The organism is Variovorax glacialis (assembly GCF_051216375.1).
Taxonomy (GTDB): Bacteria; Pseudomonadota; Gammaproteobacteria; order Burkholderiales; family Burkholderiaceae_C; genus Variovorax.
Genome location: NZ_JBPJZT010000019.1, coordinates 55696 through 110521 on the forward strand (window position 1 = coordinate 55696; position 54826 = coordinate 110521).

The following is a 54826-nucleotide window of genomic DNA, read 5'->3' on the forward strand; positions in this document are numbered from 1 at the left end:
GGTGAAGCCGAAGCCGGACTGCGTCAGGTATTCGCCCACCATCTGCGCCAAGCGGGCGTCGTCTTCGATCATGAGGAGTTGGGGGGTGCTCATTGGGATGTCCTTCGCGCTAGGCGCTGCGGTATGGCCTTGGGGGGAGGGCCGAAGTCTCAAGTCCTAGGTTGTTCCTGCGGCGCCAAGCAGGCTTGAACGCTTCGTAAAGTTGGGTAAACGTTGCTGCTTGCCGCAGCGATCTATCCGGGCTCGAAAAGCATCGGTTCCTGTGGAGCGACCGGGTGGCGTCCGCCGACATCGTCCGCAAGCACGCCGAGCAGTTCGGTTGCTGCAAGGCCGGGGTGATCGTGCCTGGCGCGTTCGAGGATCTCTGCCGCCAATCCGCGCAGCTGTCGTGCCGACGCCCGCATGCGCGCCTTGAAGGCATCGTCGTCGAGCCTGTCGTTCAGGCTGCGATTCAGTTCGGCGAACCACGGCAACGCGGCCTGGTCGAGCATCACCGCGCGGTTGCGCCGTTCGCTCACGCCGGACCATGCGCGCAGGAAATCCTGCATCGCGATGTTGAGGCGCTGGCAGTGCTGGAGTTCGTCGCGCAGGCTGCCCAGCACCGCCATGTCGGTGAGCCGCTGCTGGAAGAAGATCTGCGAGAGCACGCCCCAGTAGTACGTGTAGTCCCAGATGACCTTCACCGGCAGCACCTCTGGATCGCCGAACAGCGGGTACTGGTCGGTGTAGAGCGCGAGCGTGCTTTCGTAGAACGAGTGGTAGATCTGGTCGTAGAGCTGCGCGCGGGCTTCCAGTGCGTGGCCTGCGCGGTCGTGCGCGATCAGGTCGGTGATGTAGGTGTTGCCCACCGCGATGAAGTCGCTGCCCGGCGAATAGAAGGGGTCGAGGAAGAGTCCGGCCTCGCCCGTCAGTGCCCAGCGCTTCCCGGAGAAGACCTGCTTGCATCCGTACGAGAAGTTGCGGAAGTACGCGAAGTCCTGCAGCAGGTGGCGTTTGGCGTCGAGATCGTCGTAGAGGCGGGGCTGCCAGATCCGGAGCCACTGCATGGCCTTGTCGAAGCTGTCCATCGATTCGAGCGGATGCAGGCGCGGGTCCGCCACGATGCCGACCGAATGCGAGCCCGAAGCCAGCGGAATCAGCCAGACCCAGTAGCCCGCGCCGACCAGATGGTTGGTCGAAAGCCACCGCGCCCGCGGCTCGCAGCGCGCACGCCATGCCGGGTCGTCCGACCAGTCGTCGATCGTGATGCGGTCGCCGATGCGAAACCACACCGCATTGCAGTCGTGGGCATTGGCTTCCGCCAGACCGAGCTTGCGCTTGAGCATGCTGGCGCGGCCGCAGGCGTCGACCAGCCAGCGCGCACGCACGACGTGCCGTTCGCCGTCCTGCGACCACTCGATGCAGTGCGGCTGGTGCGCGTCTTCGGCCAGGTCGATGCGGCGCACCGTGGCGTTGTCGACGAAACGCACGCCGCTGCGCGCGGCCTCCTCGGCGAGGTAGTTCTCGAAGATGCCGCGATCAATCTGGTAGCTCGGGACGGAGAGATAGCGGCTGGCGCCGATCTCCATCACCTGGTCGATGTCGCGCCGGCCTTCGCTGAAGAAGAAGCGGAAACCGAACTTGCGCAACTGCGCGCCGTGCATGTGCGGCTGGAGGCCGAGCACCGTGTCGAAGTAGTGCGCGCCGATCTCGACCGACGATTCGCCCACCTTGTGGGTCGCATGCGGCACCGGGTGCGTACGGCGCTCCAGCACCACCACGTCGATGTCGGCGAAGCGCCGCTTGAGCTGCAGCGCCAGCGTGAGCCCCGCGAGTCCTCCGCCCATGATCACGACATCGTGCTGGTGGAGGACCGCGGACATGGGCTTCAACTCTGCGCTTCGAGCTGCAGTTCGGGTTGCAGGTGCAACTGCAGCGACAGCGCGGCCGACAGCGGCATGGCGAGCGACTCGGTCTTGCCGCGCGCGAGCGCTTCGAAAAGAGGCAGTGCGTCGGCCATGGCATTCACCTTCAGTGCGCGCGCGGCGTCGGTCCGCAGCGCCGGCGCGGGCGATGCCCCGGCGGCGAGCGACCATTCGAAGGACGCCACCGTGCGTTCGGTGCGCGTCGGCGAAACCACGAGCGCCACGGCCAGCAGATCGCGACTCTTCGTCACGGACGCGAGTGCGCCCACGGCGGGCATGTCGTAGCCGGCCAGCAGGACGGCGCGCTGGTCGGCCGCGCACTGCGCCGCGGCTTCGAGCAAGCCCGAGGCGAAGGTGCTTTCGAAGGCGGTCAGCGAATTGCTCGCGGCCATGCAGCCGGTGCCGATGGTCCAGTAGCCCACGGCCGCGTTGTGCACCGAGTTGTGGAACTTGATCGGCGACAGCATCGTCGGCTCGCTCGCCAGCGTGCTGCACATGTAGTCGTTGATGCCCAGGTCGCCGTGGGCCGACGCGAAGACGCACGGGAGGTCCGCCGCATTGCGTCCCGAGGCCGCCACTGCCGCGGCCGCGACTTCGAGCGCCAGCGCAACGGTGTCGGGCGCACGGCGCCGTTCGGCGGGCGCGAGCACCTGCGGCGATGGCCGCTTGGCCGGCGGATCGGAGGGCGAGGCTTCGCCGCGGAACACCGCGCTGGCGAGTTCCCAGCCGGGCAGGCTGGGCGCCCAGAATGCCGGGCCTTCGATGAAGAGGGTGGGTGTCTTTTGTGCTGCGCTCATGCTCCGGCTCCCTTGCCGAAAACCAGCGAGCAGTTGTTGCCGCCGAAGCCGAAGGAATTGCTCAGCGCATAGCGCACCTCGCCGCGGGCAGGGCGCAGCCTGATCTGCGGCCCGCATTCGGTATCGAGCGTGGTGGTGTTGACGGTGCCCGGCTTCAGGCCGGTTTCGATCGCCAGCAGGCTGATCACGGCCTCGACGATGCCAGCCGCGCCCAGCGTGTGGCCGGTGAAGCCCTTGGTCGAACTGGCATGGGTGGTCTCAGGGAAGCGACGGGCCACCAGCGCGCCTTCGACTTCGTCGTTCTTCGTGCTGGCCGTGCCGTGCATGTTGATGTAGTCGATGACGTCGGTCTTGAGGCCGGCGCGTGCGAGCGCATCGTCGAGCGCCTTCTCGGCGCCGAGGCCCTGGGGATGGGGCGTCGACATGTGGTGCGCGTCGCTGGCTTCGCCGTAGCCCAGCAACTCGAGCTTGCCGGGGCCGCGTTCGACCAACGCGAAGCCCGCAGCCTCGCCGAGGCTGATGCCATTGCGCGCCGCATCGAAGGGCCGGCAGGGTTCCGGGGAGACGAGTTCGAGCGAATTGAAGCCGAACAGCACGCTGCCGCACAGCGTGTCGACGCCGCCCACGACGGCAGCGTCGACGAGGCCGAGACGGATCAAGCGCTCGGCCGATGCGAATACCTTGGCGCTCGACGAGCAGGCGGTCGAGATCGTCTCGGCCGGGCCTTCGAGACCCAGGGCCTCCTGGACGAACATCGTGAGCGAGTGCGGCGTGTGGACCTTCGGGCGCCGCTGGTCCTCGGGAAATGCGCCGTCATCGAGTTGCGTGTACGCCGCTTCGGTCTCGCCGATGCTCGATGTCGAGGTGCCGAGGATCAGCGCGATGCGCGACGGGCCATGGCGCTTGCGCGCGGCAGCCACGGCTTCCAGGAAGCCGTCGGCCTGCAGGCCGAGCCATGCGAGCCGGTTGTTGCGGCAGTCCCAGTTCGCGAGCGATTCGGGCAGCCGGAGTTCTTCGAGGCCGTCGACACGCCCGATCCAGGTCGGCAAGGGCGTCGGGCCGAAATCATTGGCCCGCAGGCCGCTGCGGGACTGTTCGAGGGCGGAGAGGAGAGCGGTCTTGCCCACACCGACGGACGATGTCGCGGTGAAGGCGCTGACCTGCAGGGGAGGTATGCGGGAGGGTGACACGGTGATGGAGGGGGGAAATAATGGACGGTGGCGTGCAAAACGTCACAGCCTACCAGCTAGAGGCCTCGGACCGGCGTCGGTAAAAGCCCCGGGATTTCGAAGGGTGGACGCGAAAGCTCAGGGCAGTGCGCCCAGGTGGGCCTGGGCTGCGGTGGCAAGCGTCCGGTCGAAAGTTACAAGCGAGGCCCTCGATTCCGCCATGCGCAATGGAAGTTCGGCTACGACGGGGTCGCGTTCACTGCTGTCGCCGGCACCTTGCCGTTGCCATGGGTGCGGGAGGCCAGAGCCACCAGCAAGAGCACCGGCACCCCCAGCACGGCCGTCCCGACGAAGAAGGCGTGGTAGCCATAGAGGTCCACGAACTTGCCCGAGTAGCCTGCGATGAACTTCGGCAACAGCAGCATCAACGAACTGAACAAGGCGTACTGCGTGGCCGAATAGCTGATGTTGGTCAGGCTCGACAAGTAGGCGATGAAGGCGGCGGACGCGATGCCCCCGGCCAGGTTGTCGGCCGACACCACCAGCACCAGGGCGGTCAGGTCGTGCCCGCGCGTGGCGAGACCGGCGAACAGCAGGTTGCTGGCCGCGCTGAGCACGGCGCCCAGCATCAGCACCCGCATCACGCCGAGCCGCATCGACAGCACGCCGCCGATGAACGCCCCGACGAGCGTCATGACCACGCCGTAGATCTTGCTGACCGTCGCGACTTCGTCCTTGGTGAAGCCCATGTCCACGTAAAACGGGTTGGCCATGATGCCCATCACCACGTCGCTGATCCGGTAGACCGCGATCAGCGACAGGATCAGCGCCGCCTGCCATTTGTAGCGACGGATGAAGTCGGCGAAGGGTTCGATCAGCACGCTCTCGAGCCAGGCGCCCACCGTCTTGGGTTGTGGCAGTTCGGCGCGCACGGGCTCGGGTGAGAGCAGGACGGTGAGCACGCCCACCCCCATCGAGGCGGCCATCACGAGGTAAGCCGTCTTCCATGCGCCGTTCTGGTAGCCGGTGAGGCCGGGCAGTTCGGCCCAGGCCGCGACCCAGAGGACCCCTGCGCCCGCCCAGATCATCGCGAGGCGGTAGCCCGTCTGGTAGGCGGCGGCCAGCGCGGCCTGCTTGCGCGTGGCGGCGGACTCGATGCGGAAGGCGTCGAGCGCGATGTCTTGCGTCGCCGAGCCGAAGGCGACGAGCAGGGCGCACCAGACCAGCGGTGGCAGGCCGTCGCGTGGATCATTGAAGGCCATGCCGGCGAGTCCGACGATCACGGTCATTTGCGCCATCAGCAGCCAGCCGCGGCGTCGACCGAGCAGCGTGGTGAAGGGCGGGACCGGCAACCGGTCGACCAGCGGCGCCCACACCCACTTGAAGCCGTAGGCCAGCCCGACCCAGCTCAGGAAACCGATGGTGGTGCGATCGACGCCGGCCTCGCGCAGCCGGAAGCTCAGCGTGCCGAGCACAAGCAGCAGCGGAAGGCCCGCGGAGAAGCCGAGCGCCAGCATGCGCAGCGTCGCAGGTTCGAGGTAGACCTTGAGCGCGTCGCGCCAGGGCAGGGACGTTGGGGCTTCGTCAGCCGATGGTGCAGACATAGCCAATTATCTCGCCCCCAGGCTTGCTCACTTCGTGTAGCCGCCTACCCCCTACCGGGGTGTCCTGGGGCTCGCCCCCAGGCTTGCCCACTTCGTGTGACCGCCTACCCCCTACCGGGGGGAACACGTGCGGCCCGGCGGAGCCGGTTCCGCGGTGTTTCACCGACGGGCCTGGCTGCGCCGGCCTGGGGTTTTCGGGGGGGGCTTGGTCTGGCACATCCTTTGCATGGCATCTTGTACACAAGACAGGATGCCTGAAGATGGTGCATGAAGAGGGGCTGCCGAGGGGTGGGTCCACGACTCAGTTGGAAGGCGCTGCGGATGCGGCGTGGATCGCGCGGCTCGATTCGCCGCTGCGAGGTGCTGGCGCGGGGGCGCTCGCGGGGCTTCAATTTGCCGCCAAGGACAACATCGATATCGCGGGTGTGCCGACCACGGCGGCTTGCCCGGCTTTCTCGCGCGTTCCGGGTGAGCACGCGTACGTGGTGCGGCGTCTGCTCGAAGCCGGTGCGGACCTGGTCGGCAAGACCAATCTCGATCAGTTTGCCTGCGGACTGAACGGGACGCGATCGCCGTATGGCGCGGTGCCGAACAGTTTCGATGCGCGCTATGTGTCGGGTGGATCGAGTTCGGGGTCGGCCTACGCGGTGGCGACGGGGCAGGTGGATTTCGCGTTGGGCACGGATACCGCGGGCTCGGGGCGGGTGCCGGCGGGGCTCAACAACATCGTCGGCATCAAGCCGTCGCGGGGGCTGCTCAGCGCACGCGGCGTGGTGCCGGCGGCGCAGAGCGTGGATTGCGTGTCGATCTTTGCGCGCACGGTGGGCATGGCGGCGCGTGTATTGCAGGCGGCGATGGGCTTCGATGCGGAAGATCCGTACTCGCGCAGTCTTGTACTGGCCACGCAGCCGCTGCCGGCCGGCTTCCGCTTCGGGGTGCCGACGGCGCTGCGATTCTTCGGCGACAGCCAGTCGGCGGCTGCCTTCGACCGGGCGGTCGAGCAGATGAAGGCGCTCGGCGGCACGCCGGTACCTGTCGACTATGCGCCGCTGGCCGAGGCGGCGTCGCTGCTCTATGACAGTGCGCTGGTGGCCGAGCGCTATGCGGCGGTGCGCGAATTCTTCGATGCGCATGAAGCGGAGGTGATCGAACCGGTGCGGGGCATCCTGGCGCAGGGGCGGGGCTACAGCGCCGCGGACTTCGTCGATGCGCGCGCCAGGCTGCAGGCGATCGGGCAGCGTGCCGCGGCGATGTGGGGCGACATCGACATCCTGCTGGTGCCAACGGCGCCCACGCACTACACGATCGAGGCGATGCAGGCCGACCCGGTGGCGCTGAATCGCAATCTCGGCGAGTACACGAACTTCGTGAACCTGCTCGACTACGCGGCCATCTCGGTGCCGTCCGGCCTGCGCGAAGATGGCCTGCCGTTCGGCGTGACGATGATCGGCCGTTGCGGCAGCGACTTCCAGCTCGCCGAACTGGGGCAGCGCTTTCATTACGCGACAGGTTTGACCCTCGGCGCGACGGGCGAGCCGATGCCGACGCCCGAAGCGTTGCCGGTGATCGCGCCCCTACCCATGGTCAAGGTCGCGGTGGTCGGTGCGCACCTTTCGGGGATGCCGCTGAACGGGCAGTTGACCGAGCGAGGTGCCCGGCTGCTCGGCGCCACGCACACCGCGCCCGTGTACCGCCTCTACGCATTGCCCGGCACGGTGCCGCCGAAGCCCGGCCTGGTGCGTGTGCAGCCGGGCGAAGGTGCAGCGATCGCGCTGGAAATCTGGGAGATGCCGATGGCGCAGTACGGCAGCTTCGTCGCGCTCATTCCGGCGCCGCTCGGCATCGGCAGCCTCACCCTGGCCGATGGCAGCGGGGTGCAGGGCTTCCTGTGCGAGGCGCTCGCCGTGGCGGGCGCCGACGACATCACGCACCTCGGCGGGTGGCGTGCCTACATCGCCTCGCGCGCTGCGCTCGTGGCTTGAGCGCTTTCAAGTTCCGTCACATCACGAACCTTCCGGAGTACTCGATGGCTTACCGACACAACTCGCCTTCCATTGCCAAGCCGGCTTCGCGGCGCCAGGTGCTCCAGGCGGGAGCGGCTGGCCTTGCGGTGCTCGCCGCGCCCGCACTCGTGCGTGCGCAGGCGGCGCCGAAGATCCGCATCGGCTACTGGCCCATCGCCGCCGGCCTGCCGTTCTACGCTGCGGTGGAACAGGGCTATTTCAAGAGCGCAGGTCTCGACGTCGAGGTGCAACGCTTCGCGGGTGCGCAGCAGATCATGGAGGCGATCCTGTCCGAGCGTTGCGACGGCAGCGCGAACGGCACCGGCTCGGCCAACATCGCGATCGGCGAGATCGCGGCGCCGGGCAGCTTCAAGATCTTCTGCTCGAACCCGAGCAACGTGAAGAACGTGCTCGACCAGATGCTCGTGCCAGCGGCCAGCACCGCGAAGACCATGGCCGACCTCAAGGGCAAGCGCGTCGCGTCCGGCCCCGGCATCCAGAACGTCACGTTGGCGAAGACCGTGCTGGAGCGCGGCGGCGCGACCGGCGCGACAGTGGTCGAACTGCCGATCGGCCAGCACGTCGCCTCGCTCGCCGCCGGGCAGGTCGACGGCTGCTACACCCTGGAGCCGACCGGAACCATCGGCCGCCTCAACGGCAGCACGCGCATCCTCGAATCGGGCGTGATCGCGAAGTACGTGCTGGGCGATCCGATGGCGCCGTGGTTCGGCGGCTCGGCCTCGCTGTCCTCGGCCTTCATCAAGAAGAACCCCGACGCGGCGAAGAAATTCATCTCGGCCTACGGCCAGGGCGTGGCCTTCGTCCGCACCAAGCCGAACGAAGCGCGCCAGTACCTCAAGGGCTACACCGCCATCGAAGGTCCGCTCACCGGCGAGGTGCCGCTGGCGGCGTACACGATGTACAACGAGTTCACGCCGGCCGACGTCGCGTACTTCCAGAAGTTCTTCGACCTGTTCTCGGAAAAGGGCATCTTCTCGTCGCGCCTGATGGTCGACTCGATGCTCTACAAGGGGTGACCTCATGAGCACCCCTGCACCGACGGGCGCGACACCCTGGGCCGCGCCGGCCACCGCCACGGCCTCCGCGCCGCCGCGCGAATCGCATTGGGTCAAGGCGCTGCCCTTCATCGGCCCGGTGGTGCTCTTCATCGTCTGGGACCTCGCGGTCCGGCTGGGCTTCATCAAGCCGATCCTGCTGCCGATGCCGGCGGACACGATCGGCACCTTGCTGTCGGGGCTGGCGGGCGGACCGCTGCTGGCGGACTTCGCGGTCACCGTCTGGCGCACGCTGCAGGCCTTCCTGATCGCGGCCATCGTCGGCGTGCCACTCGGCGTGCTGCTGGGCAGCAACGAGAAGGCCTATCGCAGCGTTGAGTTCCTGATCGACTTCTTCCGCTCCACGCCGTCCTCCGCGCTGATCCCGCTGTTCCTGATGATCTTCGGCGTGTCGGACGTCAACAAGGTCGCGATCGCCGCGTTCGGCGCGATGCTCATCGTCGTGTTCAACAGCGCCTACGGCGTGATGAACGCGCGCAAGCAGCGGGTGATGGCCGCGAAGGTCATGGGCGCATCGCGCTGGCAGATCTTCCGCGACGTGCTGGTCTGGGAGAGCCTGCAACCGAGCTTCGTCGGCCTGCGCTCGGCCGTGTCGATGGCGCTCGTGATCGTGATCGTGGCCGAGATGTTCATCGGCTCCGACAGCGGCCTCGGCCACCGCATCATCAACTCGCAGCAGGTGATGAACGTGAAGGACATGTACGCGTCGATCCTCGCGGCCGGCGCACTGGGCTATGCGCTGAACATCCTCTTCCTGCTGGCCGAGCGCCGCATCGTGCACTGGAGCGGACGATGAGAACCGTCGACAACGTGATCAACGGGCCCGTCTACGCGGATGTGCCAAAGCCCGTCTTCACGCCGGGTCCGACCGGCACGCACATCACCATCCGCGGGCTGACCAAGTACTTCGCCGGCTGGCCGCTGTACGAGAACTTCGACCTCGACATCCCCAAGCAGAAGATCGTCTCGGTCTTCGGGCCCAACGGCTGCGGCAAGTCGACGCTGATCAACATGATCGCGGGGCTAATCCCGATCGATTCGGGCGAGATCCTGTTCGACGGCAAGTCGCTCAAGGACACGAAGATCGGCTACGTCTTCCAGAACTACCGCGAGGCGATGTTCCCGTGGATGCGCACCATCGACAACATCGCGTATCCGCTCAAGCTGGAGGGCCGCTCCAAGGCCGAGGTGGATCGGCGCATGCAGGAGCTGGTCGCCTCGTTCGACGTCAAGTTCGACCTCAAGCGCTATCCCTACGAGCTCTCCGGCGGCCAGCAGCAGACCGCGTCGATCATGCGGGCGCTGGCGCCGAACCCCGAGGTGCTGTTCCTCGACGAGCCCTTCTCGGCGCTCGATTTCGAGATGACGCTTTTCATCCGCGAGAAGCTGCAGGAAGTGTTCATGCAGACGGGCACCACGATGCTGCTGGTCTCGCACGACCTGGAAGAAGCCGTGTACCTCGCCGATCAGGTGCTGCTGTTGACCAAGCGGCCGACGAAGGTGGCGGAGATCCTCGACTACGGCGACGCACGTCCTCGCACGCTGGAGACGCTGAGCTCCGCCAGCTTCGTGAGCATGAAAAAGCTGAGCCTGGAAATCTTCCAGCGCGAAGTCCGCCGATAGGGGATCGGTCATGACGCCCGCTCAGATCGAAACCTACGTCGACGCCACGTCGGCGGCCCTGGGCTTGCGCTTGCGCCCGGACCACCGGCCAGGCGTCGTGCGCTTCTTCGCGCTGGCCGCGGAGTTCGCCGCGCTGGTGGAGGCCGTGCCGCTCGATCCCCATGACGAACCGGCGGTGAATTTCGTGCCGGTGGTTCCGAGGGAGAGGGAAGCATGAGCGACGACGCCCTGCTTCTGCTCCAGAAGGATGCGTCGACCATGGCCGCCGCCGTCCAGGCCACAAAGGTCAGCGCCGTCGCGCTCGTGCAGGCCAGCCTGGATCGCATCGACGCCACGGACCGCCGCGTGAACGCCTTCACCGACGTGGTTCGCGAACGTGCGCTGCGGCGGGCGGCGCAGATCGATGCCTCGCTGTTCTCGGACAGGGCGGCGCGCACGCGCGAGCTGCCGCTGCTCGGCGTCCCTTTCGCGGTGAAGAACCTGGTCGACATCGCCGGGCTATCGACGCTGGCCGGCTCGAAGATCGAGCGGGAGAGCCCGCCGGCGCGCGGCGATGCCGAACTGGTCCGGCGGCTCGAAAACGCGGGCGCGGTGCTGGTCGGCGCGCTCAACATGGACGAGTACGCGTACGGCTTCACCACCGAGAACAGCCACGTCGGTGCGGCGCACAACCCGCACGACCTCACGCGGATCGCCGGCGGTTCGTCGGGTGGCTCCGGCGCCGCGGTGGCGGCGGGGCAAGTGCCGCTGACGCTGGGCTCGGACACCAACGGATCGATTCGTGTGCCGGCATCGTTGTGCGGCGTGTTCGGCCTGAAGCCGACCTTCGGGCGCCTGCCGCGCACGGGCAGCTATCCCTTCGTGTCGAGCCTCGACCACCTCGGACCGTTCGCCCGCTCGGCGCGCGATCTCGCGCTGGCGTATGACGCGATGCAGGGTCCGGAAGGCGCCGGAGCGAACGATCCCGGTTGCGCGCAGCGTGCGGTCGAACCCACGATGCCGACGCTGTCGCGCGGGCTCAACGGCCTTCGCGTCGGCGTCCTCGGCGGCTACTTCCGCGAACGCGCACAGCCGGAGGCGCTGACAGCGGTAGATGCCGTCGCGCAAGCATTGGGAGCGAGCCAGACCGTCGAACTGCCGATGGTCGAAGCGGGGCGAGCCGCCGCCTTCCTCATCACCAATTCCGAAGGGGCGGCGCTGCATCTGCCGGACCTGCGCACCCGTGCGCACGACTTCGAGCCCCTTTCGCGCGATCGCTTCCTTGCCGGTGCGTTGCTGCCTGCAGCGTGGATCGCCCGCGCCCAGCGCGTACGGCGCCTGTACGCGGAACAGGTGGCGCGACTGTTCGAGCGCTTCGATGTGCTGCTCGCCGCCGCCACGCCCTGCGCGGCGACGCCCATCGGCGCCGAATGGTTCGAGATCAACGGCCAGCGGCTTCCCGTGCGCCCCAGCATGGGCGTGCTGACCCAGCCCATCTCCTGCATCGGCCTGCCGGTCTGCGCGGTGCCCGTGTGGGGCGCCCACCCCGACTTGCCGATCGGCGTGCAGGTCATCGGCGCGCCGTGGCGTGAGGACCTGGTGCTGCGCGTCGCCGCCGCACTCGAATCGGCCGGCGTGGCGCATTCGCCCGTCGCCACGCTCTGACCAAGGACACGATGAACACGCCCATCAACCTCCCCGAGGTGCTGGCCGAAGTGACGGCCGCCTTCGATCGCTACGAAGACGCGCTGGTCCACAACAATGTCGAGATCCTCGACGAGCTGTTCTGGAACAGCCCGCACACGCTGCGCTACGGCGCCACCGAGAACCTCTACGGCTTCGAGGCGATCCAGGCTTTCCGCGCATCGCGCCCGTCGCAAGGCCTGGCGCGCGAGATCCTGCGCACCGTCATCACCACCTATGGCCACGACTTCGCCACGGCCAACGTCGAGTTCCGCCGCGAAGGAAGCACAAAGACGGGGCGCCAGAGCCAGACATGGATGCGCACCGCCCAAGGCTGGCGCGTCGTGGCGGCGCATGTGAGCCTTATGGGCTGATTTCGGCGCCGAAATCGCCGATTCGCACTGGTACGGTTTATGCACACCTTCTTGTATCCAAGACAGGACTTCCCGGCCCTCCGACCCCTCCACTTCTTCAGGAGCAAGCACCATGAGCCAGTTCAATCGTCGTGATTCCCTCAAGTCCCTGGCCGCGCTGGCGTCCGCCACCACGCTGGGTGGATGGAGTGCCCTCGCCATCGCGCAGAAGCCGCTGACGGTCGGCGTGATCTATGTCGGTCCGCGCGACGACTATGGCTACAACCAGGCGCATGCGCAGGCGGCGGTCGAGCTCAAGAAGATGCCCGGCATCAAGGTGATCGAGGAAGAGAACGTGCCCGAGACCGCGGCCGTGCAGAAGACGATGACCGGGATGATCGCGCAGGACGGCGCGGGCCTCCTGTTCCCGACCTCGTTCGGCTATTTCGATCCCCACATCCTCGCTGTGGCACCGAAGAACCCGGACGTTCGCTTCTCGCACTGCGGCGGACTGTGGACCGAAGGCAAGCACCCCAAGAACGTCGGCAGCTTCTTCGGCTACATCGACGAATGCCAGTACCTCAATGGCGTGATCGCCGGGCACATGACGAAGAGCAACAAGATCGCCTTCGTCGCCGCCAAGCCGATTCCCCAGGTGCTGCGCAACATCAATGCCTTCACGATGGGCGCGCGCTCGGTCAAGCCGGGCATCACCTGCAGCGTGATCTTCACGGGCGACTGGTCGATGGCGGTCAAGGAAGCCGAAGCCACCAACAGCCTCGCCGACCAGGGCTGCGACGTGTTCACGATGCACGTCGACGGCCCCAAGGTGGTGGTCGAGACCGCGGCCAAGCGCGGCAAGATGGTGTGCGGCTACCACGCGAGCCAGGCCAAGCTGGCACCCAACGCGTACCTCACCGGCGCCGAGTGGAACTGGCTCACGGCCTACAAGACCATCGTCGATGCGGCGCAGGCCGGCAAGCCGCATCCGAACTTCCTGCGCGGCGGATTGAAAGAGGGCTACGTCAAGATGTCGCCCTACGGACCGATGGTGACGGACGCTGCCAAGAAGAATGCCGATGACGTCAAGGCCAAGATGCTCGCGGGCAGCTTCGACATCTTCAGCGGCCCCTTGAAGGACAACAAGGGCGCAGTCGTCATTGCAGGTGGCAAGACGTTGAAGCAGACGGACCTCGAACTCGAAAAGATGAACTACCTCGTCGAAGGCGTGGTCGGCTCCATCGGGTGAATTCGCTCTCCCCCAGGCTGCGCGCACTTCGTGTCGCTTCGCCTTCCCCCTCGCCGGGGGCAATACCGGCGGACCGGCGGAGCCGGATCCGCGGTATTTCTGGAGGAGTCGGGGCGGCTCATTGAATGGGGCACTTCATCATGCGTAACGCGCTTCGGGAAATTGGACTGCCGGTGTTCGCCATTGCGGCGGCGCTGCTGCTGTTCGGGGTGTTTGTCTGGTTCGCGGGGGTGAGTCCGCTGGAAGTCTGGGTCATCCTTTTCAAGGGGGCGTTCGGCGACTGGTTCTCGTGGCAGAACACATTGCAGCGCGCGGCGCCGTTGATGCTCACGGCGCTTTGCGTGGCGATCCCGGCTCGTGCGGGGCTGGTGATCATCGGCGGGGAAGGGGCGCTGGTGCTCGGTGGGCTCGCCTGTGCGGCGCTGCCCTACCTCATGCCGCTGCCGGCCAATATCGTGGGCACCGTGGCGCTTTGCATTGCGGGAGCCATCGCCGGCGCGGTCTGGATCGCCCTCGCGGGGTGGTTGCGGCAGTACCGGGGCATCAACGAGACCATCAGCAGCCTGCTGCTGGCGTACGTCGCCATCGGTCTCTTCAAGCATGTGGTCGAAGGCGCGCTGCGTGATCCGGCCAGTCTCAACAAGCCCGCGACGCGCTCGCTCGCGGACGGATTGGCGATTGGCGGCATCGGTGGCTCGGATGTGCACTGGGGGCTCGCGATCGGCGTGGTGGCGTGCCTGGTGTCGGGGCTCTGGCTGCGGGCGACTGCTTCCGGCTTCTCAGTGCGCGTCGTCGGCGGCAATCCGCGGACCGCGCAACTGGTCGGGCTGCCGGCCAGCCGGCTCATCCTCGCAGCCTGCGGCCTGGGCGGCGCCTGTGCCGGCGTGGCCGGCGCGGTGGAAGTGGCTGCGGTTCACACGAACGCCAATGCGTCGCTGATCGCGGGCTATGGCTACGCGGGCATCCTGGTGTCGTTCATTGCGCGCCATAACCCGGTGGCGGTGATTCCGGTGGCGATCCTGTTCGGCGGCTTCGGCGCGGCGGGGAGCCTGCTGCAAAGGCGGCTCGGGCTGCCCGACGCGTCGGTGCTGGTGCTGCAGGGCATGGCCTTCGTGCTGATCCTGGCGAGCGAAGGCCTGCGGATGATCGACTGGAAGGCGCTGTTCAGGAACCGCGCGCCGCAGGTCTCGCAACCCGGTCCTTTGGTGAAAGAGGTGGCGCAATGACGGCCGACCAATGGATCGCACTGGTCGCCGGTATCGTCGGCGGCGCACTGCGCGTGGGCGCACCGTTTCTGTTCGTCAGCCTGGGCGAGTGCCTGACCGAGAAGTCGGGCCGGATCAACCTGGGCCTCGAAGGCGTGCTGGTCCTGTCGGCAATGGCGTCCTTCGGCGGCGCCTGGCTCACCGATTCCGCATGGCTGGGCGTGCTGATCGGCGGCATCGTGGGCGCGGCGCTCGCCTTGCTGCACGGGCTGCTGTGCTCGCTCGACCGGGTCAACGACGTGGCGACCGGCATCGCGTTGATGCTGTTTGGCACGGGCCTCGCGTTCTATCTTGGCAAGCCGCTGATCCAGCCGCAGGCACCGCAGCTTCCGGCGATTCCACTGGGCAACTGGAGCGACAACCCCGTGATCCGGGCGGCCCTCCAGGTGAATTCGCTGGTGCCCATCGGCATCGCGCTCGCCGTGCTGCTGTGGTGGGGCTTTGCGCACACGCGCGCGGGCCTGCTCGTGCGCATGGCGGGCGATTCTGCAAATGCGACGCGCGCGCTCGGCTACTCGGTGTCGGGCTTGCGCATCGCGGCGACCACGGCGGGCGGCTTCATCGCGGGGTTGGGCGGCGCATCGCTCACGCTGTTCTATCCCGGCAGCTGGAATGAAGGCATCTCCAGCGGGCAGGGCCTGATCGCCGTCGCGCTGGTGATCTTCGCGCGATGGAGTCCATTGCGCTGCATCGGTGCTGCGCTGCTCTTCGGCGGCGCGGGCGCCATCGGCCCGGCGTTGCAGTCGATCGGCGTGGGGTGGGGCTATCACCTCTTCAACACGGTGCCCTATGTGCTGACCCTGGTCATCCTGGTGCTGACCTGCAAGCCGGGCAGTGTCGCCGTCGGAAGCCCCGGCGAGTTGTCTTCCACACGTTGAGCCGTCGACCCATGAGTGCTTCTTCCACGCAATCCGAATGCTTCGTCGCCGCGGCGCCGTATCCGTGGCCGTACAACGGCGCGCTGCGGCCTGACAACACGGCGCTGATCGTGATCGACATGCAGACCGACTTCTGCGGCAAGGGCGGCTATGTCGACGTGATGGGCTACGACCTTTCGCTGGTGCAGGCGCCGATCGAACCGATCGCGCGCACGCTGGCGCGGCTGCGGCCCCTGGGCTTTCACATCATCCACACGCGGGAGGGGCATCGTCCCGACCTCGCGGACCTGCCGGCCAACAAGCGCTGGCGTTCGCGCCAGATCGGCGCCGACGGCGTGGGCATTGGCGACGTCGGCCCTTGCGGCCGCATCCTGGTGCGGGGCGAGCCCGGCTGGGAAATCATTCCCGCGCTGGCGCCGATCGATGGCGAGGTGGTCATCGACAAGCCGGGCAAGGGCTCGTTCTATGCAACCGATCTCGAACTGGTGCTGCGCACGCGCGGCATCGAGAACCTGATCCTCGCCGGCATCACGACCGACGTGTGCGTGCATACGACGATGCGCGATGCCAACGACCGCGGCTTCGAATGCCTGCTGCTGTCGGACTGCACGGCCGCGACGGATCACGGCAACCATCTCGCGGCGCTGAAGATGATCACCATGCAGGGCGGCGTGTTCGGCGCGCATGCGACCTCGGGCGCCCTGCTCGAGGCGCTGTCGGCGTTCTAGGAACGGAGTCACCGAATGATCGCACCCGTCGACCCGATGCCGCCGTCCACCGGCGCGCTGGCGCTGGACACCTACGAGCTGACCAAGCGCTTCGGCAGCTTCACGGCCATGGACCGCGTGACCATGCATGTGGAGGCCGGGACGGTGCACGCGTTGCTTGGCGAGAACGGCGCGGGCAAGAGCACGCTGGTCAAGTGCGTGGCGGGTTTCCAGCGGGCCGAGGAGGGCAGCATCATGATCGACGGGCGCGAGCAGGACATCGCGAACCCGATCGTGGCGCGCGCGCTCGGCATCGGCATGGTCTACCAGCACTTCACGCTGGCGCCGGGGATGACGGTGGCGGAGAACCTGTTGCTGGCCGGTGGCAAGACGCCGGCCATGATCGACTGGAAGTCGACGCGCGCCGAGCTCAAGGCCTTCCTGGCAACGACGCCTTTCAGCCTGGATCTCGACATGCGGCCTTCGGAGCTGGCGGCGGGCGAGAAGCAGAAGCTGGAGTTGCTGAAGCAGCTGTACCTCAAGCCACGATTGCTGATCCTGGACGAGCCGACCTCGGTGCTGACGCCGCAGGAGGCCGACGAAGTGCTGGGCCACGTGCGCGAGTTCGCGCGAAGCGGGCTCTGCACGGTACTGATCATCACGCACAAGTTTCGCGAGGTGATGTCGTACGCGGACAGCGTGACGGTGTTGCGCCGTGGCAAGGCGGTACACCACTGCAAGGTGTCGGAAACGAACCCGGCGAAGCTGGCGGCAGCCATGATGGGCGAGGGCGAGGCGCCGCCGCCCGAAGGCGACACCGCGGCGCCGACCGGTCGTGCCCTGCATGCGATGAACGACACGGCGGCGGATTCGCCCGTCGCCTTGCGTGTGGAAGGGTTGAAGGCGCAGGGGGATCGGGGAACGCTGGCGGTGCACGACCTGAGCCTCAGCGTGCGGTCGGGGGAAATCCTCGGCGTGGCGGGCGTGTCGGGCAATGGCCAGCGTGAACTGGTCGAGGCGCTGGTGGGTCAGCGACCGCGCTTGGCCGGGCAGGTGACGGTGATGGGCGAGCCTTATGCGGCGAAGCGCGAGGAGAACCGGCGCCTGAAGGTGCGCAGCCTGCCCGAAGAGCCTTTGCGCAATGCCTGCGTCGGCGATCTCAGCGTGGCGGAGAACATGGCGCTGCGGGATTTCGATCAGCCGCCTCTGGCATGGAAGGCGCTGGGCGCGGGGGTGCTCAACTTTCCGCTGTGGCGCAGTCGGGCACGTGAATGGATTGCCGAGTACGGCGTCAAGACACAGGGGGAGGGCGCGCCGATTCGCAGTCTCTCTGGTGGCAATGTCCAGCGTGCAGTGCTGGCCCGCGAACTGGCGGGGGACATCAATGTGTTGATCGCTGCGAATCCTGTGTTCGGTCTGGACTTCGCGGCTGTCGCCGAGATTCACAGCCGCATCGTGCAGGTGCGGGCGCGGGGTGGGGCTGTGCTTTTGATCAGCGAGGATCTCGACGAACTGCTGGAGATGGCGGATCGCATCGTCGTGATGAGCGAAGGGCGCGTCGTGTTCGAAACTGCTGCGGCAACGGCTGAACGACACGTGCTGGGGGCGCACATGGGGGGTGGGGATCACTCTGCTGCGGTGGCCTCATGAGTGCGCCGTTATCCCTTGGCGTTGGGAGAGCGCCCGGTATGCGGTGTGGGCTCGCCGACCCCGCTACGCCGGCCCTTCGGGCTGCCCTGCAGTGCTCGCTTCAGGCGGGGGCCGCGCAAACTCGCTGCGCTCAAACACGCGCGGCCCTTTTTCCGCCTGAAGCTGCGCGCTTCGGCGGCGTAGAGGGGTCGGCGAGCCCACACCGCATACCGGGCTTTGGGGGTGTTCAAGGGACTGGGACGCTCGAAACGTCGACACCCGTCCCTCACTTACGGCAGTGGCAGCGGACAGTTCAACCTCAACGTGTCGGCGACAGTGGGCGGTGTGCCCTGTGTCGGCCGTTGAGGCACCGCCGAGCAGCGCAGCGACAGGCGGATCAGGGCCGCGCGTGTCTGAGCGAAGCGAGTTTGCGCGGACCCCGCCTGTCGGGAGCAGCGCAGGGCAGCCGCAAAGCGGCTGGTGACGTCGGCCGGCACAGGGCACACCGCCCACTGTCGCCCCGCCCACCTTCCGTGCGTCTTTCAATGCAACCCGGAAGCGACCCATGCAAGTAGACGCAACCCCTTTCCCCTACGAATTCGACCTGGCAAAGACAGCCCTGGTCCTCATCGACATGCAGCGCGACTTCATCGAGCCAGGAGGTTTCGGCGAAACCCTTGGCAACGATGTCTCCCTGCTCGAAGCCATCGTCCCGGCGACGAAGAGAACGCTCGAAGCCTGGCGGGAAGCTGGCGGCCTGGTGGTCCACACGCGCGAAGCCCACAAGCCCGATCTTTCGGACTGCCCGCCAGCCAAGCGCAACCGCGGCAACCCGACCCTGCGCATCGGCGACGAAGGGCCGATGGGCCGCATCCTCGTGATCGGCGAGCCGGGCAACCAGATCATCGACGCACTCGCGCCCGTCGAAGGCGAGATCGTGGTCGACAAGCCGGGCAAGGGTGCCTTCTATGCCACCGGCCTGCACGAGATGCTCAAGCGGCGCGGCATCACCCACCTGCTCTTCGGCGGCGTGACCACCGAAGTCTGCGTGCAGACCAGCATGCGCGAAGCCAACGATCGCGGCTACGACTGCCTGTTGCTGGAAGACTGCACCGAGAGCTACTTTCCCGCCTTCAAGGCGGCAGCGGTCGAGATGATCCGCGCCCAGGGCGCCATCGTCGGTTGGACCGCACCGAGCGACGCATTGCTCGCCGCGCTCGGCAAGCACTAACATCCCCCACGTGTCCTCTGTCCGATCCCCTTCCGTTCCCTCCGAGCCTGCGGCTCCAGATCCGGCGTTTCGAACCCGCGCCGATCAGGTCTACGCGCAACTCAAGCGGGATGTGGCCGAGTTCAGCCTCGTGCCTGGGGACCGCTTCACCGAGAACGAAATCAGCGAGCGGCTCGGCGTCTCGCGCACGCCGGTGCGGCAGGCGCTGTTCAGGTTGCAGCAGGAGGGATTTGTCGAAGTCCTGTTCCGCAGCGGCTGGCGGGTGCTGCCCTTCGACTTCGACCAGTTCGAGCAGCTCTACGACCTGCGCATGGTGCTCGAGACCACGGCAGTCCACCGGCTCTGCGAAAGCGACCATCGCGTGGACCGCAGCCTGGTCGAGGAACTGGCGGGCATCTGGCTCGTGCCCACGGCGCAGCGCAGCTCGGACACCGTGCAGGTGGCACAGTGGGACGAGGCCTTTCATTGCGCGCTCGTCGCTGCCGCAGGCAACGGCGAAATGGCCCGGGTGCATCGCGACGTGACCGATCGCATCCGCATCATCCGACGGCTCGATTTCACCAAGCAGCCGCGCATCGACGCCACCTACGACGAGCACGCCAAGATCCTGAAGGCGATCCGCGCGAACCGGGGCGACCAGGCCGCGATGCTGCTGCGGGCGCACATCGAGACCAGTCAGTCCGAGGTGCGCAAGATCACGCTGCACCAGGTGCACATGGCGCGCCACGCGGGCCGGCCTAGGCCGCCCGGGCGCTGAGTCACTCCGCGGTGATGCCGCCGCGGTGGACCACGTCGGCCCAGCGCGTGGCGTCTTTCTGGATCAATGCGCCGAATTCCTCCGGCGTCGATGCGGCGGGCACCATGCCCTGTGCCTCGAAAGCAGTCGCGACTTCGGGCTGCTTCAGGATCGCGCCGATCTCCTTGTTGAGCCGCGCGACCACCGCGGGCGGCGTTCCCTTGGGTGCGAGCACGCCGTACCACATGTCGACATTGCCGCCCTTGATGCCGGCTTCGGCGAGCGTCGGCACGTTCGGCAACTGCGGCAGGCGCTTGTCGCTGCCCGTGGCGATCGCCCTGAGCTTGCCGGCCTGGATGTGCTGCAGCGCGACGTGCACCGGCAGGAACATGTAGTCGATGCGACCGCCCAGCAGGTCCGTCACCGCGCCGGCCGTGCCCTTGTAGGGGACGTGCAGCATCTCGGTGCCGGTGTATTGCAGCAGCAGCGCCATCGAAAGATGATGGGGCGTTCCGACGCCGGGCGTGGCGTAGGTCAGCTTGCCCGGCTCGGCCTTGGCAGCCGCGACCATCTGCGCGACCGAGGTGGTCTTCTGCACGTTGGGATTGGTCACCAGCAGCAGCGTGCCCCACGAGGTGAGCGACACCGGCGTGAAGTCGGAGACGGGGTCGTAGGCGAGCGACTTGTAGAGGCCCTTGTTCATCACCAGCGTGTTGACCTGCACCATCAGCGTGTAGCCATCCGGCTTGGCGCGTGCCACCCTTTCGCTGCCGATGTTGCCGCTGGCGCCGGCCACGTTGTCGACGATCACCGGCTGGCCGAGCGCCGCGGGCAGCCGCACTGACAACTGGCGCGCGATCAGGTCGATGCCGGTGCCGGGGGTGTAGGGCACTACCAGCGTAATCGGTTGGTCGGGCCACGCATGCGCGGCCATGGCGCTGGCGGCCATCAGGAGGGTGGCGAGGATCTTCTTCAAGGGGCGCATCGGTGTCTCCGTATCGTTTTGGTGGGCGGCGCGTGCTTCAAATGTAGGAGGGACGCGATTGCAAGGCGGCCGGGTCGTAGCCCGCGACGCGCTTGTAGTTGTCCGAGATGGCCTGGAGTTCCTGCTGCGTCACGAAGTCCTCCAGGCGCTCGAAGCGCCGTCCGCCGGAACGCTCGAACACTTCGCGCAGGATCGCGTCCGGCGGATTGCTGCGGTTGGTCAGCACGACGTTGGTGGTCGCCTTCACGCGCACGCGGTCGTAGTCTTCCAGCGCCGCGTTGCCGACGCCCATCCTGTGCAGCGCGCCGGCGAGGTAGCGGGCGTCGATGATGGCCTGGCCGGCACCGTTCGAGCCACGCGGCACCATCGGATGCGCCGCGTCGCCGAGCAGCGTGAGGCGGCCGTGCGTCCACTTCGGCAGCGGGTCCTGGTCGACCATCGGGTATTCGAGGATCGCATCGGACGAGCGGATCAGCGCCGGCACGTCGAGCCAGTCGAAGTGCCAGTCCTCGAAGGCGGGGAGGAAATCCTCGAGCCGGCCGGGGCGGCTCCAGTCCTGGATCGCGGGCTTCGGCGCGTGGATCTCGGCGACCCAGTTGATCAGCTGGTTGCCGTCGCCGTCGACGTTGTCGCGGATCGGGTAGATCACCATCTTGCCCCGGTCGAGCCACCCGGCGCGGACCATGCTCGCGCCCGAGAGGAAAGGCTTGTGCTTCGCAGTACCGCGCCACATGTTGACGCCGGAATAGCGCGGCGCGCCTTCGCCCGGGTAGAACTGCTTCCGCAGCACCGAGTGGATGCCGTCGCAGCCCACGGCAATCGATCCGCGCGCACTGGGAAGAGGCGATCCGTCCGGTGCGGTGAAGCGTGCGGTGACGCCGGTGTCGTCCTGGTCCACGCCGGCGCAGCGATGGCCGCAGACCACGGCATCCGCGCCGAGGCGCTCGCGCGTTGCCTGGAGAAGTGCGGTGTGCAGATCACCCCGGTGGATCGAGTACTGGGGCCACGCGTAACCCGCGGCTGTTCCGGCGGCTTCGCGAAACACCATTTGGCCATGGGCGTTGAAGAAGATCGATTCCTTGGTGCGCACGCCGACCGCATCGAGCGCCGGCATCAGGCCCAGTTCGCTCAGTTCGCGCACCGCATGCGGCAGCAGGTTGATGCCCACGCCGAGGGGCTTCAGTTCAGGCACGGCCTCGTAGACGCGGCAGGCGATGCCCGCCTGGTGGAGGCTCAATGCCAGGGTCAGTCCGCCGATGCCGGCGCCCAGCACGATGACTTCGGTTTGCTTGCTCATGTCTCCAACTCGCGTTTGATCTGTCGGGGGTTCGTCAAGCAGCGGATTAGATCGACCCCTCGATCATTTGGGAAATTTAGATGTCGTATGGATTTATCATGAACTCGTATGAATCTGTCCGTCCGGCAAATGCGCGCCTTCCTGCATGTCGCGCGCATCGGCAACTTCACACGCGCGGCCGAACAGGCGCACATGACGCAGGCGGGCCTGAGCACGCTGGTGCGGGAGATGGAGCGGCAACTCGGCTGCCGCCTCTTCGACCGCACCACGCGCATGGTCAGCCTCACGGCGGCGGGCCGGCGGCTGTTGCCGGTCGTCGAGCGCGTCGTGACCGACCTCGACGACGTCACCGCCCGGCTCGGCATCGAAGGCGACGAAGCGCGCCAGACGCTGCGCATTGCCGCCACCCCGCTGGTGTCGTCCAACCTGCTGCCGCAGGTCTTCCATCAGTTCCGCGAGGGCCATCCCACGGTCAACCTGAAGCTGTTCGATGCGGACCTGCGCGATGTCGAGGCGATGGTCGTGAGCGGCGAGGCGGACATGGGGCTAGGGTTCTTCTTCAAGGCCGCGCCGGGGCTCGAACGTGCGCCGGTGGGGCGGTTCCACCTGATGCGGGTCGCGGGCGCGGAATCCGAGGAGGCATCGCCGGCGACCGGTACCGTGCCCTGGTCGTCACTGCGCGCCGCTGAACTGATCGGGTTGCCGTCGAGCAATCCGATCCAGAAGGTCATCGACGTGCAGTTGGGCGCGATCGGCCGGGCCGATGCGCAACGCCAGGCGTTCAACTTCTTCGGCACGCTGATCGCCATGGTGGAGTCCGGATTCGGCACGGCGGTGATGCCGACCTTTGCGCTGGCGGCCTGCCGCCGGCATCGCGTGCGCACCGACGTTCTGGTCAAGCCGAAGGTGGCGCTGGACTTCTATCGCATCAGCAAGCGAGGCGCCCACGAGAGCGAGGCCATGCGCTCCTTCAGCGAGACTTTGGTGAGGGCATTGCCTGCGCTGTCGAGATAGCGGCGACGGGCGATGCCCTGCGCTTCAGAGCTTGAAGTCGTAGTCGATCGTGATCGGCGCGTGATCGCTGAACTTCAGCGTCTTGAAGATCGCTTCGTTGCGCGCCAGCTTGGCCAGCTTCGGCGTGGCGAGGTGGTAGTCCAGCCGCCAGCCCACGTTCTTGGCATAGGCCTGGCCGCGGTTGCTCCACCAGGTGTAGGCCTCGTCGGTGGTGTCCGGCTTGAGCAGGCGGTAGACGTCCACCAGCCCGGCACCTTCCGCACCGGCGTCCAGCAGGTTCGTCATCCAGGCGCGTTCCTCGGGCAGGAAGCCGCTGTTCTTCTGGTTGCCGCGCCAGTTCTTCAGGTCGATCTCCTTGTGGGCGATGTTGATGTCGCCGCACAGGATGAAGTCGCGCTCGCGCTTCAGCGCGATGAGGTGCGGGAAGAATCCCTTCAGGAAGCGGAACTTGGCGGCCTGCCGCTCTTCGCCGGACGATCCGCTCGGGAAGTAGCAACTGATGATGGAGAGCTTGCGCTTCGGCGTGTCGAAGCGCAGTTCGAGATAGCGGCCCTCGGCATCGAACTCGGCATCGCCCCAGCCGACGACCACCTTGCTGGGCGCGTGCTTCGAATAGATCGCCGTCCCTGCATAACCCTTCTTTTCCGCGAAATGAAAGTGGCCCTTGAGGCCGGCCATCTCCTCGAAGCGGCCCTCGATGTCGCTCGCCTGAACGCGGATTTCCTGCATGCAAATACAATCCGGCGCCAGTTCGGCGACCCAGTCGGCGACGCCTTTGGTGGACGCCGATCGCAGGCCGTTGAGGTTGAGGCTGGTCAGTTTGAACACAAGGAACATTCCCTATGGCTGAAGAGATTGGAGAGGGCGCGCTCGCACAGGAATTCGTGCAGTTCGCGCTGGAATCGGGGGTACTGCGCTTCGGCCAGTTCAAGACCAAGGCCGGCCGCATGAGCCCGTATTTTTTCAACGCGGGCCTGTTCGATGACGGCGCCAAGCTCGCGCGGCTCGCCGGATTCTATGCAGACCGCCTGATCGCCAGCGGGCTCGAATTCGACATGATCTACGGCCCCGCCTACAAGGGCATTCCGCTGGGCGCCACGGTCGCCGCCGAACTGGCGCGGCGCGGCCGCAACGTGCCCTTCGCGTACAACCGCAAGGAAGCCAAGGACCACGGCGAAGGCGGGACGCTGGTCGGTGCACCGCTCAAGGGGCGGGTGCTGATCGTCGACGACGTGATGTCCGCCGGGACCGCGGTGCGCGAATCGATCGCCGCGATCCGTGGCGCCGGCGCCACGCCCCACGCCGTCGCGATCGCGCTCGATCGCCAGGAAAAAGCCACCGAAAACGGCGTGGATGTGGACCACAGCGCCGTGCAATATGTCCGCGATCAGCTCGGACTGCATGTAACTGCCATCGCGACGCTTGACGACTTGTTACAGTACCTGTCAAGCCGCGCCGACGACGAACTGGGCGCCCACCGCCAGGGAGTGCTGGCGTACCGGGCACGTTACGGCGCAGGTTGATTCAACCTGCCTGAAGGATTCATGTTGGCGAGAACCCAAGCACTGTTTGCATTTCTGGCGCTCTCGCTGGCTGCGGCCGGTGCCGGGCACGCCCAGCAACCCTCGGGCACGCGGCCATCGACCGGCGCCGCAGGCGCGGGCCCCGGCATCTACAGCTGCACCGACGCGAAGGGCCGCACGATCACCGCGGACCGGCCGATCGCCGACTGCATCGACCGCGAGCAGCGCGAACTCAACCCGAGCGGCACGACGCGGCGCAAGATCGAACCCACCTACACGGCCCGTGAGCAGGCGGAGCGCGAGGAACGGGAGCGCCAGGCGCAGTTGCTGGCCGCACGCCAGCTCGAGGAAAAGCGGCGCGAACGGGCGTTGTTGATCCGCTACCCCACGCCCGCGGCGCACGACCGGGAGCGCACCGAGGCGCTGGTCCAGATCGATGCCGTCATCCAGGCGGCGAAAAAGCGACTGGGCGAACTCGCCGAGGAAAAGAAGCAGATCGACGACGAGCTCGAGTTCTACAAGAAGGACCCGAGCAAGGCGCCCGACTCGCTGCGCCGGAAGGTCGACGACAACGCGCGCAGCGCGGCGGTGCAGAACCGCTTCATCGGGGAGCAGGAAGACGAGAAGAAGCGGGTGAATGCGCGCTTCGACGAAGAGCAGGCGCGCTTGAAACCCCTCTGGGCAGCTAAATAGGCTCGCCCCCAGGCTTGCTCACTTCGTGTAGCCGCCTACCCCCTACCGGGGGCAACACCGGCGGCCCGGCGGAGCCGGTTCCGCGGTGTTTTTGAGCTCGCTCCCAGGCTTGCCGCACTTCGTGTGGCCGCCTGCCCCCTGCCGGGGGCAACACCGGCGGCCCGGCATAGCCGGTTCCGCGGTGTTTCACGAAGGGCGGCCCTTGCTTCGCGGGCCGCTGTGGCTGTCAGCCTAGCTTTGCTTTGAGGAGGGCGTTGACCTGGGCGGGGTTGGCTTTGCCCTGGCTGGCTTTCATGACCTGGCCGACGAGGGCGTTGAAGGCCTTGTCTTTGCCGGCGCGGTATTCGTCGATGTTTTTCTGGTTGGTGGCGAGGACGGCGTCGATGATTTTCTCGAGGGCGCCGCTGTCGCTCATCTGCTTGAGGCCCTTGGCTTCGATGACGGCGTCGACATCCTGGCTTTCGCCGGTCCAGAGGGCGTCGAAGACCTGGCGGGCGGCGTTGTTCGAGATGGTGCCGTCGTTGATGCGTTCGATGAGCTTGGCCAGTTGCGCGGCAGTCACCGGGGCCTCGGTGATTTCGATGTCCTGCTGGTTGAGGCGGCGGGCGATTTCGCCGGTGATCCAGTTGCTGGCGAGCTTGGGCGCGGCGCCGGCGCTGACGGCGGCGTCGAAGTAGCCGGCGAGCGCGGGGCTCTGCGTGAGCTGGGTCGCGTCGTATTCCGAGAGGGCGTGCTGCTGCACATAGCGCTCGGCCATGGCACGCGGGAGTTCGGGCATCTCGGCGCGCACGCGGTCGATCCATTCGGCGGCGATGGCCAGCGGCGGCAGGTCGGGGTCGGGGAAGTAGCGGTAGTCCGCGGCGTCTTCCTTGGTGCGCATGGCGCGGGTCTCACCGGTGTCGGGGTCGAACAGCACCGTGGCCTGCTGGATCTCGCGGCCGTCCTCCAGCTCCTCGATCTGCCAGCGGATCTCGTAGTCGATCGCCTGCTGCATGAACTTGAAGCTGTTGAGGTTCTTGATTTCGCGGCGCGTGCCCAGCGGTGCACCGGGCCTGCGCACGGAGACGTTGGCATCGCAGCGGAAGCTGCCTTCCTGCATGTTTCCGTCGCAGATGCCGATCCAGGTGACGATCTTGTGCAGCTCGCGCGCATAGGCCACGGCCTCGGCGGTGGAGCGCATGTCGGGCTCGGTCACGATCTCCAGCAGCGGCGTGCCGGCGCGGTTCAGGTCGATGCCCGACTGGCCGATGAAGTCCTCGTGCAGCGACTTGCCGGCGTCCTCTTCGAGGTGGGCGCGCACCAGGCGCACGGTCTTCTTCTCGTCGCCGAGGAAGAAGCTCACCGAGCCGCCCTGCACGACCGGAGTCTCGAACTGGCTGATCTGGTAGCCCTTGGGCAGGTCGGGGTAGAAGTAGTTCTTGCGCGCGAACACGCTGCGCGGCGCGATGTGCGAACCGAGCGCAAGCCCGAGCTTGATCGCGCGCTCGACGGCGCCCTTGTTCATCACCGGCAGCGTGCCGGGCAGCGCGAGGTCGACGGCGCAGGCCTGCGTGTTGGGCTCGGCGCCGAACGCGGTGGACGCGCGGCTGAAGATCTTCGACGCGGTGGAAAGCTGGGCGTGGGTCTCGAAGCCGATGATGACTTCGTAGCCGCGCACCAGCGGGCCCGTCGGACGTCCGCTCTGCGCGGCTTCGAAAGTGTTGATTTCGCTCATGTCGGTGCTCAGTAGCCTTCCGGTGTGCGCTGGTGCCAGTCGGTGGCCTGCTGGAAGCGGTGCGCCGCGTTGAGCAGCCGGGCTTCGTCGCAGTAGTTGCCGATCAGCTGCACGCCGACCGGCATGCCGCCGTCGAAGCCTGCCGGCACGCTCATGCCCGGAAGGCCGGCGAGCGAGGCGGGCAGGGTGAAGATGTCGGCCAGGTAGTCGGCGACCGGATCGCCACCGTGCTCGCCCAGCTTCCACGCCACGGTCGGCGCGGCCGGGCCGGCGATGATGTCGCACTGCCTGAACGCCTGCTGGAAGTCGTCCGCGATCATGCGGCGCACCTTCTGGGCCTGCAGGTAGTAGGCGTCGTAGTAGCCATGGGAAAGCACATAGGTGCCGATCATGATGCGGCGCTTGACCTCGTCGCCGAAGCCTTCTTCGCGCGTCTTGGCGTACATGTCGGCGAGATCGCGGTAGTCCGCGGCGCGATGGCCGAACTTGACGCCGTCGAAGCGGCTCAGGTTGCTCGACGCCTCGGCCGCCGCCAGTATGTAGTAGACGGGGATCGACAACTCCGTGCGGGGCAGGGTGATCTCGACGCGACGTGCGCCCAGCTTCTCGTACTCTGCCAGTGCGGCATCAACCACAGCGCGCACGCCGGGCGCGACGCCGTCGCCGAGGAATTCCTTCGGCACGCCGATCCGGAGGCCTTCCAGCGAGTCGCCGAGGCGGCGCGAGAAATCCTCGGCCGGCTGGTCGAGCGAGGTCGAATCGCGATCCGGGTCGGGTCCGCACATCGCGGACAGCAGCAGTGCGCAGTCCTCCGCAGAGCGGGCCATGGGGCCGGCCTGGTCGAGGCTGGACGCGAAGGCCACCATGCCGTAGCGAGAGGCGCGCCCGTAGGTCGGCTTGATGCCGGTCACGCCGCAGAAGGACGCGGGCTGGCGGATCGAGCCGCCGGTGTCGGTGCCGGTCGCAGCGGGCGCCAGGCGGGCGGCGACGACCGCGGCGCTGCCGCCCGACGAGCCGCCGGGAATGCGCGCCGGATCCCAGGGATTGCGAACCGGCACAGCATGGTCGAAGCCGACGGCGGGCACCGCGACGTTTTCGTTGGCCGAGCCCATCGCGAATTCGTCGCAGCTCAGCTTGCCGAGCGTGACGGCGCCGGCTTCGGCGAGCTTGCGCACGACGGTGGCGTCGAAGGGCGAGCGGTAGCCGGCCAGGATGCGGGATCCGGCGGTGGTCGGGAGATTCGCGGTAACGAAGATGTCCTTGTGCGCGATCGGCACGCCGGCCAGAGGCGCCGCGTTGCCGGCGGCCAGTTGGTCGTCCGCCGCGCGGGCCTGGGCCAGCGTCAGGTCCTCGTCGACCGCCACGAAGGCGCCCAGGTCCTGGTGCTGGCGGATCCGGTCCAACTGGTGCCGGGCGGCTTCGACCGCCGAAACCTTACGCTCGCGCAGGGCCTTGGCAATCTCCGCCACGCCCATCTGGTGCAGTTCGCCGCTCATTCGATCACCTTCGGAACGAGGAACAGGCCGTTTTCGACCGCCGGCGCACTGCGCTGGTTGGCTTCGCGGTTGTTCGGTTCGGTCACGACGTCCTGGGCCAGGCGGAGCGTCACGTCCGCGACTGTGGCGACGGGATGCGCCAGCGGCTCGATGCCGGCGGTGTCGACCGCGCGCATCTGCTCAACGAGGTCGAAGAAACCGTTGATCTGGCCGAGCATTCGCTCGCTTTCGTCGGGTGCAAGCTGGAGCCGGGCGAGCGTTGCGATGCGCGCAATATCGGATGAGGTGAGGGACATCGGAGAAAAGGGACTGGCGGGTGTGAAAACCGGGCACTAGCACCCCGCAACGGAGCGCCGAAACGCTGGAGTGACAAGGGATTCGGTTATTATCCCGCCTTTGCCGCAACCCCCGCGAACGCGGCGGCATTTGCCGCAAAAACGATTCAAACCACCCCGTCAAACGACCCAGCAAGAGGGCGACGGCCTGCCGACGCGCATGCCGTGCTCCAGAGGATTCCACAATGTTTGGAGCTTTCCGTCGGTATTTTTCTACCGACCTCGCGATCGACCTCGGCACCGCCAACACCCTGATTTTTGCCCGCAACAAGGGCATCGTCCTGGACGAGCCTTCGGTCGTCGCGATCCGCCACGAAGGCGGCCCCCACGGCAAGAAGGTGATCCAGGCCGTCGGCCGCGAAGCCAAGGCGATGCTCGGCAAGGTGCCCGGCAACATCGAAGCCATCCGCCCCATGAAGGATGGCGTGATCGCCGACTTCGTGATCACCGAGCAGATGATCAAGCAGTTCATCAAGATGGTGCACCCGCGTTCGCTGCTGACCCCCAGCCCACGCATCATCATCTGCGTGCCCTGCGGCTCGACCCAGGTCGAGCGCCGCGCCATCAAGGACGCGGCCGAAGCCGCCGGCGCCACCTCGGTCTACCTGATCGAGGAGCCCATGGCGGCCGCGATCGGCGCCGGCCTGCCGGTTTCCGAGGCCAGCGGTTCGATGGTCGTCGACATCGGCGGCGGCACCACCGAAGTGGGCGTGATCTCGCTCGGCGGCATGGTCTACAAGGGCAGCGTCCGCGTCGGCGGCGACCGCTTCGACGAGGCCATCATCAACTACATTCGCCGCAACTACGGCATGCTCATCGGCGAACCGACGGCCGAAGTCATCAAGAAGAGCATCGGCTCCGCCTTCCCGGGTTCCGAAGTCAAGGAAATGGAAGTCAAGGGCCGCAACCTGAGCGAAGGCGTGCCGCGCAGCTTCACCATCAGCAGCAACGAAGTGCTGGAAGCGCTGACCGACCCGCTCAACAACATCGTCTCCGCCGTCAAGAACGCCCTGGAGCAGACGCCGCCCGAACTCGGGGCCGACATTGCCGAGCGCGGGATGATGCTCACCGGCGGTGGCGCACTGCTGCGCGACCTCGATCGCCTGCTCGCCGAGGAAACCGGCCTGCCCGTGCTTGTTGCCGAAGACCCACTGACCTGCGTGGTTCGGGGCTGCGGTATCGCACTCGAGCGCATGGACAGGCTCGGAAGCATCTTTACCAGCGAATAATGCGACTGATGCGCAAATGGCCGGCCCGCGTTTGCGCAGGGCCGGCTTTTTCAATTTAAGACAGTCTTCCCGCTATGCCGCTCGGCACGCTCGATCGCACCGCGCCACCCCTGTTCAACCAGGGACCTTCGGCGCTCAGCAAGCTGATCTTCTTCAGCGCGCTCGCGCTGTTCCTGATGGTGGCCGATGCGCGCTTCAACATTGTGCAGCCGGTGCGCGCGGCGATCGGTGCGGTGCTCTATCCGATCCAGTGGCTCGCGCTCAAGCCGGTGCAACTGGCTGTGGGCGGCGGGCGTTACCTCGAAGACCTGCAGACCGCCCAGAGCAATGAAGCGGAGGCGCGCAAGGCGCTGGCCCTGCAGTCCGAGCGGGCGAGCCAGGCCGACACCCTCGCGCAGGAAAACGCGCGGCTGCGGGCGATGCTCGAACTGCGCCAGACCACGCAGACCCCCGGCCGGGTGGCAGAAGTGCTCTACGACACCGCCGACCCCTACACCCGCAAGCTGGTGATCGACCAGGGCCTCACCAACGGCGTCGTGGCCGGCTCGCCCGTCATCGATGAACACGGCGTGCTCGGTCAGGTCACGCAGGTCCTGCCGTTCACCAGCGAAATCACCCTCGTGATCGATCGCGACCTGTCCATCCCCGTGCAGAACGTGCGCACCGGCGCGCGCAGCGTGGCCTTCGGCGATGCGAGCGCGCACGGCGGCGGGCTCGAGCTGCGCTTCATGGCCGCCAATGCCGATCTGGAGGAGGGCGACATGCTCACCACGAGCGGCGTCGATGGCGTCTATCCGCCGGGCCTTCCGGTCGCGAAGATCGATCGCATCGAACGTCGCGCCGACTCCGCCTTCGCACGCATCCATCTCGTGCCTGTGGGACATGTGACGTCAGCACGCTACGTGCTCGTGCTGGCGCCGATCGGTGTGCAGTCGCTGCCCCGTCCCGCGCCGAACGCGGCCGCCAGCCCCGCGGCGAAGAAGAAGGCCGATCGCGCGGATGCCAAGGCCGACAAGGCCGATGCGAAGGCCGACGCCAAGGGCGACAAGAAAGCGAAGGCGCCAAGATGATCATGCGTCCTGGTCAGCAGCAGCTCCTGCTGCCCGTCAGCCCGCTCTTCATGTGGGGCAGCCTCATCGTTGCGCTGCTGCTCAACATGGTGCCGCTGGGCCGCGCCGCCTGGACGCCCGACCTGCTCGCGCTCGTGATCGTGTTCTGGAGCGTGCACCAGCCGGCGCGCATCGGCATCGGTGCGGCCTTCGTGTTCGGCCTGCTGATGGACGTGCACCAGGCCGCGATGCTGGGGCAGCATGCGCTCTCCTACACCACGCTGGGCTTCTTCGCGATCATGATCCACCGGCGGCTCTTGTGGTTTCCGGTGATTTCGCAGGCGCTGCAGGTGTTGCCGCTGTTCGCGCTGTCGCACCTGATCGAACTCGCCATCCGCATGATCGGCGGCGGCGTGTTCCCGGGATGGTCGCTGCTGATCGCGCCGGTGATCGAGGCGGTCCTGTGGCCTTTCGTGAGCCTGGCGTTGCTGGCGCCCCAGCGCCGAACACCGGAACCCGATGCCAACCGGCCGCTCTAATGTTGCTCGCCCCCAGGCTGCGCGCACTTCGTGTCGCTTCGCCTTCCCCCTGCCGGGGGCGGTGCGGCCGCTTCGGGGCGGCCGTGCGCGGCGCACCCCCTGACCCCGGTGGGGCGCGCCTTGTTGCATCTGACACCTGACGTGCCTAAGCTGAAAACTTCATGACCGAAATTCGCAACGTTGCTGCCGATCTCTCGCGCTTCAAGCGTCGGGTGATCGTGATCGGGCTGGTCGTGCTGGCGGCTTTCGGGCTGCTGTGCATGCGGCTGGTCTATCTGCAGGTGGTGCGTCACGAAGACCTGGCGGAGCAGGCGGAGAGCAATCGGACGGCGATCGTGCCGGTGGTGCCGAATCGAGGACTGATCCTCGACCGCAACGGGATCATCCTGGCGTCCAACTATTCGGCCTACACGCTCGAGATCACGCCCTCCAAGGCCGGCAATCTGGAAGAGACGATCGACAGCCTCACGGAAGTGCTGGAGATCTCGCCGCGCGACCGCCGGCGCTTCAAGCGGCTGCGCGAGGATTCCCGCAGCTTCGACTCGGTGCCCATCCGTACGCGCCTGACCGACGAGGAGGTCGCCCGCTTCGCGGCGCAGCGCTATCGCTTTCCCGGGGTCGAGATCAAGGCGCGGCTGTTCCGCAACTACCCCAACGGCGATCTCGCGAGCCACGTGCTCGGTTACATCGGCCGCATCAACCAGTCCGAGAAGGCAGCGATGGAGGACTGGGAGGACGAGGACCTCGCCAACTACAAGGGCACGGAGTACATCGGCAAGCTCGGCATCGAGCAGAGCTACGAGAAGACGCTGCACGGCCAGACCGGCGTCGAGCAGATGGAAACCTCCGCTGGCGGCCGGGCCGTGAGGCGGCTTGCGGCGCACCCCGCGACACCGGGCAACACGGTCATGCTCTCGCTGGACATCAAGCTGCAGAAGCTGGTGGAGGACATGTACGGCGACCGCCGCGGCGCGCTCGTCGCCATCGATCCGAAGTCCGGCGAGATCCTGGCCTTCGTGAGCAAGCCGACCTTCGATCCCAACCTCTTCGTCGAGGGCATCGACTCGGAAAGCTGGAAGGAACTCAGCGAATCGATCGACAAGCCCTTGCTCAATCGTGCGCTGCGCGGGACCTATCCGCCGGGGTCGACCTACAAGCCCTTCATGGCGCTGGCGGCGCTTCAGACCGGCAAGCGCAGCCCCAGCGTGGTGATCAACGATCCCGGCTACTTCAATTTCGGCGGGCACCGCTTCGGCAGTCCCGAAGGCAACATCGGCGGCGTCGACATGCGCCGCTCGATCCAGTTGTCGAGCAACATCTACTACTACTCGCTGGCCAACGAGATGGGCGTGGACCTGATCCACGACGCCATGAAACCGCTCGGCTTCGGCCAGATCACCGGCATCGACATCGGCGGCGAAGTGCGCGGCGTCCTGCCCAGCACGGAATGGAAGCGCAACGCCTACAAGCGTGCCGAGCAGAAGAAGTGGTATGCGGGCGAAACCATTTCGCTCGGCATCGGCCAGGGCTACAACGCCTTCACGATGCTGCAGCTGGCGCAGGCCACGGCGATCGTGGCCGACGCCGGCATCAAGCACAAGCCGCATCTCGGCCTGGCCATCCGCGATACTGTGAGCGGCAAGGTGAAGCCCATCGAGCAACCTCCGGCGGATAACCTGGGCATCACCGCGGCGAACGCCGCGGTGGTGCGGGAGGGCCTGGTCGCGGTGGTCAATGCGGGTACGGCGCGCGGCGTCTTCGTCGGCGCGGGCTACCAGGCGGCGGGCAAGACGGGGACCGCGCAGGCGGTTGGCATGACCCAGAACGTCAAGTACAACGCCAAGGCACTCGAAGAGCACCAGCGCGATCACGCGCTCTTCATGGCCTTCGCGCCGGCCAACGATCCGAAGATCGCGGTGGCCCTCATCGTCGAGAACGCGGGCTGGGGCGCAGGCGCCGCGGCGCCGATCGCGCGTCGCGTGTTCGACTACTGGCTGCTCAATCAATACCCGAGCGAGGCCGACATGGCCGCCATCCAGGTCGGCAAGGCCACCGCGCCGATCGGCAAGCCGCGCGTCGCGAGCGAGGTCGCATGGCCTTCCGCCTCCGCGGCTGCGACGACGGCACCCTGACAGCGGCGCCGCACGATCCGCCGAGCCTCAGCGCAGGAATGCGTCGTAGGCCGTCTTCACGATCAGCGCGCCGACGACGACGATGAACACCTTGCGCACGAAGCCGGCCCCGTGCCTGATGGCCACCCGCGCGCCGATCACGCTGCCCGCCACGTTGGCCACCGCCATCACCAGCCCGTAGTGCCACAGGACGTGGCCCTTGAGTCCGAGCAGCAACAGCGCACCCAGGTTGGTCATGGTGTTCATCAGCTTGGCGGAAGCGGCAGCGTTGAGAAAGTCGTAGCCCAGCCAGCGCACGAAGAGGAACACGAAGAAGCTGCCCGTGCCGGGCCCGAAGAAGCCGTCGTACACACCGAGTGCGAAACCGATCGCCGCCGTGGCGAGCAATTCGGCACGGCCGCTGAAGCGCGGCACATGGTGGCGGCCCATGTCCTTTCGCGCGAGCGTGTAGAGCAGCAGCACCACGAGGATGACGGGCAGCAACTTGCGCAGGAACTCGCCCGGGACGACGGTCACCGCCCAGGCGCCGGCCATCGATCCGGCGAAGGCGAGCGCGGCCGCCGGCAGCAGCGTGTTCCAGCGAAGTCCCACGCGATGATGAAACTGCGCGGTGGCCGCCGCGGTGCCCCAGACCGATGCGCTCTTGTTGGTGCCCAGCAGTGTCGCGGGCGCCGTCCCCGGCAGCACGCTGAACAGCACCGGCACCAGGATCAGGCCGCCTCCCCCCACGATCGAATCGACAAACCCCGCGAACAGCGAGGCGAGGGTAAGCACCAGTATTTCCATCGCTGAAATTGTCTCATCCGGGTTGCTACGGATTTGGTAGCAGGGAGAGGCGCTTTCATGCGGCCCGGTACGGTTCAGGTCGCCAAAAAGAAAAGGCGCCGACCAGCGGCGCCTTGTTCAAAAAAACGGCATCTCGTACGGATGCCTTGGGTCTATTCTTCTCGTTCTCGAAAGCTGTCTCCTCGGTCCCCCGCGCATCGGGCAGGCCCGTTTGCGAGTGGCGAGACTTTAGTTCGGCGCACCTTGCGAGTGCATCGGGGATTACCCGTCAATGCAACAATCGGAAACACGGAAATTCAACGGTGCGCTTCGCGCACCCAGGCGGCCGCCTTCTCCGCCATCATCAAGGTCGGGCTGTTGGTGTTGCCGCTCGTGATCGTGGGCATCGCGCCGGCGTCGACCACCCGCAGCCCCGCGATCCCGCGCACGCGCAGACGCGCGTCGAGGACGGCCATGGGATCGTCGTCGCGTCCCATCTTCGTGGTGCCGACTGGATGGAAGATGGTGGTCGCGATGTCGCCGGCCAGGCGCGCGAGTTCTTCGTCGCTCTGGTACTGCACGCCGGGCTTCCACTCCTCGGGGCCGTACTTCGCGAGGGCCGGCTGCGCGGCAATCCGTCGCGTGACGCGCAGCGAATCGGCCGCCACCTTGCGGTCCTCGTCCGTGCTCAGGTAGTTGGGCGCGATGGCGGGCGCATCCTCGAAGCGCGGACTCTTGATGCGCACGCTGCCGCGGCTGGTCGGGTTGAGGTTGCACACGCTGGCGGTAAAGGCCGGGAAGCTGTGCAGGGGCTCGCCGAACGCGTCGAGCGAAAGCGGCTGCACGTGGTATTCGAGGTTGGGCCACTCGAACGCCGCGGAACTGCGCGTGAAGGCCCCGAGCTGCGACGGCGCCATGCTCATGGGGCCGCTGCGCTTCAACAGGTATTCCATGCCGATCTTCGCCTTTCCATAGAGCGAGGAGGCCAGCACGTTCAGCGTGGGCGCATCCTTGATCTTGTAGACCGCGCGGATCTGGAGATGGTCCTGGAGGTTGGCGCCGACACCCGGCGCATCGAGCGCCACTTCGATGCCATGCTGGCGCAGGAGATCGGCCGGCCCGATGCCCGAGAGTTGCAGGATCTGCGGCGAGCCGATGCTGCCTGCGCACAGGATCACTTCGCGCGTCGCATGGGCGGCCACGGATTCCTGGCCGTTCCACACCTGCGCACCGGTGCAGCGCTGGCTGCCGTCGGGCTGTTTTTCGAGCAGGAGCCGCGACACTTGCGCGCCCGTCCAGAGCTCGAAGTTCGGACGGCCGTAACAGGTTGGGCGCAGGAAGGCCTTGGCCGTATTCCAGCGCCATCCGTTCTTCTGGTTGACCTGGAAATAGCCTACGCCCTCGTTCGTGCCGCGATTGAAGTCGGTGGTGTGCGGCACGCCCGCCTGCACCGCGGCCGCGGCGAAGGCATCGAGGATGTCCCAGCGCAGCCGTTGCTTATCCACCCGCCATTCGCCGCCTGCGCCATGCAGTTCGTCCGCGCCGAGGTAGTAGTCCTCATGCTTCTTGAAAGCCGGCAGCACGCTGTCCCACCGCCACTCGTCGTCGCCGGTGAGCCGCGCCCACTGGTCGTAGTCGCGCGACTGCCCGCGCATGTAGATCATCCCGTTGATGCTCGACGACCCGCCGAGCGTCTTGCCACGCGGATAGCGCAGCGTGCGCCCGTTGAGTCCGGCGTCCGGCTCCGTGTTGTAGAGCCAGTCCGTGCGCGGATTGCCGATGCAATAGAGATAGCCGACCGGGATGTGGATCCAGTGGTAGTCGTCCTTGCGTCCCGCCTCGATCAGCAGCACGCGGCATTGCCTGTCGGCGCTCAGCCGATTGGCCATCAACGCACCGGCAGTGCCGGCGCCGATGACGATGTAGTCGAAGGTGGTGTCGCTCATTGACGCTCTGCTTGTCTCTCGTTGTTATGGGAAAAAGTTAGTAGCCGGCCGGCCGGCCAGCATGCGGCCGTCGCCGGGCCGCCCCAAGGCGCGCCGCGCCTCCCCCTCGGGGGGTGGAGTTACACGCCGCAGCGCGGCGTGAAAAGCCGGGGGGCCAACTATTTAGCCGTGGGCATCACGAACTCGGCGCCCTTGCCGATGCTTTCCGGCCAGCGCTGCATGATCGACTTCTGCTTGGTATAGAAGCGCACGCCCTCTTCACCGTAGGCGTGCATGTCGCCGAAGAGGCTCTTCTTCCAGCCACCGAAACCATGCCATGCCATCGGCACCGGAATCGGCACATTGATCCCCACCATGCCGACCTGGATGCGCCGCGAGAACTCGCGCGCGACGTTGCCGTCGCGGGTGAAGCACGAGACGCCGTTGCCGAACTCGTGCGCATTGATCAGGTCCACCGCTTCCTTCAGGTCGTGCACGCGCACGCAGGACAGCACCGGCCCGAAGATCTCTTCCTTGTAGATCCGCATCTCCGGCGTGACGTTGTCGAACAGCGTGCCGCCCATCCAGAAACCGTCTTCGCAGCCTTCGCCGGCGCTCTTGCCCTCGAAGGTGCGGCCATCGACCACCAGCTTCGCTCCTTCCTTTTCGCCCTGGGCGATGTAGCCAGTGATGCGCTCGTGCGCCGCACGCGTCACGATCGGGCCCATCTCGGCGTCGAGCTCGGTGCCGTTCTTGATCTTGAGCGACTTCGCGCGTTCGGCCAGCAGCGGCAGCACCTTGTCGGCCGCATCGCCCACCAGCACCGCGACGCTGATCGCCATGCAGCGCTCGCCGGCCGAGCCATAGCCTGAGCCGATCAGTGCGTCGACGGTCTGGTCGATGTCCGCATCGGGCATGACCACCATGTGGTTCTTGGCGCCACCCAGCGCCTGCACGCGCTTGCCGTGGCGGGCGCCGGTCTCGTAGATGTAGTTGGCGATGGGCGTCGAGCCGACGAAGCTGATGGCCTTTACGTCCGGGTGCTCCAGCAGGGCATCGACAGCTTCCTTGTCGCCTTGCACGACGTTGAAGACGCCGTCGGGCAGGCCGGCTTCCCTCAGCAGTTCGGCCATGCGCAGCGAGGGGCTCGGATCGGTCGGGCTAGGCTTGAGCACGAAGGTGTTGCCCGCCGCGATCGCGACCGGAAACATCCACATCGGCACCATCACCGGGAAGTTGAAGGGCGTGATGCCCGCCACCACGCCGAGCGGCTGGCGCAGCGTCCAGTTGTCGATGCCGGTGGAGACCTGGTCGGTGTAGTCACCCTTCAGGAGTTGGGGAATACCGCAGGCGAACTCGACGATGTCGATGCCGCGGGTCACCTCGCCTTGCGCATCGGTGAAGACCTTGCCGTGCTCGGCGGTGATGAGGTGCGCCAGCTCGTCGCGATGTTTGTTCAGCAGTTCGAGGAACTTGAACATCACGCGCGCGCGGCGGATCGGCGGCGTGTCGGCCCATGCCGGGAATGCGGCCTGAGCCGCGGCGACTGCCGCGTCGATGTCCGCGCGATTGGCGAGGGCGACGCTGCCGGTCGCCGCACCGGTGGCCGGATTGAACACGTCCTGGGCGCGCGTGGATTTCGGGGCGGCGACACGGCCGCCGATGTAGTGGTGGATCGGGGTCTTGCTCATCTGCATGGCGTTCTCCTGCCGGGCGAGGGCCGGCTGATGGTCGGGAAAGGGTGGGTACGGCTCAGCCGGACATTGTGGCAAACGCCTGGGCATTGCGCGAACGCCTACGCGGATGGGGGGCGATCGGGAGGTCCGGCGCAGACGCACCCGGTTACGATGTTGCGTCCTTCGCAGCCACACGTCACTCCCTGCTTCATGCCCACCGACTCGCCATCGCCCGCCGACGCGCAAGACGCGACCAGCGTGCAACCGCGTGTCGAGGAGCTCGATCACGAAGGGGCCCATTGGGCCGTGGCGAGCGGCCGGTGGACGGCGTTGGCCATGTCCTCGCAGACCGCCTGGGAGTCGGTCTCGCAGGACCTCGAATGCGTCCCCTCGCAGGACGATCGGCACTGGGACATCCGACCCATCGAGCAGCTCGATCACATCGGCGCCCAATTGCTCTGGAACCACTGGCAGAAGGCCTGGCCGCCGCACCTTGAAATGGATTCGCAGCACAAGGCCGTGCTGGACCAGGTCGCGCTGTACACCTGCCTTGCCCCGGTGGAATCCGGGCCGACGCTGGCGGACCGTTTCAAGGCCTTCGTGCACAACGGCCCGCGCATGATGTTCGTGGCGCGCGACTTCCTGCGCCTCATCGGGCAGCTGACGCTCGATATCGGCAAGCTGATCCGCGCGCCGCACCGCGGACCCTGGCGCGACTTCTCGGGGCAGATCTACCAGTTCGGCACGACCGCGCTGCCCATTACCGCGCTGGTGGGGCTGCTCATCGGCGTCGTGCTGGCCTACCTCACCTCGCAGCAGTTGCGGCAGTACGGCGCGGAGACCTTCATCGTCAACATCCTCGGCCTTTCGCTGATCCGTGAACTCGGGCCGGTCCTGGCGGCGGTGCTGATCGCCGGGCGCTCCGGCTCGGCCATCACCGCGCAGATCGGCGTGATGCGGGTGACCGAGGAACTCGACGCCATGCGCGTGATGGGCATTCCGCATGGCTTTCGCCTGGTGATGCCGCGGGTGCTTGCGCTGGCCATCGCCATGCCGCTGATCAGCATGTGGACGTCGATGGCCGCCCTGTGCGGCGGGATGATCGCGGCCGACCTGTCGCTCGACATTTCGCCGTCGTACTTCCTCTCGGCCCTGCCGCGCGCGGTGCCGCTGTCGAACCTCTGGCTCGCGATGTCGAAGTCGGCGGTGTTCGGCATCCTGATCGCGCTGATCGGCTGCTATTTCGGCATGAAGGTGAAGCCCAACACGGAAAGCCTCGGGCGGGGCACCACGTCTTCGGTCGTGACCTCGATCACCATCGTGATCCTGGTCGACGCGCTGTTCGCCGTGCTGTTCAAGGGCGTGGGCTTGCGCGCATGACCGACACCCCGAACACTGAAGCCCCGTCGACCGTGGTGGAGATCCGCAAGCTCTGGACCGTGTTCAAGTCGCCGGACGGCGACCAGGTGGTGCACCGCGATCTCGACCTGTCGATCATGCGCGGCGAGGTGCTGTCGCTGGTGGGCGGATCGGGCACCGGCAAGACCGTGTTGTTGCGCCAGATCCTTGGGCTGGAGCACCCGACCAAGGGCGAGGTCGCCGTCCTGGGCCGACCGCCGGGACAACTCAGCGCCATGGGCGCGGCGAACGTGGGCATGCTGTTCCAGCACGGCGCGCTGTTCTCGGCTTTCAGCGTGCTCGACAACATCGCGTTCCCGCTGCGGGAGCTCAAGCTGCTGCCGGACGACCTGATTCGCGACGCCGCGCTGGTCAAGCTGCAGATGGTCGGGCTGACCCCGCAGCAGGCGACGAAGAGCCCTTCCGACCTGTCGGGCGGCATGATCAAGCGCGTGGCCCTGGCGCGCGCCCTGATCATGGATCCGCCGCTGCTGCTGCTCGACGAGCCCACCGCCGGCCTCGATCCGGAGAGCGCGGACGGCTTCTGCGACCTGCTGCGCAGCCTGCATCGCGAACTCGGGCTGACGGTGGTGATGGTCACGCACGATCTCGACACCCTGTTCGACCTGAGCACCCGCATCGCGGTGCTGGCCGACCAGAAAGTCATCGTTGCCGGCACGGCGCGCGATGTGATCGCGTATCCGCATCCGTTCATCCACGAGTACTTTCTCGGCGGCCGTGGCCAGCGCGCCATGGAAGCCCTGCATGACGGGTCTGCGCCTGCGTCCGTCACCGGACTGCTGAGCAGCCGGGCCCCATCAACTGAAAGGTAGATGCCATGGAAAACAAGGCCCATGCCCTCGCTGCCGGCGCCTTCGTGCTTGGCCTGGTCGCCGTGCTGGTCGCACTGGTCGTGTGGCTGACGCGCGACGACACCGTCCGCAACACGTACGAGCTGTCGACGCGCGACCCGGTGAGCGGCCTGCAGCCGCAGGCGATGGTGCGCTACCGTGGCATCGCTGTCGGCAAGGTCACCTCGATCGACTTCGATCCGAAGGTCAAAGGCAACGTTCGGGTGCGCATCACGGTCGACGAGCGCGTGCCGCTCACGAAGTCGACTTTCGCGACGCTCAGCTACCAGGGCGTGACCGGCCTGGCCTTCATCGCGCTCGACGACAAGGGCGAATCGCAGGTGGCGCTGGTGCCCGACAACGACGACCCGCCCCGCATCCCGCTCAAGCCGTCGCTGCTCGCGCAGCTGCAGGACCGTGGCGAGGTCATCATCAACAAGGTCGAGGAAGCGACGCGCCGCGTGAACACGCTGCTGGGCGACGACAACCAGAAGCGCATTTCCGACGCGCTGGAAAGCATCTCGCTCGCGGCGGCCAGCGCCAATCAGCTCGCCCAGTCGCTGGACAAGACCCTGACGACGGGCGTCAACCCGGCACTGAAGGCCTTGCCGCCCCTGATGGACCGGACCAAGGACGCGCTGGGTACGGTCAAGACGGCGGCGGGCGATGTCTCTCGGGTGGCCAACAACCTCAACACCACCGTCGGCCGCCTCAATGCCACGGACGGGCCGATCGACCGACTCGGCAATGGCACGAAGGCGCTGTCGCAGGCGGTCGAATCCTTCAACAACGCGACGCTGCCACGCGTGAATCGCGTGGCCGACGATACGTCCCGCGCCGTGCGGCGGCTGGGGCGCGCGGCCGACGGCATCAACGACAACCCGCAATCGCTGCTGTTCGGCAACGGCGGCGTGGTCGCGGGTCCGGGCGAGCCCGGCTTCTCCGCGCCGGCCGTCGCACCCGCTCGCCCCTGAAGGTCAAGACCATGTACGACGCACTGAAGAACATCCTCTCCGGCGCCCCCTGGGCACGGCTCTCCGGGCTCGGAGGCATCGCGGCAATGCTGCTTGCGGCGGGATGCGGTGCGCTGCCCGACAAGCCTGCGCGTGCCACGCTCTACGACTTCGGACCGGGTGTCGTGTCCCCTGCGCCGGCGTCGGCAGCCAAGGCAGCGCTGCCGATGATCGCGCTGGCCGAGATCGACACGAGCTCCCGGATGGACGGCACGCAGATGCTGTATCGCCTCGGCTATGCCGATGCCAACGAGTTGCGGCCCTACGGCCAGTCGCGCTGGAGCCAGCCGCCCGCGCAACTGCTTCGCCAGCGCGTGCGCGAGGCGCTGGCCGTCGGCCACACGGTGCTGGGCCCGGAGGAAAGCGCCACCATCGCCCGGACGGAGGGCCGCGTGCCCGACACGCTGCGCCTGTCGCTGGAGGAGTTCAGCCAGTTGTTCGAGTCGCCCGCGAGCAGCGTGGGCCTGGTGCGCGTCAGTGCCACGCTGATCCGGACCCAACCGGGAGGGGATCGTGTGCTGGCGCAACGCACCTTCACGGCGCTGCGGCCCGCGCCGAGCAACGACGCGACCGGCGGCGTGAAGGCGCTGGCCGCCGCGAGCGATGCGGTGGCGGCCGATCTGGTCGCCTGGGTGGACCAGGTCCGTTGACCCGCAACAGGCGCGCCGTCGCATGCAACGCATCGGCCTGATTTCCGACACGCACGGCCTGCTCAGGCCGGAAGCCGTGGCCTTCCTGCAGGGCTGCGACCACATCATCCACGGCGGCGACATCGGATCGCAGGGCATCCTCGACGAACTGGGCGCCATCGCCCCGGTGACGGCGGTGCGCGGCAACAACGACGTGGGACCCTGGGCGCAGGCGGTGCCGGAGACGGCGCTGGTCGAACTCGGAGGGGTGCGCCTCTATGCCCTGCACGACCTGTCGCAGCTTCGCATCGACCCGGTGGCCGAGCGGATTCGCGTGGTCATGTCCGGCCATTCGCATCGGCCGCTGGCCGAGATGCGCGGCGATGTGCTCTACATCAATCCGGGCAGCGCCGGGCCGCGGCGCTTCCGCTTGCCCATCGCCGTGGCTGAACTCCGACTGGTCGGCGATCTCATCACGCCGCGCATCGTCGAACTCTCGGTGGTGTAGCGCGCGATCAGGTGGCCCGGTGCAGCACCGGGAAGAGGGTGCCGAGCCCGTCGGCCATCACCTCCACGGCGAGCGCCGCGAGGATCAGGCCCATGAGCCGCGTCATCACGTTGATGCCGGTCTTGCCCAGCACGCGCGCGATCGGTTCCGCGAGCGAGAAGGTGACGCCGGTCGCCAGCCCGATCACCACGCCGTAGCCGACCAGGATCGCCAGCTCCCAGACATGCTGCGTCCGGTCGGCGAAGATGACCACCGTCGACATGGTCGCCGGGCCTGTGAGCAGCGGAATGGTCAGCGGCACCACGGCGATCGAGGCGCCGAGCGATGCCTTCACCTCCGTTGCCCGGATCTCGTCCTTGTTGGTCTTGGATTCGGCCGGCTGCGCGTTGAGCATGTTGAGCGAACTGATCAGCAGCAGCATGCCGCCACCGACCTGGAAGCTCGCGATCGAGATGCCGAAGAACGACAGCAGCTGCAGTCCGAGAAGCGCGCTCACGGCGATGACCACGAAGGCACTGAAGGCGGACACCCAGGCCGTGCGTTTGCGCTGGTGCTCCGTACATTCCTGCGTGTAGTGGATGAAGAAGGGCACGATCGCGAGCGGGTTCACGATGGCCAGCAGCGTGATCAGCGGCTTGATCAGGTCCATCGTGGGCGTGGCCATCAGCGTCCGCCCGTCACGTCGAGGGAAGTGCCCGTAACATAGCTGGACTCGGGCGAGAGCAGCCAGACGATGCCGTTGGCGACTTCCTCGGCGCTGCCGGTGCGCTTCATGGGAACCGTCGGCGCGAGTTGGGCCGCCCGATCGGGAAGTCCGCCCGAGGCGTGGATCTCGGTGTCGATCAAGCCCGGGCGCACCGCGTTGACACGAATGCCCTCGTCGGCGACTTCCTTGGCGAGTCCGATCGTGAAGCTTTCGATCGCGCCCTTGCTCGCGGCGTAGTCGACGTACTGGCCGGGCGACCCGAGCCGCGCCGCAGCGCTCGACAGATTGACGATGACGCCACCGCTGCCGCCGTGCTTCGTGCTCATGCGACGCACGGCCTCACGGGCGCAGACGAAGCTGCCGATGACGTTGATGCGCATCATGCGCTCGAGCCGCGCGACGCTCATCTCGTCGACCCTGGCCTGCATGTCGACCACGCCGGCGTTGTTGACCAGGGCAGTAAGCCGGCCGAGCTTGGCGTCGACCTTCTCGAACATCGCAATGACCTGCGCCTCGTCGCCGACATCGGCCTGCACGGTGATTGCCGTGCCGCCGCCCACGCGGATGGTTCGGACCACCTCGTCGGCGGCCAGGGAATTGCTCGCATAGTTGACGGCGACGGCATAGCCGCGACGCGCCGCCTGCAAAGCCGTCGCGGCGCCGATGCCGCGACTGCCGCCGGTGACCAAGAGAACCTCGTTCAAATCCCACCTCCTGCAGAGAAGCCGTGTGTCAGTTAAAACCTGTTCGCACGGATTAAATCACCGAGGAGACGCCCTTGAGCCGCAGCATCGACTACTACTTCACGCCGCAGAGTCCCTGGACCTACCTGGGCCATGCGCGCTTTGCCGCCCTTGCGAAGTCGAGCGCCGCCACGGTGCGTGTGCGTCCGATCGACTTCGGCGCCGTCTTCCCGGTGTCGGGCGGCCTTCCGCTCGGCAAGCGCGCGCCACAGCGGCAGGCCTATCGGCTGGTCGACCTGGCGCGTTTCTCGCGGCACCTCGACATCCCGCTGAACACCAAGCCGAAGTTCTTCCCGGTGCCCAGCGACGATGCCGCCAAGCTCATCATCGCGGTCGACCTCCATGACGGCACGGATGCCGCGATGAAGCTCTGCGGCGCAGTGTTCGCGGCGGTGTGGGTGCAGGAGCGAAACATCGCCGACCCGAAGGTGCTCGAGGCGCTGGCCGTCGAATGCGGGCTGGCGGCACGCCGCATCGAACAGTCCCATAGCCAGACGGTGCAGGAACGCTACGAGGACTACACGCAGCAGGCCATCGACGCCAAGGTGTTCGGCGCACCGAGCTATGTCGTCGACGGCGAGATCTTCTGGGGGCAGGATCGCCTCGATTTCGTCGAACGTACACTCAAGTCATAAGCATCAACCACAGGGGTATCCACATGGGTCAATTCATCGATCTCACCGCCAAGGACGGCTTCACCTTTCCTGCTTACGTGGCAGAGCCTTCGGGCAAACTCAAGGGCGCAGTGGTCGTGGTGCAGGAAATCTTCGGCGTCAACTCGCACATTCGCTCCGTGGCCGACGGCTACGCGGCCGAAGGCTATCTGGCGGTTGCGCCCGCGACCTTCCAACGGGTCAAGCAAGGCGTCGAACTGGGCTACTCCGAAGACGACATGAAGGCCGGCTTCGCGCTCAAGATGGAGGTCGAGGCATTGCCCGCGCCGGGTGTGATGCAGGACCTGCAGGCCGCCGTCGACTACGCATCGAAGGCGGGCAAGGTCGGCATCGTGGGCTATTGCTGGGGCGGCCTGCTGACCTGGCGGGCGGCCGAGCAACTGTCGGGCCTCGCCGCGGCGGCGCCTTACTACGGTGGCGGCATGACGACGCCCGAGGAAGCCGCGCGCAAGCCCAAGGTGCCGGTGCTCGCCCAGTTCGGCAACAACGATCACTGGATTCCGCTCGACACGATCGAGACCTTCAAGAAGGCCCATCCGGAAGTCGAAGTCCATGTCTATGAATGCGGACATGGGTTCAACTGCGACCAGCGCGGTTCGTACAACGCCGAGGCCGCCAAGCTGGCGAAAGAGCGCACGCTGGCGTTCTTCGCCAAGAACGTCGGCTGATTCCGGAAGGCGGCGTGCCCGGTGCGGTGCACGCCGTCCGAGCCATCGGCGGCCCGGCGTTCGAGCTCAGGTAGCCACCTGCCTGGGGGTCTTGCGGCCGGCGGGCCGCGCTGGCGGCTTGTCAGCGGGTTCGGCATCGCGCACGCGCGCCTCCAGAAAGTCCAGCAGCGCGCGCAAGGCCGCGCTGTTGTGACGGCGCTGTGCATACGCCGCGTAGAGCCAGAGGTCTCGCGGCATGTACTCCTTCAGCACGGGCACCAGCGCGCCGCGCTCGATGTGCGACTGCGCCATCATCGCGGGCACGCACACGGCGCCCAACCCGGCGAGCGCCACCCCGATGAGCGGCGCGGCGTCGTTCGCGTCCATGCGGCTGTGCACCGGCACGCTGTAGGGCTGGCCGTCGACCTCGAAGGGTAGATGCGGGGCCCCGCCGGCGAGCGAGTAGGTGAGCACGTCGTGGCGGCGCATGTCGTCGGGCTTCCTGGGCATGCCGCGCCGGGCCCAGTACGCCGGCGTCGCGCACAGCGCCAGGTCCATGAGGCGCAGGCGTCGCACGATCAGGTTCTCGTCGCGGATGCGGCCGAGCCGGAGGGCGACGTCCACGCCTTCCTCGACGAGATCGATCACGCGGTTGCTGAGGTGCAGGCTCACGTGCACGTCGGGGTAGGTCGCCATGAAGTCGCCGACCATCCCGGGGAATGCGCTTTGCCCGAGGCCGTGGGGCGCCGTGATGCGGAGCCGCCCGCGCGGGTGACCGGCGTGCTCCCGGAGTTCGCTTTGGGTGAGTTCGACCATCTCCAGGAGGGGCTTGCTGCGCTCCAGCAGGAGATGCCCGGCATCGGTCAGGCTGACCGAGCGCGTCGAGCGATTGAGCAGGCGCACGCCGAAGCGCTCTTCGAGTTGCGCCACGTACTTGCTCACGTTGGCCTTCGACATGCCGAGCGTCGTGGCCGCGCGGGAAAAGCTGCCGCGCGCGGCGACTTCGCGAAAGGCTTTCAACAGGTCAAGGCCGTCCATTGCACTCCATTGTTTCTATTTGACGAACACGGTGATTCATTTTCCTAGGGTTTTTACCTAGTTTTTAGGAGCACACTCCATGTCCACAGAGCAGCCCAGGCTGATCTGAGTGGACAGGCACTGAACCCAAGGTGGCCGGTTCAACATCATCCAAAGCTAACAAGGACATTGAAATGAAGACCTCGAAGATCATTGCCGCCGCCGCCCTGACGATTCTCGCCGCCGCTGGCGCGCAGGCCGAAACCTACCAAGGCGTGCAAGCCCCCGTGTCGGCGAACAGCCGCGCCGACGTGAACGCACAAGCCATGGCAGCCGCACGCAGCGACAACCCGTACGGTGAAGGCGCCTCGTCGCGCGTTGCCCCTGCGATGACCGCTTCGGCCGACCGCGCCACCATCAATGCGCAAGCCGTTGCAGCCGCGCACGAGCCGAACCAGAACCTGGACCGCAAGGCCTTCGTGAACAGCGTGGTGCCTTCGCAGTACAAGATCGAGCGCCCGGTGACGCAACGCGCTGGTCTCTGATCCGCGATCGTCCCTGAAGGCCGGGCCGTGCGAGAGCGCGGCCCGGCCTTTTTCTTCGGTCCGACTCAGAGGTGTCGGATTGTTTCGAAAGCGGAAACGCGGTGTCTCGTTTCTTGGTGTTTTCCCTTGGTCGTTCCACGGGAGACTCGGTCGCACAGGCCAGCGACAGCAAGCCTGGTTTTGAAACCGAACTCAGACGAATCCAAGGAAACTGACATGAAGACCTCGCACATCCTCGCCGCTGCCGCGCTCTCGATCCTCGCTGCTGCCGGTGCCCATGCCGAGTCGTATCACGGCGTGCAATCGACCGTTTCGGCCAAGAGCCGCGACGAAGTCAACGCAGAGGCCGTCAACGCCGCTGCCGCAGCCGACCAGAACATTCCGCGCGGTTCGCGTGGCGCCGAGCGCTTCACCCCGGTGGCTGACCCCGCTGCGGTTCGCGCACAAGCCATCGCGACGGCCAACGCCGCCGACGCGAACGTGACCCCCGGCTCGAAGTACAACAGCCGCCTGATCTCGACGATGAACAAGTCGGTCGAACCCCGCGTCCAGGCGCAAAAGGAAGGCGCGGCCGCGGCCAAGTAATTCAGGTTCCGGCCTGATCAAGTCAAAGCCGGGTGGTGCGCAAGCGCCACCCGGCTTTCTTCATGGATGGACGCTAGCGCGGACGCGCGAGATAGCGCTTGCGCCAGAAGACGAGGACGAGCACCACCGCGATCACGCCCATCGACCCCATCGCGATCCAGAAGCCATCCGCCTTGTGCACGAGCGGGATGAACTCGAAGTTCATGCCGAAGATGCCGGCGATCAGGTTGAGCGGCAGGAAAACGGCGGTGAGCACGGTGAGCACCCGCATGATGTCGTTCGCCCGATGACTTTGGACGCTGAAGTGCATCTGCACGGCGGTTTCGGCGTTTTGCTCCAGTCGGCGCACGTGGTGCACGACACGCTCGATGTGCTCCAGCACGTCCCGGCTGCGAACCATGACGAGCTCGCGTTCGCGCTGCTCGGCGGCGCCTTCGGGCGTCGGCAAGGTCTCCAGGGAATCGATCCAGTCCTGAATGCAGGCACGCTGGTCCTCGCAGATCTCGTCCAGGTGATGCAGTGACTGGCGTGCGTCCATCAGTGCGCTCCAGTTCGTGAAGCGGCTCTTCGGATCGATCAACTCGGCCTGCCAGTGATCGAGTTGTCGGGTCAGCTCGCGTCGAAGATCGAGGTAGGCATCGACGATCTGGTTGACGACACGCAGCATGAGATCGGCAGGGCTCGATGGAATGCGCGCGGAAACGGCGCGCACGTCCAGCGCAGGCAAGGCCGCACGGCCGCGATCGCCGGGCGCGGCCGCGGCAAGCAGCTTGGTGGCGAAGGCGTCGCGCACGGCCCCGTCTTCGGGGTGGACTGACAGCAGCACGCGATCGAAGACCGCGAAGCCGACGGGCCGCGTGTCCACGCGCCGCAGCACGGGCGGTCCGCCGTGCAAAGTCGCGGGTTCGACGGCGGGCGGGTGATCCGTGCCGTTGGAGGCGGCCAGCCGTCTGAAGACGAGAAGGTCGTATTGCGACGTGTAGTCGTAGCGCGATGGCAGTTGGTCGTTGAGCAGGTCGCTCACATGCAGGTCGACCAGATGCGTGTTGCAAAGCGATTGGAGGACGTCCTGCACCTGCTGGAGCGAGGCCCGGAACTCGTCGCGGGTCAGCGAGAGCCACAAGTAACCCTGATCGCACGCACCCGGCGCAGCCATGGGCGCGAGCGCATCGTGCTCGCTGACGTGCGTGCCGTCGATCTTGAATATGCGCATGGAAGCTGTCCCCTTGTTCTTCTGGTCATCGCTGCGGCCAGGTGCGCCGCACGGTCACCTCCTCAGGGCTGCTTCAGCAACCGTGCGGCATCGAGCGCGAAATAAGTGAGCACGCCATCGGCGCCCGCACGCTTGAAAGCGAGGAGGCTTTCAAGCATCACCGCATCATGGTCGAGCCAGCCGTTCTGGGCCGCGGCCTTGAGCATCGCGTACTCGCCGCTGACCTGGTAGGCGAAGGTCGGCACGCGGAATTCGTCCTTCACGCGCCGGACGATGTCGAGATAGGGCATGCCGGGCTTGACCATGACCATGTCGGCGCCTTCGGCAATGTCGATCGCCACTTCGCGCAACGCTTCGTCGCTGTTGCCCGGGTCCATCTGGTAGACCTTCTTGTTGCTCTTGCCGAGGTTGGCCGCCGATCCGACGGCATCGCGGAACGGGCCGTAGAAGGCGCTCGCGTACTTGGCGCTGTAGGCCATGATGCGTGTGTGGATGTCGCCGCGCGATTCGAGGGCGTTGCGGACGGCGCCGATGCGGCCGTCCATCATGTCGCTCGGCGCCACGATGTCGACGCCCGCGCGAGATTGGGTGAGCGCCTGTTTCACCAGGACTTCGACGGTCGGATCGTTGAGGATGTAGCCGGTGTCGTCCAGCAGGCCGTCCTGGCCGTGGCTGGTGTAGGGATCGAGGGCAACGTCGGTCATCACGCCGAGTTCCGGAAAGCGGGCCTTGAGCGCGCCCACCACGCGCGGAATCAGGCCGTCGGGATTGAAGGCTTCGTCACCGGAGGGCGTCTTCAACGAGGCGTCGATGACGGGAAACAGCGCCATCACCGGGATCCCCAGGGCCACGCACTGCTCGGCCACGGGGAGCAGCAGGTCGAGGCTGAGTCGTTCCACCCCCGGCATGGACGCGACCGCATCGCGACGCTTGGCGCCTTCCTGGACGAACACCGGGTAGATGAGATCGTGAGGCGAGAGCATGTGCTCACGCACGAGATCGCGTGTGAATGCATCTCGACGCAGGCGGCGCGGCCGGCCGGCCGGAAATGGGGCATGGAGGGTCATGTCGAAAATTGTGCCCCATTGGATGGCGACGCATCGGGAGGCGGCCGTTCGGGCGGATGTTGGAAAGGTGCCCAAACCAAGCTAACAGCCTTGTTTTATCGACCAAAAGGTCAAAAAAAGTCTTCGCAAGCTTGATAGGTTCTTTTGCCTTTGTTAAATTCTGTCTTGGGCGGCTTGCCGCTCCCCGCTTTTCCTCCCTGAGCGGGTGCCTTGATGTGTGACAGCAAAAGGGCTTCCCAGCCCGGCGTTTTGACGCCGGGCTTTTTTTTGCGCGCCGGGATTCGTCTCTTGCCGGAGCCCTCGCTGAATTCGCACCACTAAACTGCCGCCATGCTCTGGGTCAAATCGCTGCACATCGTGTTCATTGCCAGTTGGTTTGCGGGGCTTTTCTATCTGCCGCGAATCTTCGTCAACCTCGCGATGGTGGCGCCGGAATCGGTGGCCGAGCGGGCGCGGCTCGTGCTCATGGCACGCAAGCTTTTCCGTTTCACCACCTTCCTTGCCGTACCCGCCTTGGGATTCGGCCTGTGGCTGTGGCTCGGCTACGGCATCGGACGGGGGCCGGGGAACGGCTGGATGCACGCGAAGCTCGCGCTCGTGCTCGTGGTGATCGGCTACCACCACGGCTGCGGCGTGCTCCTTCGGCGCCTCGCCTCCGGCAATGACCAGCGAAGCCACCGCTGGTACCGGTGGTTCAACGAACTGCCGGTGCTGCTGTTGCTCGGCATCGTGGTGCTGGTCGTCGTCAAGCCGTTCTGAACGCGGTGGCAACGCAGCACAAGACCGTCGCATTGCCCCTTGCGCTCGCCTATGCGGCGCTCATCGTCTATGCGAGTCTCTATCCGTTCGCCGATTGGCGGGATCAGGGGATTGCGCCCTGGGCCTATCTGGCTGCCCCTTGGCCGAGGTACTGGACCGCCTTCGACTTCGGGATCAACGTGGTCGGCTACATGCCGTTCGGCTTCCTGTCCGCCATCACCGTGCTGCGTACTCGCCCCGGGGCTGGCACCGTTCACGCGGTGCTGCGTGCGACGGCGGCCGGCGCGATCATTTCGTTCGCGATGGAGACCCTGCAAAGCTACCTTCCGGTACGCATTCCTTCGAATGTCGACCTCGGGCTGAACATCCTCGGGGCTTTTGCAGGGGCCGTGCTCGCCGCGGCGCTGGAGCGACTGGGTGTCGTGGCCCACTGGCACCGGACCCGCTCCAACTGGTTCGTCGAGGATTCGCGCGGCGGCCTGGTCCTGCTGGCGCTCTGGCCTTTTGCCTTGCTTTTCCCGGCCGCGGTGACCTTCGGGCTCGGGCAGGTCTTCGAGCGTGTCGAGGCCGCGATTTCGGAATGGTTGCTCGACACCCCGTTCATCGACTGGATGCCGGTGCGCCAGTTCGAACTCGAGCCGCTGGTGCCCGGCGTCGAACTGCTGTGCGTCATGCTGGGCGCTCTGGTGCCGTGCCTGCTTGGCTTCCTGATCACGCCATCGATCGCACGCCGCGCCATTCTCCTGCCGCTGACGTTGCTGGGCGGCATGGCGGCGACGGCCTTGTCCGCGGCGCTCAGCTACGGGCCTGAGCACGCATGGGCCTGGCTGAGCCTGCCGGTCCAGATCGGCATCGCCGCTGCGCTATTCGTCGGCGTTCTTCTCATGGGCGCGCCTCGCCGTTTTTGCGCCGCCTTGCTCCTCATCTCGCTGGTCGTGCATCTGAGTCTCCTCAACCAGGCGCCGGAAAGCGCCTACTTCGCGCAGACGCTGGCGACCTGGGAGCAGGGGCGCTTCATTCGCTTCAACGGGCTCGCACAGTGGCTGGGATGGTTGTGGCCGTTCGCAACGCTTGGCTACGTGCTGATGGCGCTGTCCAGCCGGGCAAAGGGGGCATGAACGTGAGAGCGACCCTGCCGGCGCAACGTGGCGCTCGCGTCAATAGAATGGTTCGATGTCCAGTTCAAGCATCACCGCGCCGGCGGGCTACTACGGTCGTCATATCTTCTTCTGCCTGAACGAACGCAAGAGTGGCGAAGACTCCTGTTCGAAGCACAACGCACAGGAGGGATTCGATCGCTGCAAGGCGCGGGTCAAGGAGGCGGGACTTTCGGGGCCCGGCAAGGTACGCGTCAACAAGGCCGGGTGCCTGGACCGTTGCGCGGGAGGTCCTGTCGCCGTGGTGTACCCGGAAGCGGTCTGGTACACGTACGTGGACAAGGATGACATCGACGAAATTGTCGAGTCCCACCTGAAGAACGGGCAGGTCGTCGAGCGCCTGCTGCTGCCGCCCGATGTCGGCCGATGAGGCAATTCCGATGAATTCGCGCACTGAAAAGCTGCAGTTGAAGGGCGCTGCCGGTGCGATCGAGGTGCTGCGTGATCCTGCCGCCGACGGCGTACCGGCGCTCGGCATCGCCGTGATCAGCCATCCCCATCCGCTCTTCGGCGGGACCATGGACAACAAGGTGGTGCAGACGCTGGCGCGGGCGTTCGTCGCCTGCGGCTGGACTGCCGTGCGCTTCAATTTCCGGGGTGTCGGCGCCAGTGAAGGCATCCACGACGAAGGTCGGGGCGAGAGCGAGGACATGCTCGAGGTCGTCAGCCAGATCGCGCCGGACGGTCCGCTGGCCATTTCCGGCTTTTCCTTCGGTGCCTTTGTCGCGAGTCGCGTCATCGAGAAGCTCTGGGCTTCGCGCGACATTCGAAACCTCGTTCTCGTCGGCACTGCCGCATCGCGTTTTTCCGTTGCGACCTTGCCTCCTGACTCGCACGAGCGTGCTCTGGTCGTGCATGGCGAGCTGGACGACACCGTGCCGCTTGCTGCGGTGATGGACTGGGCCCGGCCGCAGTCACTTCCTGTCACAGTCGTTCCAGGGGGCGGACATTTCTTTCACGGACAATTGCCGCTGCTCAAGAGCCTTGTGGCCCGCCATCTCCGCGCGGGCTAGTGTTCGCCTCGACGCACCTCCATGAATCGTTTGTTCAAAACGCTGCGCGCGTTGGCAGTGACGGCTGCCGCATCCATTGGCCTGATCGCTCTCGCCCAGATCCCGGCGCCGCCTGAAATTGCGGCGCGCAGCTTTCTGCTGCTCGACGTCACGGCGAACCAGGTGCTGGCGCAAAAGGACGTCGACAGCCCGGTCGAGCCCGCGTCGCTCACCAAATTGATGTCGGCGTACCTGGTCTTCGACGCGCTCAAGGCCGGGAAGATCACATTGCCACAGACGCTTCCCGTCAGCGCGCGTGCCTGGAAGATGCCAGGTTCGCGGATGTTCATCGATCCGAAGATGCAGGTGCCGGTGGAAGACCTGATCAAGGGGATGATCGTCCAGTCCGGCAACGACGCGACGATTGCACTCGCCGAAGGCGTGGGCGGGACGGTCGAGCATTTCGTCGAACTCATGAATGAGCAGGCCAAGGTGCTCGGCATGAAGAACACCGTCTTCAAGAATCCGGTGGGGCTGGTTGCACCTGGGCACACGACCACGGCGCGCGACCTGAGCATCCTGGCGACGCGACTCATGCGCGACTTTCCGGAGTACGCGCACTACTACGCGATCAAGAGGTACCGCTATCCCGGCACGCCGTCGACCAACGAAACGAATCGCAACCTGCTGCTCTTCCGTGACCCGACCGTCGATGGCTTGAAGACGGGCCACACGGATGCTGCCGGCTACGGCATGGTCGTGACCGCCAGGCGCGATTTCCCGAATCTGGCGGGTGGCCGGCGCCTCCTGTCCGTCGTCCTGGGGGCCGGCAGCGAGAACGCGCGCGCCAACGAGTCGCAGAAGCTTCTGAACTGGGGCTACACGGCCTATGACGCCGTACGGCTGTTCGATGCCAATCAGGCCGTGGCAACGCCCCAGGTGTGGAAGGGCAAGGAAGGCACGGTCAAGCTCGGTCGGCCCGAAGCCATCGTGGTGGCGGTTCCGGCCGGGTCCGCGGGCAAGATCAAGACACAGGTGGCGCGGCCCGATCCGCTGGTTGCCCCTTTCGCCAGGCACCAGCCCGTCGGGTCGCTGCAGATCACCCTGGCGGACCAGCCCGTGACCGAGGTGCAATTGGTCGCCCTCGATGCGGTGGAGCAGGCGAGCGTCCTGGGGCGGGCGTGGGACGCCGTCCGGCTCTGGATAAAGTAGCTGTTACTGCATAGAACTGGGTGTTATACTCGTGGGCTTTTCGGAAAAATCCGAAGGGATTCACGTTTTCGTCATCTCCCGGCCCCTCGTCCCATGTCACGTCATGTAGAGGAATCCGGCTGGAGTGTTTTGGGATTTATTCATTCATGCCAACCATCAATCAACTGGTGCGTCAGGGTCGCGAGGTCGAAAAGATCAAGTCGAAGAGCCCTGCCATGCAGAACTCGCCGCAGCGTCGCGGTGTCTGCACCCGGGTCTACACCACGACCCCGAAAAAGCCGAACTCGGCGCTGCGTAAGGTCGCCAAGGTGCGCCTGACCAACGGCTTCGAAGTCATTTCCTACATCGGCGGCGAAGGCCACAATCTGCAGGAACACAGCGTGGTGCTGGTTCGCGGCGGTCGTGTCAAGGACTTGCCCGGCGTGCGCTACCACATCGTGCGCGGTTCGCTCGACTTGCAAGGCGTGAAAGACCGCAAGCAGTCGCGTTCCAAGTACGGCGCGAAGCGTCCCAAGAAGGCTTGAGCCTTCCTTTCGTTCAACGGTGTTCGGGTGCCTTGGCAGGCGCGCCGAGCGAAGTGACCCGCTGTTGGGTCGAGTAAGTGAGAGTCTTGTTGGCTCTCGCGGTGTCGGAAACGGCGCCAACTGAAGCAAAGAGGTTAGAAAAATGCCACGTCGTCGCGAAGTCCCCAAACGTGAAATCCTGCCGGATCCCAAGTACGGCAATGTCGAGCTGTCGAAGTTCATGAACGTGATCATGGAAGGCGGCAAGAAGGCAATCGCCGAGCGCATCATCTACGGTGCGCTCGATCAGATCGAAAAGAAGAACCCGGGCAAGGACCCGCTGGAAGCC

General features: G+C 66.6%; 56 protein-coding genes (2 of these 56 running past the window's edge). 37 read left to right on the forward strand and 19 right to left on the reverse strand.

Annotated elements, in window-relative coordinates; translation table 11 throughout:
- The 5 genes from ACSFBL_RS30765 to ACSFBL_RS30785 form a co-directional block, all read right to left on the reverse strand.
- Window positions 1-93, reverse strand: partial view of a response regulator gene (locus ACSFBL_RS30765; RefSeq protein WP_435519612.1) — the start only. 621 nt of this gene lie to the left of the window's left edge; only the first 93 of its 714 coding nucleotides appear in the window; the start codon lies at window positions 91-93; its stop codon lies beyond the left edge, outside the window.
- Between the two features lie 140 nt (window positions 94-233).
- Window positions 234-1862 (reverse strand): NAD(P)/FAD-dependent oxidoreductase, encoded by a 1629-nt coding sequence (locus ACSFBL_RS30770; RefSeq protein WP_435519613.1) that lies wholly within the window; start codon window positions 1860-1862, stop codon window positions 234-236.
- A 5-nt stretch (window positions 1863-1867) separates the two neighbouring features.
- Window positions 1868-2701: a beta-ketoacyl synthase chain length factor gene (locus ACSFBL_RS30775; RefSeq protein ID WP_435519614.1), complete on the reverse strand. Its 834-nt coding sequence runs from the start codon at window positions 2699-2701 to the stop codon at window positions 1868-1870.
- Window positions 2698-3891, reverse strand: a complete 1194-nt coding sequence (locus ACSFBL_RS30780) for a beta-ketoacyl-[acyl-carrier-protein] synthase family protein (protein ID WP_435519615.1) — start codon at window positions 3889-3891, stop codon at window positions 2698-2700. Before ACSFBL_RS30780 ends, ACSFBL_RS30775 begins: the two co-directional genes overlap by 4 nt.
- A 218-nt stretch (window positions 3892-4109) precedes the next feature.
- On the reverse strand, window positions 4110-5474 hold the full coding sequence (locus tag ACSFBL_RS30785; protein WP_435519616.1) for an AmpG family muropeptide MFS transporter: 1365 nt from the start codon (window positions 5472-5474) through the stop codon (window positions 4110-4112).
- Between the two features lie 260 nt (window positions 5475-5734).
- On the opposite strand from ACSFBL_RS30785, the gene atzF reads away from it, so the two are divergent.
- The 14 genes from atzF to ACSFBL_RS30855 all read left to right on the forward strand — a co-directional run bounded on the left by atzF (window position 5735) and on the right by ACSFBL_RS30855 (window position 19907).
- Complete coding sequence (gene atzF, locus ACSFBL_RS30790) at window positions 5735-7456, forward strand: allophanate hydrolase (protein WP_435519617.1); 1722 nt, start codon at window positions 5735-5737, stop codon at window positions 7454-7456.
- Between the two features lie 44 nt (window positions 7457-7500).
- Window positions 7501-8514: an ABC transporter substrate-binding protein gene (locus tag ACSFBL_RS30795; protein WP_435519618.1), complete on the forward strand. Its 1014-nt coding sequence runs from the start codon at window positions 7501-7503 to the stop codon at window positions 8512-8514.
- Between the two features lie 4 nt (window positions 8515-8518).
- A complete protein-coding gene (locus ACSFBL_RS30800) occupies window positions 8519-9349 on the forward strand; it encodes an ABC transporter permease (RefSeq protein WP_435519619.1) in 831 nt (276 codons plus the stop codon).
- Complete coding sequence (locus ACSFBL_RS30805; protein WP_435519620.1) at window positions 9346-10176, forward strand: ABC transporter ATP-binding protein; 831 nt, start codon at window positions 9346-9348, stop codon at window positions 10174-10176. Before ACSFBL_RS30800 ends, ACSFBL_RS30805 begins: the two co-directional genes overlap by 4 nt.
- Window positions 10177-10186: 10 nt before the next feature.
- Window positions 10187-10393 carry a DUF4089 domain-containing protein gene (locus tag ACSFBL_RS30810; protein ID WP_435519621.1) on the forward strand — a complete coding sequence of 69 codons (207 nt, stop codon included), beginning with the start codon at window positions 10187-10189 and terminating at the stop codon, window positions 10391-10393.
- Complete coding sequence (locus ACSFBL_RS30815; RefSeq protein ID WP_435519622.1) at window positions 10390-11820, forward strand: AtzE family amidohydrolase; 1431 nt, start codon at window positions 10390-10392, stop codon at window positions 11818-11820. Before ACSFBL_RS30810 ends, ACSFBL_RS30815 begins: the two co-directional genes overlap by 4 nt.
- An 11-nt stretch (window positions 11821-11831) precedes the next feature.
- Window positions 11832-12212, forward strand: coding sequence for an oxalurate catabolism protein HpxZ (hpxZ, locus tag ACSFBL_RS30820; RefSeq protein WP_435519623.1), 381 nt, complete (start codon window positions 11832-11834; stop codon window positions 12210-12212).
- A gap of 112 nt (window positions 12213-12324) precedes the next feature.
- Entirely contained in the window at window positions 12325-13440 is a 1116-nt protein-coding gene (locus ACSFBL_RS30825; protein WP_435519624.1) for a BMP family ABC transporter substrate-binding protein, read from the forward strand.
- Window positions 13441-13580: 140 nt separating this feature from the next.
- A complete protein-coding gene (locus ACSFBL_RS30830; RefSeq protein WP_435519625.1) occupies window positions 13581-14666 on the forward strand; it encodes an ABC transporter permease in 1086 nt (361 codons plus the stop codon).
- Window positions 14663-15583 carry an ABC transporter permease gene (locus ACSFBL_RS30835; RefSeq protein ID WP_435519626.1) on the forward strand — a complete coding sequence of 307 codons (921 nt, stop codon included), beginning with the start codon at window positions 14663-14665 and terminating at the stop codon, window positions 15581-15583. The genes ACSFBL_RS30830 and ACSFBL_RS30835 overlap by 4 nt, the downstream gene beginning before the upstream one ends.
- Window positions 15584-15594: 11 nt before the next feature.
- Window positions 15595-16311: a biuret amidohydrolase gene (gene biuH / locus ACSFBL_RS30840; protein WP_435519627.1), complete on the forward strand. Its 717-nt coding sequence runs from the start codon at window positions 15595-15597 to the stop codon at window positions 16309-16311.
- A 15-nt stretch (window positions 16312-16326) separates the two neighbouring features.
- The gene (locus tag ACSFBL_RS30845) at window positions 16327-17940 is read left to right on the forward strand and encodes an ABC transporter ATP-binding protein (protein ID WP_435519628.1); all 1614 of its coding nucleotides are present in this window, start codon (window positions 16327-16329) and stop codon (window positions 17938-17940) included.
- A gap of 544 nt (window positions 17941-18484) precedes the next feature.
- Window positions 18485-19150 (forward strand): cysteine hydrolase family protein, encoded by a 666-nt coding sequence (locus ACSFBL_RS30850; protein WP_435519629.1) that lies wholly within the window; start codon window positions 18485-18487, stop codon window positions 19148-19150.
- A gap of 10 nt (window positions 19151-19160) precedes the next feature.
- Window positions 19161-19907, forward strand: a complete 747-nt coding sequence (locus ACSFBL_RS30855; RefSeq protein ID WP_435519630.1) for a GntR family transcriptional regulator — start codon at window positions 19161-19163, stop codon at window positions 19905-19907.
- 1 nt (window position 19908) lies between these two features.
- On the opposite strand, the gene ACSFBL_RS30860 is transcribed toward ACSFBL_RS30855, so the two are convergent.
- Both ACSFBL_RS30860 and ACSFBL_RS30865 read right to left on the reverse strand, forming a co-directional pair.
- Entirely contained in the window at window positions 19909-20871 is a 963-nt protein-coding gene (locus ACSFBL_RS30860) for a tripartite tricarboxylate transporter substrate binding protein (RefSeq protein ID WP_435519631.1), read from the reverse strand.
- Window positions 20872-20908: 37 nt separating this feature from the next.
- The gene (locus ACSFBL_RS30865; RefSeq protein ID WP_435519632.1) at window positions 20909-22168 is read right to left on the reverse strand and encodes a flavin-dependent oxidoreductase; all 1260 of its coding nucleotides are present in this window, start codon (window positions 22166-22168) and stop codon (window positions 20909-20911) included.
- A gap of 108 nt (window positions 22169-22276) precedes the next feature.
- On the opposite strand from ACSFBL_RS30865, the gene ACSFBL_RS30870 reads away from it, so the two are divergent.
- Window positions 22277-23182: a LysR family transcriptional regulator gene (locus ACSFBL_RS30870; protein ID WP_435519633.1), complete on the forward strand. Its 906-nt coding sequence runs from the start codon at window positions 22277-22279 to the stop codon at window positions 23180-23182.
- A gap of 24 nt (window positions 23183-23206) precedes the next feature.
- Here the strand turns inward: ACSFBL_RS30870 and ACSFBL_RS30875 are convergent, their stop codons facing one another.
- Entirely contained in the window at window positions 23207-24010 is an 804-nt protein-coding gene (locus ACSFBL_RS30875) for an exodeoxyribonuclease III (RefSeq protein ID WP_435519634.1), read from the reverse strand.
- Window positions 24011-24024: 14 nt separating this feature from the next.
- Here ACSFBL_RS30875 and pyrE point away from each other — a divergent pair, with 14 nt between their 5' ends.
- Window positions 24025-24705 carry an orotate phosphoribosyltransferase gene (gene pyrE / locus ACSFBL_RS30880; protein WP_435519635.1) on the forward strand — a complete coding sequence of 227 codons (681 nt, stop codon included), beginning with the start codon at window positions 24025-24027 and terminating at the stop codon, window positions 24703-24705.
- A 21-nt stretch (window positions 24706-24726) separates the two neighbouring features.
- Window positions 24727-25398 carry a DUF4124 domain-containing protein gene (locus ACSFBL_RS30885; protein ID WP_435519636.1) on the forward strand — a complete coding sequence of 224 codons (672 nt, stop codon included), beginning with the start codon at window positions 24727-24729 and terminating at the stop codon, window positions 25396-25398.
- Between the two features lie 226 nt (window positions 25399-25624).
- Here the strand turns inward: ACSFBL_RS30885 and gatB are convergent, their stop codons facing one another.
- From gatB to gatC, 3 genes are read right to left on the reverse strand one after another with little or no spacing between them, the layout of a single operon-like run.
- The gene (gatB, locus tag ACSFBL_RS30890; protein ID WP_435519637.1) at window positions 25625-27112 is read right to left on the reverse strand and encodes an Asp-tRNA(Asn)/Glu-tRNA(Gln) amidotransferase subunit GatB; all 1488 of its coding nucleotides are present in this window, start codon (window positions 27110-27112) and stop codon (window positions 25625-25627) included.
- An 8-nt stretch (window positions 27113-27120) separates the two neighbouring features.
- A complete protein-coding gene (gene gatA / locus ACSFBL_RS30895) occupies window positions 27121-28608 on the reverse strand; it encodes an Asp-tRNA(Asn)/Glu-tRNA(Gln) amidotransferase subunit GatA (RefSeq protein ID WP_435519638.1) in 1488 nt (495 codons plus the stop codon).
- A complete protein-coding gene (gene gatC / locus ACSFBL_RS30900) occupies window positions 28605-28904 on the reverse strand; it encodes an Asp-tRNA(Asn)/Glu-tRNA(Gln) amidotransferase subunit GatC (RefSeq protein ID WP_435519639.1) in 300 nt (99 codons plus the stop codon). The genes gatA and gatC overlap by 4 nt, the downstream gene beginning before the upstream one ends.
- A gap of 224 nt (window positions 28905-29128) precedes the next feature.
- Between gatC and ACSFBL_RS30905 the strand changes: the two genes are divergently transcribed.
- The 4 genes from ACSFBL_RS30905 to mrdA all read left to right on the forward strand — a co-directional run bounded on the left by ACSFBL_RS30905 (window position 29129) and on the right by mrdA (window position 33892).
- Window positions 29129-30172, forward strand: coding sequence for a rod shape-determining protein (locus tag ACSFBL_RS30905; RefSeq protein ID WP_028249609.1), 1044 nt, complete (start codon window positions 29129-29131; stop codon window positions 30170-30172).
- Window positions 30173-30246: 74 nt separating this feature from the next.
- Window positions 30247-31242 (forward strand): rod shape-determining protein MreC, encoded by a 996-nt coding sequence (gene mreC / locus ACSFBL_RS30910; protein WP_435519640.1) that lies wholly within the window; start codon window positions 30247-30249, stop codon window positions 31240-31242.
- The gene (gene mreD / locus ACSFBL_RS30915) at window positions 31239-31760 is read left to right on the forward strand and encodes a rod shape-determining protein MreD (protein ID WP_435519641.1); all 522 of its coding nucleotides are present in this window, start codon (window positions 31239-31241) and stop codon (window positions 31758-31760) included. The genes mreC and mreD overlap by 4 nt, the downstream gene beginning before the upstream one ends.
- A 161-nt stretch (window positions 31761-31921) precedes the next feature.
- Window positions 31922-33892: a penicillin-binding protein 2 gene (mrdA, locus tag ACSFBL_RS30920; RefSeq protein ID WP_435519642.1), complete on the forward strand. Its 1971-nt coding sequence runs from the start codon at window positions 31922-31924 to the stop codon at window positions 33890-33892.
- A gap of 27 nt (window positions 33893-33919) precedes the next feature.
- Here the strand turns inward: mrdA and ACSFBL_RS30925 are convergent, their stop codons facing one another.
- The 3 genes from ACSFBL_RS30925 to ACSFBL_RS30935 form a co-directional block, all read right to left on the reverse strand.
- Complete coding sequence (locus ACSFBL_RS30925) at window positions 33920-34678, reverse strand: sulfite exporter TauE/SafE family protein (RefSeq protein ID WP_435519643.1); 759 nt, start codon at window positions 34676-34678, stop codon at window positions 33920-33922.
- A 296-nt stretch (window positions 34679-34974) separates the two neighbouring features.
- Complete coding sequence (locus ACSFBL_RS30930; RefSeq protein WP_435519644.1) at window positions 34975-36603, reverse strand: GMC family oxidoreductase; 1629 nt, start codon at window positions 36601-36603, stop codon at window positions 34975-34977.
- Between the two features lie 158 nt (window positions 36604-36761).
- On the reverse strand, window positions 36762-38273 hold the full coding sequence (locus tag ACSFBL_RS30935; protein ID WP_435519645.1) for a CoA-acylating methylmalonate-semialdehyde dehydrogenase: 1512 nt from the start codon (window positions 38271-38273) through the stop codon (window positions 36762-36764).
- A gap of 195 nt (window positions 38274-38468) precedes the next feature.
- On the opposite strand from ACSFBL_RS30935, the gene ACSFBL_RS30940 reads away from it, so the two are divergent.
- Genes ACSFBL_RS30940 through ACSFBL_RS30960 form a run of 5 tightly spaced genes read left to right on the forward strand, consistent with a single transcriptional unit; the run spans window position 38469 to window position 42657 of the window.
- Window positions 38469-39638, forward strand: a complete 1170-nt coding sequence (locus ACSFBL_RS30940; RefSeq protein WP_435519646.1) for an MlaE family ABC transporter permease — start codon at window positions 38469-38471, stop codon at window positions 39636-39638.
- Window positions 39635-40489 (forward strand): ABC transporter ATP-binding protein, encoded by an 855-nt coding sequence (locus tag ACSFBL_RS30945; protein ID WP_435519647.1) that lies wholly within the window; start codon window positions 39635-39637, stop codon window positions 40487-40489. Before ACSFBL_RS30940 ends, ACSFBL_RS30945 begins: the two co-directional genes overlap by 4 nt.
- Window positions 40490-40494: 5 nt before the next feature.
- Entirely contained in the window at window positions 40495-41481 is a 987-nt protein-coding gene (locus ACSFBL_RS30950) for an MlaD family protein (RefSeq protein WP_435519648.1), read from the forward strand.
- Window positions 41482-41492: 11 nt separating this feature from the next.
- The gene (locus ACSFBL_RS30955; RefSeq protein WP_435519649.1) at window positions 41493-42170 is read left to right on the forward strand and encodes an ABC-type transport auxiliary lipoprotein family protein; all 678 of its coding nucleotides are present in this window, start codon (window positions 41493-41495) and stop codon (window positions 42168-42170) included.
- A gap of 22 nt (window positions 42171-42192) precedes the next feature.
- Window positions 42193-42657, forward strand: coding sequence for a metallophosphoesterase family protein (locus ACSFBL_RS30960; protein ID WP_435519650.1), 465 nt, complete (start codon window positions 42193-42195; stop codon window positions 42655-42657).
- 7 nt (window positions 42658-42664) lie between these two features.
- Here the strand turns inward: ACSFBL_RS30960 and ACSFBL_RS30965 are convergent, their stop codons facing one another.
- The gene (locus tag ACSFBL_RS30965; protein ID WP_435519665.1) at window positions 42665-43306 is read right to left on the reverse strand and encodes a MarC family protein; all 642 of its coding nucleotides are present in this window, start codon (window positions 43304-43306) and stop codon (window positions 42665-42667) included.
- Between the two features lie 14 nt (window positions 43307-43320).
- On the reverse strand, window positions 43321-44067 hold the full coding sequence (locus ACSFBL_RS30970; protein WP_435519651.1) for an SDR family oxidoreductase: 747 nt from the start codon (window positions 44065-44067) through the stop codon (window positions 43321-43323).
- Between the two features lie 74 nt (window positions 44068-44141).
- Here ACSFBL_RS30970 and ACSFBL_RS30975 point away from each other — a divergent pair, with 74 nt between their 5' ends.
- Together ACSFBL_RS30975 and ACSFBL_RS30980 are read left to right on the forward strand one after the other, a co-directional pair.
- Window positions 44142-44741 carry a 2-hydroxychromene-2-carboxylate isomerase gene (locus ACSFBL_RS30975; RefSeq protein ID WP_435519652.1) on the forward strand — a complete coding sequence of 200 codons (600 nt, stop codon included), beginning with the start codon at window positions 44142-44144 and terminating at the stop codon, window positions 44739-44741.
- A gap of 23 nt (window positions 44742-44764) precedes the next feature.
- Entirely contained in the window at window positions 44765-45448 is a 684-nt protein-coding gene (locus tag ACSFBL_RS30980; RefSeq protein WP_435519653.1) for a dienelactone hydrolase family protein, read from the forward strand.
- 66 nt (window positions 45449-45514) lie between these two features.
- Here ACSFBL_RS30980 and ACSFBL_RS30985 read toward each other — a convergent pair whose 3' ends face one another.
- Window positions 45515-46465 (reverse strand): LysR family transcriptional regulator, encoded by a 951-nt coding sequence (locus ACSFBL_RS30985; protein ID WP_435519654.1) that lies wholly within the window; start codon window positions 46463-46465, stop codon window positions 45515-45517.
- Between the two features lie 173 nt (window positions 46466-46638).
- Between ACSFBL_RS30985 and ACSFBL_RS30990 the strand changes: the two genes are divergently transcribed.
- Together ACSFBL_RS30990 and ACSFBL_RS30995 are read left to right on the forward strand one after the other, a co-directional pair.
- Window positions 46639-46989, forward strand: coding sequence for an alpha/beta hydrolase (locus ACSFBL_RS30990; protein WP_435519655.1), 351 nt, complete (start codon window positions 46639-46641; stop codon window positions 46987-46989).
- A 216-nt stretch (window positions 46990-47205) separates the two neighbouring features.
- The gene (locus tag ACSFBL_RS30995; protein WP_435519656.1) at window positions 47206-47574 is read left to right on the forward strand and encodes a DUF4148 domain-containing protein; all 369 of its coding nucleotides are present in this window, start codon (window positions 47206-47208) and stop codon (window positions 47572-47574) included.
- 73 nt (window positions 47575-47647) lie between these two features.
- On the opposite strand, the gene ACSFBL_RS31000 is transcribed toward ACSFBL_RS30995, so the two are convergent.
- Together ACSFBL_RS31000 and hemB are read right to left on the reverse strand one after the other, a co-directional pair.
- The gene (locus ACSFBL_RS31000; RefSeq protein ID WP_435519657.1) at window positions 47648-48787 is read right to left on the reverse strand and encodes a magnesium transporter CorA family protein; all 1140 of its coding nucleotides are present in this window, start codon (window positions 48785-48787) and stop codon (window positions 47648-47650) included.
- 62 nt (window positions 48788-48849) lie between these two features.
- On the reverse strand, window positions 48850-49854 hold the full coding sequence (gene hemB, locus ACSFBL_RS31005; protein WP_435519658.1) for a porphobilinogen synthase: 1005 nt from the start codon (window positions 49852-49854) through the stop codon (window positions 48850-48852).
- A 330-nt stretch (window positions 49855-50184) separates the two neighbouring features.
- Here hemB and ACSFBL_RS31010 point away from each other — a divergent pair, with 330 nt between their 5' ends.
- The 7 genes from ACSFBL_RS31010 to rpsG form a co-directional block, all read left to right on the forward strand.
- Window positions 50185-50613, forward strand: coding sequence for a CopD family protein (locus ACSFBL_RS31010; RefSeq protein WP_435519659.1), 429 nt, complete (start codon window positions 50185-50187; stop codon window positions 50611-50613).
- Between the two features lie 5 nt (window positions 50614-50618).
- On the forward strand, window positions 50619-51731 hold the full coding sequence (locus ACSFBL_RS31015; RefSeq protein ID WP_435519660.1) for a VanZ family protein: 1113 nt from the start codon (window positions 50619-50621) through the stop codon (window positions 51729-51731).
- A gap of 55 nt (window positions 51732-51786) precedes the next feature.
- Window positions 51787-52140: a (2Fe-2S) ferredoxin domain-containing protein gene (locus tag ACSFBL_RS31020; RefSeq protein WP_435519661.1), complete on the forward strand. Its 354-nt coding sequence runs from the start codon at window positions 51787-51789 to the stop codon at window positions 52138-52140.
- 10 nt (window positions 52141-52150) lie between these two features.
- Window positions 52151-52783, forward strand: a complete 633-nt coding sequence (locus tag ACSFBL_RS31025) for an alpha/beta hydrolase (protein WP_435519662.1) — start codon at window positions 52151-52153, stop codon at window positions 52781-52783.
- A 21-nt stretch (window positions 52784-52804) separates the two neighbouring features.
- Window positions 52805-53974 (forward strand): D-alanyl-D-alanine carboxypeptidase family protein, encoded by a 1170-nt coding sequence (locus ACSFBL_RS31030; protein ID WP_435519663.1) that lies wholly within the window; start codon window positions 52805-52807, stop codon window positions 53972-53974.
- A 146-nt stretch (window positions 53975-54120) separates the two neighbouring features.
- Window positions 54121-54498 carry a 30S ribosomal protein S12 gene (gene rpsL, locus ACSFBL_RS31035; protein ID WP_028249584.1) on the forward strand — a complete coding sequence of 126 codons (378 nt, stop codon included), beginning with the start codon at window positions 54121-54123 and terminating at the stop codon, window positions 54496-54498.
- A gap of 142 nt (window positions 54499-54640) precedes the next feature.
- On the forward strand, window positions 54641-54826 hold the 5' end (the start) of the coding sequence (gene rpsG, locus ACSFBL_RS31040) for a 30S ribosomal protein S7 (protein WP_286508375.1). It continues 288 nt past the right edge of the window; 186 of the gene's 474 nt are visible here — the first part of the coding sequence; the start codon lies at window positions 54641-54643; the stop codon falls past the right edge of the window.

Bases quoted from the DNA above. Each gene is read 5' to 3' on its own strand.
- ACSFBL_RS30930 (WP_435519644.1), bottom strand. From the start codon at position 36,603: ATGAGCGACACCACCTTCGACTACATCGTCATCGGCGCCGGCACTGCC.
- ACSFBL_RS31030 (WP_435519663.1), top strand. From the start codon at position 52,805: ATGAATCGTTTGTTCAAAACGCTGCGCGCGTTGGCAGTGACGGCTGCC.
- ACSFBL_RS31020 (WP_435519661.1), top strand. From the start codon at position 51,787: ATGTCCAGTTCAAGCATCACCGCGCCGGCGGGCTACTACGGTCGTCAT.
- ACSFBL_RS30905 (WP_028249609.1), top strand. From the start codon at position 29,129: ATGTTTGGAGCTTTCCGTCGGTATTTTTCTACCGACCTCGCGATCGAC.
- ACSFBL_RS30885 (WP_435519636.1), top strand. From the start codon at position 24,727: ATGTTGGCGAGAACCCAAGCACTGTTTGCATTTCTGGCGCTCTCGCTG.
- mrdA (WP_435519642.1), top strand. From the start codon at position 31,922: ATGACCGAAATTCGCAACGTTGCTGCCGATCTCTCGCGCTTCAAGCGT.
- ACSFBL_RS30935 (WP_435519645.1), bottom strand. From the start codon at position 38,273: ATGAGCAAGACCCCGATCCACCACTACATCGGCGGCCGTGTCGCCGCC.
- ACSFBL_RS30805 (WP_435519620.1), top strand. From the start codon at position 9,346: ATGAGAACCGTCGACAACGTGATCAACGGGCCCGTCTACGCGGATGTG.
- ACSFBL_RS30830 (WP_435519625.1), top strand. From the start codon at position 13,581: ATGCGTAACGCGCTTCGGGAAATTGGACTGCCGGTGTTCGCCATTGCG.
- ACSFBL_RS30770 (WP_435519613.1), bottom strand. From the start codon at position 1,862: ATGTCCGCGGTCCTCCACCAGCACGATGTCGTGATCATGGGCGGAGGA.
- ACSFBL_RS30995 (WP_435519656.1), top strand. From the start codon at position 47,206: ATGAAGACCTCGCACATCCTCGCCGCTGCCGCGCTCTCGATCCTCGCT.
- ACSFBL_RS30845 (WP_435519628.1), top strand. From the start codon at position 16,327: ATGATCGCACCCGTCGACCCGATGCCGCCGTCCACCGGCGCGCTGGCG.
- rpsL (WP_028249584.1), top strand. From the start codon at position 54,121: ATGCCAACCATCAATCAACTGGTGCGTCAGGGTCGCGAGGTCGAAAAG.
- mreD (WP_435519641.1), top strand. From the start codon at position 31,239: ATGATCATGCGTCCTGGTCAGCAGCAGCTCCTGCTGCCCGTCAGCCCG.
- ACSFBL_RS30850 (WP_435519629.1), top strand. From the start codon at position 18,485: ATGCAAGTAGACGCAACCCCTTTCCCCTACGAATTCGACCTGGCAAAG.
- ACSFBL_RS30860 (WP_435519631.1), bottom strand. From the start codon at position 20,871: ATGCGCCCCTTGAAGAAGATCCTCGCCACCCTCCTGATGGCCGCCAGC.
- ACSFBL_RS30865 (WP_435519632.1), bottom strand. From the start codon at position 22,168: ATGAGCAAGCAAACCGAAGTCATCGTGCTGGGCGCCGGCATCGGCGGA.
- ACSFBL_RS30815 (WP_435519622.1), top strand. From the start codon at position 10,390: ATGAGCGACGACGCCCTGCTTCTGCTCCAGAAGGATGCGTCGACCATG.
- ACSFBL_RS30980 (WP_435519653.1), top strand. From the start codon at position 44,765: ATGGGTCAATTCATCGATCTCACCGCCAAGGACGGCTTCACCTTTCCT.
- ACSFBL_RS30990 (WP_435519655.1), top strand. From the start codon at position 46,639: ATGAAGACCTCGAAGATCATTGCCGCCGCCGCCCTGACGATTCTCGCC.
- ACSFBL_RS30960 (WP_435519650.1), top strand. From the start codon at position 42,193: ATGCAACGCATCGGCCTGATTTCCGACACGCACGGCCTGCTCAGGCCG.
- ACSFBL_RS30945 (WP_435519647.1), top strand. From the start codon at position 39,635: ATGACCGACACCCCGAACACTGAAGCCCCGTCGACCGTGGTGGAGATC.
- biuH (WP_435519627.1), top strand. From the start codon at position 15,595: ATGAGTGCTTCTTCCACGCAATCCGAATGCTTCGTCGCCGCGGCGCCG.
- gatB (WP_435519637.1), bottom strand. From the start codon at position 27,112: ATGAGCGAAATCAACACTTTCGAAGCCGCGCAGAGCGGACGTCCGACG.
- hpxZ (WP_435519623.1), top strand. From the start codon at position 11,832: ATGAACACGCCCATCAACCTCCCCGAGGTGCTGGCCGAAGTGACGGCC.
- ACSFBL_RS31025 (WP_435519662.1), top strand. From the start codon at position 52,151: ATGAATTCGCGCACTGAAAAGCTGCAGTTGAAGGGCGCTGCCGGTGCG.
- ACSFBL_RS30940 (WP_435519646.1), top strand. From the start codon at position 38,469: ATGCCCACCGACTCGCCATCGCCCGCCGACGCGCAAGACGCGACCAGC.
- ACSFBL_RS30835 (WP_435519626.1), top strand. From the start codon at position 14,663: ATGACGGCCGACCAATGGATCGCACTGGTCGCCGGTATCGTCGGCGGC.
- ACSFBL_RS30950 (WP_435519648.1), top strand. From the start codon at position 40,495: ATGGAAAACAAGGCCCATGCCCTCGCTGCCGGCGCCTTCGTGCTTGGC.
- hemB (WP_435519658.1), bottom strand. From the start codon at position 49,854: ATGACCCTCCATGCCCCATTTCCGGCCGGCCGGCCGCGCCGCCTGCGT.
- ACSFBL_RS30785 (WP_435519616.1), bottom strand. From the start codon at position 5,474: ATGTCTGCACCATCGGCTGACGAAGCCCCAACGTCCCTGCCCTGGCGC.
- ACSFBL_RS31010 (WP_435519659.1), top strand. From the start codon at position 50,185: ATGCTCTGGGTCAAATCGCTGCACATCGTGTTCATTGCCAGTTGGTTT.
- ACSFBL_RS30955 (WP_435519649.1), top strand. From the start codon at position 41,493: ATGTACGACGCACTGAAGAACATCCTCTCCGGCGCCCCCTGGGCACGG.
- pyrE (WP_435519635.1), top strand. From the start codon at position 24,025: ATGGCTGAAGAGATTGGAGAGGGCGCGCTCGCACAGGAATTCGTGCAG.
- ACSFBL_RS31000 (WP_435519657.1), bottom strand. From the start codon at position 48,787: ATGCGCATATTCAAGATCGACGGCACGCACGTCAGCGAGCACGATGCG.
- gatA (WP_435519638.1), bottom strand. From the start codon at position 28,608: ATGAGCGGCGAACTGCACCAGATGGGCGTGGCGGAGATTGCCAAGGCC.
- gatC (WP_435519639.1), bottom strand. From the start codon at position 28,904: ATGTCCCTCACCTCATCCGATATTGCGCGCATCGCAACGCTCGCCCGG.
- ACSFBL_RS30795 (WP_435519618.1), top strand. From the start codon at position 7,501: ATGGCTTACCGACACAACTCGCCTTCCATTGCCAAGCCGGCTTCGCGG.
- atzF (WP_435519617.1), top strand. From the start codon at position 5,735: ATGGTGCATGAAGAGGGGCTGCCGAGGGGTGGGTCCACGACTCAGTTG.
- ACSFBL_RS30965 (WP_435519665.1), bottom strand. From the start codon at position 43,306: ATGGACCTGATCAAGCCGCTGATCACGCTGCTGGCCATCGTGAACCCG.
- ACSFBL_RS30870 (WP_435519633.1), top strand. From the start codon at position 22,277: ATGAATCTGTCCGTCCGGCAAATGCGCGCCTTCCTGCATGTCGCGCGC.
- ACSFBL_RS30985 (WP_435519654.1), bottom strand. From the start codon at position 46,465: ATGGACGGCCTTGACCTGTTGAAAGCCTTTCGCGAAGTCGCCGCGCGC.
- mreC (WP_435519640.1), top strand. From the start codon at position 30,247: ATGCCGCTCGGCACGCTCGATCGCACCGCGCCACCCCTGTTCAACCAG.
- ACSFBL_RS30810 (WP_435519621.1), top strand. From the start codon at position 10,187: ATGACGCCCGCTCAGATCGAAACCTACGTCGACGCCACGTCGGCGGCC.
- ACSFBL_RS30825 (WP_435519624.1), top strand. From the start codon at position 12,325: ATGAGCCAGTTCAATCGTCGTGATTCCCTCAAGTCCCTGGCCGCGCTG.
- ACSFBL_RS30925 (WP_435519643.1), bottom strand. From the start codon at position 34,678: ATGGAAATACTGGTGCTTACCCTCGCCTCGCTGTTCGCGGGGTTTGTC.
- ACSFBL_RS30775 (WP_435519614.1), bottom strand. From the start codon at position 2,701: ATGAGCGCAGCACAAAAGACACCCACCCTCTTCATCGAAGGCCCGGCA.
- ACSFBL_RS30800 (WP_435519619.1), top strand. From the start codon at position 8,519: ATGAGCACCCCTGCACCGACGGGCGCGACACCCTGGGCCGCGCCGGCC.